The organism is Streptomyces sp. NPDC015131 (genome assembly GCF_043079975.1).
Taxonomy (GTDB): domain Bacteria; phylum Actinomycetota; class Actinomycetes; order Streptomycetales; family Streptomycetaceae; genus Streptomyces.
On the sequence record NZ_JBIBVB010000001.1, the window covers coordinates 1169105 to 1226775 of the forward strand.

The 57671-nt window shown below is 73.5% G+C and carries 36 protein-coding genes and 2 pseudogenes (2 of these 38 running past the window's edge); 18 read left to right on the plus strand and 20 right to left on the minus strand.

Annotated elements, in window-relative coordinates:
• From ACF08D_RS04870 to ACF08D_RS04915, 10 genes and pseudogenes are all read left to right on the plus strand, one after another.
• Nucleotides 1-1410 carry the end of a polymorphic toxin-type HINT domain-containing protein gene (locus ACF08D_RS04870; protein ID WP_392221078.1) on the plus strand. The gene continues 2847 nt to the left of window position 1, outside the view, so only the last 1410 of its 4257 coding nucleotides appear in the window; its start codon lies off the left edge, out of view; it ends in the stop codon at nt 1408-1410.
• A gap of 7 nt (nt 1411-1417) precedes the next feature.
• Nucleotides 1418-1807 carry a hypothetical protein gene (locus ACF08D_RS04875; protein ID WP_392221079.1) on the plus strand — a complete coding sequence of 130 codons (390 nt, stop codon included), beginning with the start codon at nt 1418-1420 and terminating at the stop codon, nt 1805-1807.
• Nucleotides 1808-2494: 687 nt separating this feature from the next.
• A complete protein-coding gene (locus ACF08D_RS04880) occupies nt 2495-4135 on the plus strand; it encodes an AbfB domain-containing protein (RefSeq protein WP_392221080.1) in 1641 nt (546 codons plus the stop codon).
• Nucleotides 4136-4200: 65 nt separating this feature from the next.
• On the plus strand, nt 4201-8202 hold the full coding sequence (locus tag ACF08D_RS04885) for a hypothetical protein (RefSeq protein WP_392221081.1): 4002 nt from the start codon (nt 4201-4203) through the stop codon (nt 8200-8202).
• Between the two features lie 21 nt (nt 8203-8223).
• The gene (locus ACF08D_RS04890) at nt 8224-8514 is read left to right on the plus strand and encodes a hypothetical protein (RefSeq protein ID WP_392221082.1); all 291 of its coding nucleotides are present in this window, start codon (nt 8224-8226) and stop codon (nt 8512-8514) included.
• Between the two features lie 106 nt (nt 8515-8620).
• Complete coding sequence (locus ACF08D_RS04895; protein WP_392221083.1) at nt 8621-9286, plus strand: hypothetical protein; 666 nt, start codon at nt 8621-8623, stop codon at nt 9284-9286.
• A 237-nt stretch (nt 9287-9523) separates the two neighbouring features.
• Nucleotides 9524-10222 (plus strand): hypothetical protein, encoded by a 699-nt coding sequence (locus tag ACF08D_RS04900; RefSeq protein WP_392221084.1) that lies wholly within the window; start codon nt 9524-9526, stop codon nt 10220-10222.
• A gap of 57 nt (nt 10223-10279) precedes the next feature.
• Entirely contained in the window at nt 10280-12673 is a 2394-nt protein-coding gene (locus tag ACF08D_RS04905) for a bifunctional serine/threonine-protein kinase/ABC transporter substrate-binding protein (RefSeq protein WP_392221085.1), read from the plus strand.
• A 117-nt stretch (nt 12674-12790) separates the two neighbouring features.
• Nucleotides 12791-14065, plus strand: a pseudogene (locus ACF08D_RS04910) (GAF domain-containing protein); the annotation flags it as partial.
• A 354-nt stretch (nt 14066-14419) separates the two neighbouring features.
• On the plus strand, nt 14420-15943 hold the full coding sequence (locus tag ACF08D_RS04915; protein WP_392221086.1) for an aldehyde dehydrogenase family protein: 1524 nt from the start codon (nt 14420-14422) through the stop codon (nt 15941-15943).
• On the opposite strand, the gene ACF08D_RS04920 is transcribed toward ACF08D_RS04915, so the two are convergent.
• From ACF08D_RS04920 to rpmG, 13 genes are all read right to left on the minus strand, one after another.
• Nucleotides 15940-20853 (minus strand): amino acid adenylation domain-containing protein, encoded by a 4914-nt coding sequence (locus ACF08D_RS04920; RefSeq protein ID WP_392221087.1) that lies wholly within the window; start codon nt 20851-20853, stop codon nt 15940-15942. The two genes, ACF08D_RS04915 and ACF08D_RS04920, sit on opposite strands and share 4 nt — an antisense overlap.
• A gap of 14 nt (nt 20854-20867) precedes the next feature.
• Nucleotides 20868-25106 carry an amino acid adenylation domain-containing protein gene (locus ACF08D_RS04925; protein ID WP_392221088.1) on the minus strand — a complete coding sequence of 1413 codons (4239 nt, stop codon included), beginning with the start codon at nt 25104-25106 and terminating at the stop codon, nt 20868-20870.
• The gene (locus ACF08D_RS04930; RefSeq protein ID WP_392221089.1) at nt 25099-26052 is read right to left on the minus strand and encodes a 3-hydroxyacyl-CoA dehydrogenase family protein; all 954 of its coding nucleotides are present in this window, start codon (nt 26050-26052) and stop codon (nt 25099-25101) included. Before ACF08D_RS04930 ends, ACF08D_RS04925 begins: the two co-directional genes overlap by 8 nt.
• A 32-nt stretch (nt 26053-26084) precedes the next feature.
• On the minus strand, nt 26085-31517 hold the full coding sequence (locus ACF08D_RS04935; protein WP_392221090.1) for a condensation domain-containing protein: 5433 nt from the start codon (nt 31515-31517) through the stop codon (nt 26085-26087).
• A gap of 48 nt (nt 31518-31565) precedes the next feature.
• Complete coding sequence (locus tag ACF08D_RS04940) at nt 31566-33593, minus strand: amino acid adenylation domain-containing protein (RefSeq protein WP_392221091.1); 2028 nt, start codon at nt 33591-33593, stop codon at nt 31566-31568.
• A complete protein-coding gene (locus tag ACF08D_RS04945) occupies nt 33590-34642 on the minus strand; it encodes an HAD-IIIC family phosphatase (RefSeq protein ID WP_392221092.1) in 1053 nt (350 codons plus the stop codon). The genes ACF08D_RS04940 and ACF08D_RS04945 overlap by 4 nt, the downstream gene beginning before the upstream one ends.
• Nucleotides 34639-35844 (minus strand): acyl-CoA dehydrogenase family protein, encoded by a 1206-nt coding sequence (locus ACF08D_RS04950; protein ID WP_392221093.1) that lies wholly within the window; start codon nt 35842-35844, stop codon nt 34639-34641. Before ACF08D_RS04950 ends, ACF08D_RS04945 begins: the two co-directional genes overlap by 4 nt.
• Nucleotides 35828-36274, minus strand: a complete 447-nt coding sequence (locus ACF08D_RS04955) for an acyl carrier protein (protein ID WP_392221094.1) — start codon at nt 36272-36274, stop codon at nt 35828-35830. Before ACF08D_RS04955 ends, ACF08D_RS04950 begins: the two co-directional genes overlap by 17 nt.
• Complete coding sequence (locus ACF08D_RS04960) at nt 36271-37221, minus strand: 3-oxoacyl-ACP synthase (RefSeq protein ID WP_392221216.1); 951 nt, start codon at nt 37219-37221, stop codon at nt 36271-36273. The genes ACF08D_RS04955 and ACF08D_RS04960 overlap by 4 nt, the downstream gene beginning before the upstream one ends.
• Nucleotides 37222-37442: 221 nt before the next feature.
• Nucleotides 37443-37679: a 30S ribosomal protein S18 gene (gene rpsR / locus ACF08D_RS04965; RefSeq protein ID WP_392221095.1), complete on the minus strand. Its 237-nt coding sequence runs from the start codon at nt 37677-37679 to the stop codon at nt 37443-37445.
• Nucleotides 37680-37709: 30 nt separating this feature from the next.
• A complete protein-coding gene (locus ACF08D_RS04970) occupies nt 37710-38852 on the minus strand; it encodes a CobW family GTP-binding protein (protein ID WP_392221096.1) in 1143 nt (380 codons plus the stop codon).
• Complete coding sequence (locus ACF08D_RS04975; protein WP_392221097.1) at nt 38849-39097, minus strand: type B 50S ribosomal protein L31; 249 nt, start codon at nt 39095-39097, stop codon at nt 38849-38851. The genes ACF08D_RS04970 and ACF08D_RS04975 overlap by 4 nt, the downstream gene beginning before the upstream one ends.
• 30 nt (nt 39098-39127) lie before the next feature.
• On the minus strand, nt 39128-39292 hold the full coding sequence (gene rpmG / locus ACF08D_RS04980; RefSeq protein WP_030214552.1) for a 50S ribosomal protein L33: 165 nt from the start codon (nt 39290-39292) through the stop codon (nt 39128-39130).
• Between the two features lie 65 nt (nt 39293-39357).
• On the opposite strand from rpmG, the gene rpmB reads away from it, so the two are divergent.
• Complete coding sequence (gene rpmB / locus ACF08D_RS04985; RefSeq protein ID WP_392221098.1) at nt 39358-39594, plus strand: 50S ribosomal protein L28; 237 nt, start codon at nt 39358-39360, stop codon at nt 39592-39594.
• Complete coding sequence (gene rpsN, locus ACF08D_RS04990; RefSeq protein ID WP_392221099.1) at nt 39594-39899, plus strand: 30S ribosomal protein S14; 306 nt, start codon at nt 39594-39596, stop codon at nt 39897-39899. The genes rpmB and rpsN overlap by 1 nt, the downstream gene beginning before the upstream one ends.
• A gap of 195 nt (nt 39900-40094) precedes the next feature.
• On the opposite strand, the gene ACF08D_RS04995 is transcribed toward rpsN, so the two are convergent.
• Nucleotides 40095-41291 carry a GTP-binding protein gene (locus ACF08D_RS04995; protein ID WP_392221100.1) on the minus strand — a complete coding sequence of 399 codons (1197 nt, stop codon included), beginning with the start codon at nt 41289-41291 and terminating at the stop codon, nt 40095-40097.
• Between the two features lie 242 nt (nt 41292-41533).
• On the opposite strand from ACF08D_RS04995, the gene ACF08D_RS05000 reads away from it, so the two are divergent.
• On the plus strand, nt 41534-41851 hold the full coding sequence (locus ACF08D_RS05000) for a DUF1490 family protein (RefSeq protein WP_392221101.1): 318 nt from the start codon (nt 41534-41536) through the stop codon (nt 41849-41851).
• 2 nt (nt 41852-41853) lie between these two features.
• Nucleotides 41854-44043: a heavy metal translocating P-type ATPase gene (locus tag ACF08D_RS05005; protein WP_392221102.1), complete on the plus strand. Its 2190-nt coding sequence runs from the start codon at nt 41854-41856 to the stop codon at nt 44041-44043.
• 63 nt (nt 44044-44106) lie between these two features.
• Here ACF08D_RS05005 and ACF08D_RS05010 read toward each other — a convergent pair.
• From ACF08D_RS05010 to ACF08D_RS05020, 3 genes and pseudogenes are all read right to left on the minus strand, one after another.
• Nucleotides 44107-44666, minus strand: a pseudogene (locus tag ACF08D_RS05010) (IS5 family transposase); the annotation flags it as partial.
• A gap of 280 nt (nt 44667-44946) precedes the next feature.
• A complete protein-coding gene (locus ACF08D_RS05015; protein WP_392221103.1) occupies nt 44947-45345 on the minus strand; it encodes a hypothetical protein in 399 nt (132 codons plus the stop codon).
• A 38-nt stretch (nt 45346-45383) separates the two neighbouring features.
• A complete protein-coding gene (locus ACF08D_RS05020) occupies nt 45384-49709 on the minus strand; it encodes a DNRLRE domain-containing protein (protein ID WP_392221104.1) in 4326 nt (1441 codons plus the stop codon).
• 318 nt (nt 49710-50027) lie between these two features.
• Here ACF08D_RS05020 and ACF08D_RS05025 point away from each other — a divergent pair, with 318 nt between their 5' ends.
• On the plus strand, nt 50028-50348 hold the full coding sequence (locus tag ACF08D_RS05025) for a hypothetical protein (protein ID WP_392221105.1): 321 nt from the start codon (nt 50028-50030) through the stop codon (nt 50346-50348).
• Between the two features lie 65 nt (nt 50349-50413).
• Here ACF08D_RS05025 and ACF08D_RS05030 read toward each other — a convergent pair whose 3' ends face one another.
• Together ACF08D_RS05030 and ACF08D_RS05035 are read right to left on the minus strand one after the other, a co-directional pair.
• On the minus strand, nt 50414-51223 hold the full coding sequence (locus ACF08D_RS05030; RefSeq protein ID WP_392221106.1) for a PEP-utilizing enzyme: 810 nt from the start codon (nt 51221-51223) through the stop codon (nt 50414-50416).
• Nucleotides 51224-51782: 559 nt separating this feature from the next.
• The gene (locus tag ACF08D_RS05035) at nt 51783-52034 is read right to left on the minus strand and encodes a helix-turn-helix domain-containing protein (protein ID WP_392221217.1); all 252 of its coding nucleotides are present in this window, start codon (nt 52032-52034) and stop codon (nt 51783-51785) included.
• Nucleotides 52035-52624: 590 nt separating this feature from the next.
• Between ACF08D_RS05035 and panD the strand changes: the two genes are divergently transcribed.
• Entirely contained in the window at nt 52625-53053 is a 429-nt protein-coding gene (gene panD / locus ACF08D_RS05040; protein ID WP_392221107.1) for an aspartate 1-decarboxylase, read from the plus strand.
• A gap of 643 nt (nt 53054-53696) precedes the next feature.
• Here the strand turns inward: panD and gndA are convergent.
• Entirely contained in the window at nt 53697-55148 is a 1452-nt protein-coding gene (gene gndA / locus ACF08D_RS05045; RefSeq protein WP_392221108.1) for an NADP-dependent phosphogluconate dehydrogenase, read from the minus strand.
• Between the two features lie 241 nt (nt 55149-55389).
• On the opposite strand from gndA, the gene ACF08D_RS05050 reads away from it, so the two are divergent.
• Both ACF08D_RS05050 and ACF08D_RS05055 read left to right on the plus strand, forming a co-directional pair.
• A complete protein-coding gene (locus tag ACF08D_RS05050) occupies nt 55390-56670 on the plus strand; it encodes a peptidoglycan DD-metalloendopeptidase family protein (protein WP_392221109.1) in 1281 nt (426 codons plus the stop codon).
• Nucleotides 56671-56865: 195 nt separating this feature from the next.
• On the plus strand, nt 56866-57671 hold the 5' portion of the coding sequence (locus ACF08D_RS05055; RefSeq protein ID WP_392221110.1) for an SDR family NAD(P)-dependent oxidoreductase. Its footprint extends 661 nt past the window's final position; 806 of the gene's 1467 nt are visible here — the first part of the coding sequence; the start codon lies at nt 56866-56868; its stop codon lies beyond the right edge, outside the window.

The following is a 57671-nucleotide window of genomic DNA, read 5'->3' on the forward strand; positions in this document are numbered from 1 at the left end:
GCCAACAGCGCGGCCAGCCTGGCCGAGCAGGAGGCGAGCGTCGCCCGGGGCGCCGCCGCCCAGGCGGAGAAGGACGCCGCCGACGCCAACGCGTTCGCCGAGTCGGCCGAGGGCCACGCCAAGTCGGCGGAGGCGGCGGCGAAGAACGCCAACACCTACGCCCGCGAGGCGGACGAGGCCGCGAAGAAGGCGGAGGAGTACCAGCGGGAGCAGGACCGCAAGGCCCGCGAGGCGGCGGCGAAGGCGGCCGAGCAGAAGGGCGAATCCCCCAAACTCACCGAGTCTGCCATCGAAGCACTGAGGCTCGCCGGCATCACGCCGGAAGAGTATGAGAAGGCCCGCAAGCTCGCAGAGAAGGACCTCGTGGACTTCCTCATCGAGAACGGTGGGCAGATCGTTGTCGACCTTCTCTTCGAGGACATCAAGAAGTGCTTCACCGAAGGCAACTTCGAAAGCTGCTTCTGGGCCGTGGTCGGCGCGCTGCCGTGGGGCAAGGCCCTGCAGGTCATCAAGGCGACCCCGGCGATCACCAAGGCACTCGTCAAGATCGTTGGCGGGCTCGACGACTTCCTCGACAGTTCGGCCAAGGCGAAGAAGCTGGTCGACAAGAGCAAGGAAATCTTCGAGAAGCTTCGCAAGAACCCGCCGTCGTGCCCGACCGGAGGGAAGCCCAAGAACAGCTTCGCGCCGGGCACACCGGTGTTGCTGGGCGACGGCACCCGCAAGCCCATCGAGGACGTCCGGGTTGGGGATCGGGTTCTGGCGACCGACCCGCAGACCGGGAGGACCGAGAGTCGCGCCGTCACTCATCTGATCACCGGCGAGGGAAGCAAGAACCTGCGAGAGCTGACCGTCGACACCGACGGCCGTGCGGGCGACGCCACGGGAACGATCACCGCCACCGACGGACACCCGTTCTGGGTCGTGAGCCGCCACCAGTGGGTGGACGCGGCGTACCTCTCGGTGGGCGACCTGCTGCGCACCCCCGAGGGTGAGCTCAAGGAGCTCGTCGGTGTCAGGTCGTGGACCCAGCCGATGCGGGTGCACAACCTCACGGTCGAAGGCCTGCACACGTATTACGTGCTGGCGGCCGGAACGCCGGTCCTCGTGCACAACACGCAACCGTGCCAGTGGGCGATTCGACAGGAGACGGCCGGGGACGTCGCTCAGAAGTACACCCAGGGACAGTCGACCCGGGACCCGGCGTCGCAGTGGTTCCACGAAGAGCTGAGCGACCAGGAGCTTCTTGACTCGATCAACAATGCTGCGGAGGGGGACGGCATCGCGGTCTCACGCGGAGGCACGATCCTCGGCGGGCATCATCGCTGGGACGAACTTCGAGCGAGAATCAAGGACGGGCGTATTGACCCGAACACGCCTATCCGTATCGACGTTCTGGGTGAGGACTGAGTCGCTGATGTCTGTCGTTCGTGCAAGTGATGCCGACTTCCGTGTGTGCCAGATCGGCTTCCCCACGCTGATCGAAGTTCAGCTTGAGGCGGAGGGCCGGGGCTGGGCGACGCGGTGGACCTCGGTGGAGGCACTCCGCAGCCAGGTCAAGGAGGGAAATGTTCTCCTCCAGCCATTGATGCGCGAGGAGAGGGGGGGACTGATGCGAGCCTACCGATGCCTCCTCCTGTTCTCGGCGGTGGATGACGGACAAGCCGGCGGAATGGCCACGATCGATGTTGATCCAACCAGGCTCGCCTCTTGGGAGAGGCTCGATCGGGACCCGGATGTTCGAGAGGCGCTGGTAAGGGTGTTCTCTCTGGCCTCGGGTGGGATCTCCATGCTGTCGAAGAAGTAGCAGGTACTGGGTCCTCGGAACCGCGGCGGATTCTCCCGAGAGTTCGCCGCGGTTCCCGTACCCGAGGGTCAGTGAAGGGCCTGCCGAACATTGTCCGGCAGGCCCTTTACTTGGCGGTCAGCGGTCAGCGGTCAGCGGTCAGCGGTCAGCGGTCAGCGGTCAGCGGTCAGCGGTCGTGCTGCGGAAGCGTAGGCCTCCGTATGTGCACCTCCATACGCGGCCCTGTCGGCTCTGCCAGAAACGGAACTGACCGCGCCGAATTCGTGCCGGAACAGCGTGTGTGAAAGCGCGTTGATCGCTTCCTGATGCACGGGTTAGGGTTCTGACGACCATTCGGAAATGTGGCACACCGGACGGGACCGTTCGGGCATGCGTGCTCCGGCGGACCGGGTGACCGCAATCTTTGCCGTACGTACGTACGCGCGAGCGTACGGATGACGTACACCCAGGGGGAGTCATGGCGGGTACGCCCGAGCATTCCAGCAGCGACAGCCGCAGGCGCGCGCCCGAGCTTTCCGGCTGAGCGCCCCCGTCCATTCCGCGGCGCCGCCCTGCCGTCCTCCGGAGGGGTGTGCGCACTCCTCCGCCACGGTCCCGGCCCGCCCGCCGGGGGCGCCGCCGTGGCACGCCCAGTCCCATGCCGAGCCGCCCGGCACTCTCGGCGGCAGAGGGAGCCCTCACATCACCATGCACGCACACCACACCACCCCCGCGCGGATACGCACCCTCGTGACCCGGGGCCTGGTGACCGCCACCGCCCTCGCGGCCGTCACCGGTGTCACCGCGCCCATGGCGGTCGCCGACCAGACCCCCGCGAGCCCCGGGGCGGGCCCGGCGGACCGTGCCGCCCGTGCCGCGGGCATCGGCACGACCGACGTCGAGCGCGTCGAAGCCGCCGCCGTGGTCCGGCTCGACCCCACCCCCGAGGTGCTCCTGCTCAGCGACTACGACTTCATCCACGCCCTCTGGCAGAAGGCGGACGCCGCGGGCGAGAAGCTCGACTCCGTCCGTACCGCCGCCGAACAGGCGATGGCGAGCACCGCCCCCGACGACCACGTCCGGTTCATCGTCACCGGCGTCCACCAGGCCTACGCGCTCGACCAGCAGCGCGAGCGCGACAAGGCCGAGGCCGCCCGGGCCGCCCGGGAGGCCAGGTCCCAGGTCCTCCTCGCCATCGGCATCCCCACCACCCCGGAGCTGCTCGCCCTCACCGACGACAACTTCGTCCGCGCCGTGGCGCGCCACGAGGCGTCCGGCCCCGAGGTGCGGGCCGCCGCGCTCCAGGCGCTGGCCGGCGAACCGGCGGACTGGCAGGCATTCATCGCCACCGGCGCCCGCGAGGCCCACAAGCGGGACGTGGCCAAGGAGCTGGAGGACCTGGCGGAGAGGGACCGCAAGGAGGCCGAGCGCCGCAAGGAGCTCGCCGCCCGCACGAACACCGCCGCCCTGTTCCGCATCACGCCCTCCGAGGCCATGCTCGCCCTGAGCGACGACAACTTCCTCCGCGAGCTGCTGCGCCTGGCCGCCACCGACCTCCACGGCACCGAGCTGTACGCCGAGGCGCAGCGCGCCGCCCTCAGCACCGACCCGGCCGTGTGGAAGGCGTACCTCCACACCGGCGCCGACGCCGCGTACAAGCGCGACGACGAGAACCGGCGCAAGAAGATCGCCGAGGCGAACCGCAAGCTCGCCCTGCAGATCCAGGCCGCCGCGGAGAACGGCGGAGTCAACCCCCACCTGGTGGCCGCCGCCAAGAAGGCGCTGGCCGGCAGCGACGACGACGTGGCGCACTTCCTGAAGGCCGACACCCAGTACCGCCTGAAGCGCCAGTCCCTCAAGGTGTTCGGCGGCGGCGACTACGCCCGCCAGTCCACCGCGGACGGGGGCAAGGTCGTGCTCAGCGACGCGGCCAGGTCCACCGGTTCCCAGGCGGACCGCGAGGACGCCACCTGGGTGATCGTGCCCGCACTCGCGAGCCGGCCCGGCTGCTACTCCTTCGAGTCCGTGCGCAAGCCCGGCCACTACCTCCGCAGCGGCAAGGCGGAGAAGAACGGCCTGCGGGTCGACATCGCCGCGGACGACCGCAGCACCGCCTTCCGCAACAGTGCGACCTGGTGCGCCAAGCCGATGAAGATCGGCCCCATCGGCCCCCGCAAGGGCATCTCCTTCAGCCAGCCCGCGGGCAGCACCGACAACTGGCTGGCGCCCGCGGTGAAGGACGTCTACGCCCGCAAGGACTACACGTTCCCGCTGCCCGGCGGCGTCCCCGGCGAGGCACAGCCGGTCCGCATGGCCGCCTGGCAGGTCGTCACACCGCTGGCGCCCTGACCGGGCCTCACCCCACCCACGGCACACCGACGCATCGGTGTGCCGACTCACCGAAGGAGTTTCCCGTGAGGGAAGGATTCCGGCACCGAGCCGGAAGAACCCGCGGCCGGAGATCCGGTCTGCTGGGCAGGGCGGTGTCCACCGTCCTCGCGCTGGCCGTTCTCGGCGGCATGGCCGGGGAGGCGGGTGCCGCCACACCGTCCGGCCCCGGCACCGTCACCCGTACGGACGTCCTGGCCGCCCTCCGGGCGGCGGAGGCCGCCCCGCCGGCCCCGCCCGCCAGGTCCGAGCTGGACCGGATCAGTGACGAGCGGGACCGGCAACTGGTCGAGGACTTCGCGGAGTTCGACGAGGAGGAGGAGGTCCGCGAGGCCGCCAGGAAGGCGCTGGAGAGCACCGACCCGGACGCCATCCGCATCTTCCTGGAGCGCGGCGAAGCCGAGGCCAGGCAGCGCGCCAAGGACAAGCGGGACGCGGCCGACGTCGCCAACCGCGCGACGATCGAGGCGCTGCGCGGCACGGGCGGTCCGTTCTTCAACGCCGAGGTCGAGCGGGTCCTGAAGGGCACCGCCCAGGACCGGGCCGACTTCCTCGCCTTCGGCGCCGACATCGCCCGGCAGCGGGACAAGGCCACGGAGCAGAACGACCAGCAGCGCGCGGCGGAGAACCGCAAGCGGGTCGAGATGCTCGCCGCGGTCGGCGGGCCCGAGGTGAAGCGCACCGCGCAGGCCGCGCTGGCCAGCGGTGACGACAAGGTGATCGCCGAGTTCCTGGAGAAGGGCTACCTGGTCGCCGCGCAGAAGGACGCGGACGACCGGGAGGCGCACGAGAAGGCGCAGAAGGAGGCGCTGGAGGCGGCCGAGCGGCTGCGCGTGCTGGCGGAGAAGGCGGCCACCGCCGCCGCTGCCCGCACCAAGCTGATCGCCGCCCACGGGGACGCGGTCAAGGCCCTGAAGACCGCCTCCAACGCGATGAGCGCGGCTGCGGCCCAGTCCCGTGAGGCCGACCGGATGCTCGCCGCCGACAAGGCCGGCAAGCGCCTGTCGGACTACGCCCCGGTCAAGGCCGAGGTCGCCCGCCAGGTCGGCATCGCCGAAGGCGCCGCGAAGGCGGCCCAGGTGGCGGCCGGCCAGGCCAAGGTGCAGGCCGACGTCCTGACCGGGACCGGGCTGGAGCACGGCGTCCAGTGGTCCGAGGTGGCCCTGGGCATCGCGGGCGCGGCGGACGCGGCGGCGAAGGCCGCGGCGACCGCACGGCACGCGGTGGACGCCACGGCGGCCGACGCGGCCGGGCTGAACGCGAAGAACGCGGCCGAGCTGCACGCCCAGCAGGCCGCCAAGTGGCGCGCCAACGCCGAGGAGCACGCCAAGGCGGCGGCCCGCCTCGCCGACGCGGCGGCCAAGCAGGCGCGGATCGCGGCGGACGCCGCGGCCAAGTCCCGCCAGGCCCGCATCGCGGCCGAGCAGGCGGAGAAGGAGGCGTGGGAGCACGCCCGCAAGACCCGCGACGCGCGGATCGAGGCCGAACGGCAGGCCAGGATCGCGGCCGAGCAGCGCAAGATCGCCGAACGCGAGCGCGACCTCGCCGCCGCCGCACGCGCGCGTGCCGAACGGGAACGGGACATCGCGGCCGCCGCACGCGCGCGTGCCGAGGCCGAGGCCCGTACCGCCTCCGCCCACCGCGCCGACGCACAGGCCGCGGCGGCCGTAGCTGCCGAGAAGCGCGCCACCGCGCAGGCCCAGGAGGGCATCGCCGCCAAGGCCGACGAGCTGGCGCGGGGCGAGGAGTCCAAGGCCCGTACCGCCCGCAACCAGGCCGTCGAGGCCGAACGCGTCCACAACGCCGAAGCCGCCAGGGCCCGGGCGACCGAGGCGATGGCCGCCAAGGCCGCGGGCACCGAGCACGCCGAGACCGCCCGCGCGGCGGCCACCGAGGCACGCTCCGCCGCCAACGCCGCCGGCACGGCGGCCGGTACGGCACGGGGCGCGGCAGACCAGGCGTCGGCCGCGGCGGTACGTTCCCGCTCGGCGGCCATCGAGGCGGCCGGAGCGGCGGCCCGCGCCCGGGCGGCGGCCGCCGAGGCCACCGCGCACGCGGCCCGCGCCAACGCCGCCGCCAACAAGGCCGAGGCAGCCGCCTTCGCCGCCAACGCGGCGGCGAACCGGGCCGAGGCCGAGGCCGCGCTCACCCGCGCCGCCGCGCAGCGCGCCAACGCCCAGGCGGCCGAGGCCACCGCGCAGGAGGCCCGCGCGGGCATCGCGGCCCACGAGGCGTCCCGGCTGGCCGGCCTGGCCGCCGTCCACGCCAACCAGGCGCTCCAGGCGGCCAACCGGACCCGTGACGAGGCCGAGGGTGCCACCCGCGAGGCGGCGATGGCCCGCCTCCAGTCCACGATCGCGCTCCAGGCCGCCACGTCGGCCCGTACCACCGCGGCCGGAATCGCCGAGCCGGCGAACACCGCCATCGCGCTCACCGCACCGTTCACCGGCACCGACGTCGACGCCGATTTCGCCGCCGATGTCGCCAAGGCCGCCCAGGCGCTCGGCCAGGCCGAGGTCACCAAGGCCGAGGCCCGCGCGGCGGAGGCCGTCAAGGCCGCCGAGGCCGCCGAGGCCGCGGCCCAGCGGGCCAACGCCCAGGTCGCCCCGGCGTTCAAGGCGGCGGCAGCCGCCGCCCGTTCCTCCGCCGACGCGGCCCGCTCCTCGGCGGCGGCGATGAAGTCCGCCGCCCAGGCGGCCGAGGACGGCGCCAAGGCCCGGGCCGCCGCCGCCCGCGCCAACCAGGCCGACGCCCAGGCCCAGGCCGACGCCAGGCTCGCCCGCTCGGCCGCCAACCAGGCGTTCGCCGACGCGGCAGCCGCCCGCAACGCCGCCACCCAGGCGGAGGCGGAGGCCGCCCGCGCCCGGGGCGCCGCCACCGAGGCCGAGAACCACGCGGCCGCCGCCAACAGCGCCGCGAACCTCGCCGAGCAGGAGGCGAGCGTCGCCCAGGGCGCTGCCACCCAGGCGGAGAAGGACGCCGCCGACGCCAACGCGTTCGCCGAGTCCGCGGAGAAGCACGCCACCTCCGCCGAGACGGCCGCGAAGAACGCCGGCACCTACGCCAAGGAGGCCGACGAGGCCGCCAAGAAGGCGGAGGAGTACCAGCGCGAACTGGAACGCAAGGAGCGCGAGGAGGCCGCCCGAGGCGGACAGAACATGTCCGGCGGTGACCTGACGGAGGAACAGCGCAAGGCTCTGGAAGCCGCCGGTATCAGTGTCGCGGAGTTCGAGGCGGCCAAGGCGCTGGCGCAGCAGGACATTCTCGACTACCTGAAGGAGAACGGAGGCGAACTCCTCGTCGAAATGTTCGCCGAGGACATCAAGGAGTGCTGGGACGACCCGGACATCGGCATCTGCCTCTGGGCCATCATCCAGAACCTCGGCCCGGTGAAGGCACTCAAGATCGCCAGCAAGCTGCCGAAGATCGCGAAGGCCATCGCAGGGATCGACGACTTCCTCGACAAGACGGCGAAGGCGAGGAAGCTCGTCGCCAAGGGCGAGAAGATCATCGAGCGGGCCAAGTCCGTCGTCTGCCCCACCAAGCCCAAGCCGAAGTCCCGGTCCGTGCAGAGAGCCGCCTTCATGGCCGCACCGGCTTCCGGCGGAGGAGGGTTCGACGGCTGGAACGGTTGGGACGGCTGGGACGACTGCGAGTTCATCCCCACTGGCCAGAACCTCCCCGAGGGTGGCATCGAAGTCGCCCTCGACACACTCGCTCTGAGGAACCTCCGGGACCACCACTTCGAGGGAGGAGCGATGGTCACCGGCAAGAAGGGGTTGTTCAACTCCGACCTCACACTCGGGGACCTGAAGGACATCTTCCATGGTGCGATCAGTGACCAGGGAGGATGGAAGCACGCGAGCGGCGGTTCCGCCTACCGTGAGAAGAGCGTCTGCCTCGACCCCAAGAAGAAGTTCGGCAAGTCGTCCAGGGACAGTGGAGAGCGGGAGACACACTGCCTCACCATCGTGGTCAGCGTGCACGGCGACCTGGTCACGATGTATCCGATCGTTCCGACGAGCTGAAGAGTGAGAGGAGAGAACGGCATGGGCCTGAGCATGCGACGACTCAACCGCGCGCAGGATGTCGTCGAGGAGTTCGACGACGATGCGCAGGACGCTTTCCTCGCGCTGTGTGTGGGAGCGCCGGACATCAGCCTGCGGCGCGGCATCTCGCCGTACGACCTGACCATGTTCAATACTCCGCAGCTGGAGCGCCTTGTCGTCGAGCTCGAGGAGCTTCCCGAGGAGGAGAAGCCACCCGTGGTGCACCGGGTCATCGAGGAGGCACACGAGGCCATCCGCCGCTCGGGCTATCTCTTGTTCATCGGGGACTGAGGCACTGCGGCGAGGAGGGTCCGGCAGCACGGCTCCGGCCAGACCCTCCTCTGGGCCCCGAGGATCCCGGAGACGGAGCACCTGGCTGAGCACCCTGGACGCGGACATGCGGATCGCCCGTGACAAGAGGGAGCAGTCCTCCTGGCGACGCCAGATCGAGTGTTGGCGCGCGACGGCCGGGGAGCAGCACATGCGGGACGGATATATCCGCTGGTACCGCGAGTCGGCGGCCACGCCGGTCCTCGCCGCGCAGGCGGAGGCGTTCGCGGCGTACGGGCTTCGGCTCGTACACCCGGGGAAGGGCGCTGCCGTGGTGCTCGACGTCGAGGGGGACGACGTCCTGATGAGCCCGGAGGAGCTCGGCCGGCTGCTGGGCCTGCGGATCGCCTCCCTCACCGTCGACTGGTGGCTGTCGGCCGACGTCGACGTGGTCGTCGAGTACGCCTACGAGCCCCTCGGCTGCGAGATCCAGACCCTGTGGCTGGACGGGCTCACGCCGGAACAGGCGGGCGCGGTCGAGGCTGCCGTCCTCGCCGCGGCCGCCGCCCTGCCGGTCCCGACCCGTGCCGTGGTCGTGGACCGGAAGGGAGCCGGTGACCCGCGCGAGTGGGACTCACCGGTGCTGTACGACGGGGAGAACGTGCCGCCCCCGCCGGACCGGCTGCTGCTCGGGCCCCCGGTCGCGGACCGCCTCCTGGCGGCCCTGCCGGAGCTGCGCGGCGAGCCGGCGGAAGCGGGACTGACCGCGCTCACCCGCGCCCGCCCCGCCTGACCTGCCATCAGGGAGAAGGCTACGAGGAAGGCCCCGTGGAACCGATGTTCCGCGGGGCCTTCCCCTTTGTGCCCCCCACCCGGGCCCCGCAGTGCGACCGCCCCGCGTTTCCGGGAAACCCGTCCGGTTTCCCCCGAGCCTTCCTAAACTGGTCGCCCGGTCGCAGGGGTGGCGAATCGGGACGCGGTGCCGCTTCCACGCGGGGCCCGCGGCGGGAGCGCGAGCGAGGGGGCCCGGATGTCGTCGGAGGATTCCACCAGGAAGAACTGGGCGACCACCATGATGGTCGTCGGTGTACTGGGACTCGTGGTCGCGGCGTTCGGGCTCATCCCGCCGTACTGGAGCACCTTCTTCGCCACACAGAACCGGGCCGACGCCCCTGGGGCGCAGCAGGACGCCGTCCCTGGCACGCCCTCGCAGGCGGCGCCCGACCCGGCCGTACCCGGGACGACACCCCCGCAGGTGCCCACCGGGGTAGGGAGCGACGGCACCCCCGAGCCGCCACCGGAGGAACCACCGGCCCGTGAGGAGCCCGCGGAGGCGAACACCCCGGCGCGAGAGCCCGAAGCGGCGGCCGACACCGGTGGCGGCGACGGCCACTCGGGCCCGCTGAACGTCTCCATCGACCTGGGCGAGCGCGGACAGGTCGGTCCGGCCACCTACCGGCAGGGCGCCACACCGGGCGCCAACACCAAGGTGTACGACGCGGGCGGCAGGGTCGACCGGGGGTGCTACGTCCAGTGGACCCTCAGCCGCGACGGCACCGTCGTCCACACGGAGAGGAGCGGTCGCTGCGAACCCCCGGGCGTCACGCTGTTCAACTTCGGCGACAGCCTGGACGAGGTGGGCAGCTACCGGCTGCAGGCCGACGTCACCACCGACTGGGGTGAGAAGGGCAGCGCCTCGGAGAGCTTCACCGTGGTCGCCGGCGACTGACCGGACCGGCATCCGCGATCGTCACATCATCGGCCGGACGCGCCCTAGAGTATGCGCGTGACAGAGGAGAACCACGGGCTCGTCGCCGGGCGCTACGAGCTCGTCGAGCGGATCGGCCAGGGCGGCATGGGCCGGGTCTGGCGCGGTGTCGACCGGCAGCTCTTCGGGCGCGAGGTCGCCATCAAGGAGATCCTCTTCCCCCCGGGGATGGACGACGCCGACCGCACCATGCTCCTGCGGCGCTTCACCGGTGAGGCCCGCGCGGCCGTCAGCCTCAGCCACCCCGGGATCATCACCATCCACGACGTCGTGGAGCACAACGGCGCGCCCGTCATCGTCATGGAGTTCGTCCGCGGGCAGTCCCTCGCCGCGGCGATCCGCGAGCACGGCCGGCTGCCGGTGCGCCGGGTGGCCGAGATCGGCTCCGCCATGCTCGACGCCCTCACCGAGGCGCACGAGGCGGGGATCGTCCACCGCGACATCAAGCCCGACAACGTCCTGCTGACCAAGGACCGCGTCGTCCTCACCGACTTCGGCATCGCCCACCTCGCCGACGCCACGACCAAGCTCAGCCACAGCGGCATCGTGATCGGCACCCCGCAGTACATGCCCCCCGAGCAGCTGGAGGGCAAACGTCCCACACCGGCCAACGACCTGTGGGCGCTGGGCGCCACGCTGTACCACGCCGTCGAGGGGCGGCCGCCGTTCGACGCCGACGGGCTGCACGCGCTCGCCATCGCCGTCTTCACCCGCCCCCACCGGCCCCCCGTCGAGGCCGGCCCGCTGGCCCCCGTACTGGACGCGCTCCTCACGAAGGACCCGGCTCGGCGCGCCGGGGCCGCCGAGGCCGCCGCCCTGCTGGCCCCCGTCCTGCGGGACACCGACGCCGACGCCGGTACGGGCGGGGCCCCCGCACCCGAGCCCGCCCCCGTACCCGAGCCCGGCCCCCTACCGGAAACGGCCCCCGCCCCCGTACCCGAGACGGCCCCCGAGTCCACTCCGCCGCGCCCGCACCACCCGCCCGTCACCCCCACCCCCACCGTCGTGGACGCCTCCACCGCCGCGGACGCCTCCACCGCACCCACCGCCGACGGGAGCGGCGGCCCCCCGCCCGACCGGGCCGCCGACGACGCCCTGGTGTCGCTGGGCGCGGGCCGCGCAACCGGCGGGCACGGCGGCGCCGGCGCGACCGGCCGGCGGCGGGGCGCCCTCACCCGGCGGTCCGCCGTCCTGGGCGTCACCCTGGCCACCCTGGCCGTGGCGGGCGTCCTCACCTGGTCGCTCAACCGGGACACCCCCGGCGGGGCCAAGGGCCGCAGCGGCGCGGCGTCCTCCGCCACGACGGTCGTCATCGGGGTCGACGCCCCGCTCACCGGCGACCTGTCGTACCTCGGAACGGGCGTCAGGAACGGCGCCGACCTGGCGGTCAGGAACGCCAACCGCACCCGGCACGTGCCCGGAGTCACCTTCCGTGTCGAGGCGCTGGACGACGCGGCCGAGCCGGCCAAGGGGGAGGCCAACGCCGCCCGGTTCACCGGGGACGACAGCGTCCTCGGCGTTGTCGGACCGCTCACCTCGTCCGTCGGCGCCGCCATGTCCGCCCCGCTCGGCCGGGCCGGACTGGTCAACGTCTCGCCCTCGAACACCAACCCGGCCCTGACACACGGCCCCGACTGGGAGAAGGGCACCAAGTCCCGCCCGTACGACACCTACTTCCGCACCGTGGCCACGGACACGGACCAGGGGCCCTACGCCGCCCGCCACCTCCACCGGACCGGAAGGACCGAGGTGTTCGTCATCGACGACCGGACGACCTACGGCACCGGTCTGGCCACCGGGTTCACCGAGGAGTTCCGGGCACTCGGCGGCACCGTCACCGGCACGGCACACATCGACACCCAGGACCGCGACTTCACCACCCTCGTCGCCCGCATCCGCGCCTCGGGCGCCCGGGCCGTCTACCTCGGCGGCGACTACACCACCGCCGCGCCCCTCTCCCAGCAGCTCAAGGAGGCCGGCGCGGCCGTCCCGCTGATGGGCGGCGACGGCCTGTACGACCTCCAGTACGTCAAGAGCAACGCCCGGGCGGAGGGCGACCTCGCCACCGCCATCGGCGCCCCCGCCGAAGACCTCGCCCGCGGACCGGAGTTCCTCGCCCAGTACCGCGCCGCCGGCTACCCGGAGGACGCCGGGCCGTACGGCGCCTACGCCTACGACGCCACCTGGGCGATCATCGAGGCGGTGAAGGCCGTACGCGAGGCGAACGGCGGCACCCTGCCCGCCGACGCCCGGTCCAGGATGGCGAAGGCCGTGGCGGGCGTGGACTTCGAGGGCTTCACCGGCCGCGTCGCCTTCGACGCGTACGGCGACACCGTCAACCGCCGGCTCACCGTGCACGTGGTGCGCGGCGGCGCCTGGAAGACCCTGGTGAGCGGCCCGCTGACCGGCTGACCGGGCCGGCGCCCGGACGGCCGCTTCCAGGGGCCCGCTTGTGCCGGCCGTCCCGCCGGACGACGATGGCACCGGGCGCGGACGGACCTCGGGCGGACCTCGGGCGGGGAGGGCGGCGTGAACGACCCCTGGGTGGCCCTGGAACGGGGCGCCGACCCCGTGGAGCGGGACCGGGCACTGCGCGGTGCGCACGAGGCGTTCACCGCGGACGGCGGGAGGGGCGGGGCGCCGCGCCCCGCGGTCCGCCCCGTGGTGGCCGCGTCCTGGCGGCGCTCGGCCCGCGCCCGGGTCTGCCCGGACGGGACGGCGCCCGTCGAGCTGGACCACCACGAGCTGGAGGCGTACCGGGAGGCCCACCCGCTGGCGGCCGTGATGCCGGTGGTCAGGGAACTGATGGGCGGCTACGCCACGGACGGGGAGCACCTGATCGCCGTCTGCGACGCGGAAGGGCGGCTGCTGTGGGTGGAGGGACACCCCGGGACCCTGCGCCGCGCCGACCGGATGAACTTCGTGCCGGGCGCCCGGTGGGCCGAGTCGGTCGCCGGGACCAACGCCCCCGGGACGGCGATCGCTGTCGACCGGCCCGTCCAGGTCTTCGCCGCCGAGCACTTCCGGCGACCGGTGCAGAACTGGACCTGCGCGGCGGCGCCCGTACACGATCCGCGCACCGGGCGGCCCCTGGGCGCGGTGGACATCACGGGCGGGCCGGGGCTGGCGCACCCGCACAGCCTGGCGTTCGTGCAGGCGGTGGCCCGGGCGGCGGAGTCGCACCTCGCGCTGCTGGCGCCGCCCGCACCGGCCGGCGACCGGCCCCGGCTGGCGGCGCTCGGCCGGGACGAGGCGGCCCTGATGGCCGGCGGGCGGCGCACCGTCCTCGGCCGCCGGCACAGCGAGATCCTGGTGCTGCTCGCCCACCACCCCCGGGGCCTGGGCGGCGAGGAACTCCTGGCGGCCCTCTACGAGGACGAGACGATCACCCCCGTGACGCTGCGCGCCGAACTGTCCCGGCTCCGCGCCGTCCTCCCCGCCGGCGCGCTGCTCTCCCGCCCCTACCGGCTGTCGGCCCCGGTCGACGCGGACTTCGACGCCGTGCGGCGGGCGCTCGCCTCCGGGTCGGTCGCGGCGGCGCTGTCCGGGTACGCCGGGCCGCTGCTGCCCGGCTCCCGCGCCCCGGCGGTGGCGAGGCTGCGGCGCCGCCTCGCCGACGAGCTGCGCGCCGCGCTCGTCGCGCGCGGCGACCCGGCGCTGCTCACCGACTGGGCGCACAGCCCGTGGGGCGAGGACGACCCGGAGGTGTGGCGGGCGCTGGCCGCGACCGTACCGGCCGCTCGCCTCGCCCCCGTACGCGCCCGGCTGCGAGCCCTCGACGCCGAACTGGCCGCCGGGGCAGGGGCCGGGGCCGGGGGCAGGGCCGGGTCCGGGGCCAGGGCCGCAGAGTCCCCGTCCGGGTCCGGACGCGGGTCCGGGCGCCGGCTCGGATCCGAGTCCGGATCCGGATCCCGGCTCGGACCCGAGTCCGGGGCCGGGTCAGAGTCCCCGTCCGGGTCCGGGTCCGGGTCCGGGTCCCCGTCCCCGTCGCCGTTCGGGCGCGGGTCCCGGCCCGCAACGGGGTCGCAACGTCCCGGTCCCTAGTCTCGCCGCGAGCGTCGCCCGACGGCGGGCGGCGACACGGCGCGCCACGTACCCGCCCCGTCCCCCGGCCCCGCCGGCCAGGACCCGGCCGGCCCGTGCGAGAAAGGCTCACCGATGACCCGCTACGCAGTGCCCGGCACCGAGGGCGCGATCGTCTCGTACGCCTCCCGCTACGACCACTGGATCGGCGGCGCGTACGTCCCGCCCGTCCAGGGCCGGTACTTCGAGAACCCGAGCCCCGTCGACGGCCGGCCCTTCACCGAGATCGCGCGCGGTACGGCCGAGGACGTCGAACGCGCCCTCGACGCGGCGCACGCGGCGGCACCCGCCTGGGGGAGGACCGCCCCGGCCGAACGGGCGGGCGTCCTGCTGCGCGTCGCCGACCGCATGGAGGAGAACCTGGAGCGGCTGGCCGTCGCGGAGACCTGGGACAACGGCAAACCGGTCCGCGAGACGCTCGCCGCCGACCTGCCCCTGGCGGTCGACCACTTCCGCTACTTCGCGGGCGTCCTGCGGGCACAGGAGGGCGCGCTCAGCGAACTCGACGAGGACACCGTCGCGTACCACTTCCACGAACCGCTCGGCGTCGTGGCGCAGATCATCCCGTGGAACTTCCCGCTGCTGATGGCCGCCTGGAAGCTGGCCCCGGCGCTCGCCGCGGGCAACGCGGTCGTCCTCAAGCCCGCCGAGCAGACCCCCGCGTCCATCCACGTCCTGATGGACCTGATCGGCGACCTCCTCCCGCCCGGAGTCGTCAACATCGTCAACGGCTTCGGCGAGGAGGCGGGCAAGCCGCTGGCCTCCAGCCCGCGCGTCGCCAAGGTCGCCTTCACCGGCGAGACGACCACCGGGCGGCTGATCATGCGGTACGCCTCCGAGAACATCACCCCGGTCACGCTGGAGCTGGGCGGGAAGTCGCCGAACATCTTCTTCGACGACGTGTGGGCGGTGGACGACGACTTCCGCGACAAGGCGCTGGAGGGCTTCACCATGTTCGCCCTCAACCAGGGCGAAGTGTGCACCTGCCCCTCCCGCGCGCTGGTCCAGCAGGGCCGTTACGGCGAGTTCCTGGAGGCCGCCGTCGCCCGCACCGAGCGGATCGTGGCCGGCCACCCCCTGGACACGGCCACCATGATCGGCGCCCAGGCATCCCAGGAACAGCTCCGGAAGATCCTGTCGTACCTCGACATCGGCCGGCAGGAGGGCGCCAAGATCCTCACCGGCGGCGAGCGCGTGGAGTACGGCGGCGAACTCGCGGGCGGCTACTACGTCCGGCCGACCGTCTTCGAGGGCGACAACCGCATGCGCGTCTTCCAGGAGGAGATCTTCGGCCCGGTCGCCGCGGTCACGTCCTTCTCCGGGCTCGACGAGGCCGTCGCGCTGGCGAACGACACACCGTACGGGCTCGGCGCCGGCGTCTGGACCCGCGACGCCACCACCGCGTACCGCGCCGGCCGCGCCATCCAGGCGGGCCGCGTCTGGACCAACTGCTACCACGCCTACCCGGCGCACGCGGCCTTCGGCGGCTACAAGCAGTCGGGCATCGGGCGCGAGGGCCACAAGATGATGCTCGACCACTATCAGCAGACCAAGAACCTCCTCGTCAGCTACTCCCCGAAGAAGCTCGGCCTCTTCTAGCCGGGCCGTTCCCCCACGTCCTCCGCCCCGGACGGGCCGACGGCGCCCACGAGGGTGTCCGGGGCCGCGGCGACCGTCCGCAGCAGCCGCGCGAAGCCGGTGCGGAGGGCCTCGGCGGTGGACCGGTCGAACAGCTCGGTCCGGTACTCCACGACCCCGTCGATGCCCAGGCTGGTGCCGTCGGGGCCCCGCCGCTCGAACAGCGCGAAGGTCAGGTCGAATCCGGCTCCACCCCCGCCGGCCGGCTCCACCGAGGCGGACGCGCCCGGCAGCTCCAGCCGCGCGGGCAGCGACGGCGACAGCACCAGCATCACCTGGAACAGGGGCCGGCCGAACACGGCACGCCCGCTCGCCGCCCGGCGCGGCCCCTGCGCCTCCACCACCAGGTCGAAGGGCACGTCCTGGTGGGCGAGGGCCTCCAGATCGGCGTGGACGACCCGGCGGAGCAGCTCACGGAAGGTCGGCTCACCGGAGGTGTCCGTACGCAGGACGAGCGTGTTCACGAAGAAGCCGACGAGGCCGTCGAGTTCCTCGTGGCCGCGGTCGGACACGGCCGTGCCGACCGGGATGTCGGTGCCCGCGCCGAGGCGGGTGAGCAGGGCGGCCAGCCCGGCGTGCACCACCATGAAGAGGCTGGCCCGTTCGGCCGAGGCCAGCTCCAGCAGCCGCCCGTGCACATCGGCGGGGACGGTGAACGCCACGGTGCCGGCAGCGTGGTGCGCCGGACGCCCGGACGGGGCGGGCTCCGCGCGGTCGGCGGGCAGCGCGATGCGCTCCGGCAGACCGGCCAGGGCCTTGTCCCAGTAGGCCAGTTGGCCGCTCCGCAGGGCGCTGGGCTCGTCGTCGGCGCCGAGCAGTTCCCGCTGCCAGCGGGTGAAGTCGGCGTACTGGACGGGCAGCGGCGCCCAGTCGGGCGCGGCGCCCCGGACCCGGGACCGGTACGCGGTGCCGAGATCGTCCAGCAGCCGCCCCAGCGAGGCGCGGTCGCACGCGATGTGGTGGAGCAGCAGAAGCAGGGTCGGCCCGGGTGAGGACTGCCCTGTGCTGAACAGGACCGCCCGCAGCGGGAGTTCGCCCTCCAGGTCGAAGGGGCGCCCGGCCACCGCGTTCAGCGCGTCCCCGAGCCGGCCGGGGGCCACCTGCTCCACGGCGAGGTCCGGGCGGGCGCCCGGTGCCTCGGGCGGCAGGATGTGCTGGACCGCCCGGCCGTCGTGCTGCCGGACGAGGGTGCGCAGGGTCTCGTGCCGGGCCGTCAGGTCGCCCAGGGCGGCACGGAGCGCCTCCTGGTCCGGCTCGGCGTCCCAGCGGAGCACCAGCGGGACGTTGTACGTGCTGTCCGGGCCGGCCAGCCTGTGCAGGAACCAGAAGCGCCGCTGGCCGTGGGAGAGCGGCACCGGCTCGGCGCCCCGCTCCCCGGCGCGCGGCAGCCGGGGGAGGGGCGGCCGGGCCACCGGCACCACGGGGGTGCCGCCCCGCCGGCCCGGGTCGCCCGGGGAGTCCGGGTCGCCCGGGGTGTCCGGGGAGCCCAGGGAGTCCGGGGAGCCCGGGTGGGCGGCGAGGGCGGTGGCGAGGTGGGCGGCGAGCCCCGCGACCGTCGGGTGGGCGAAGACGTCCCGGACGTCCAGACCGGCCCGTGCGTCGAGCCCGGCCCGGCGCACCAGGGCGACCAGCCGGGTCGCGCGCAGGCTGTCGCCCCCGAGGTCGAAGAAGTCGTCGTCGGCGCCCACGCGGTCCACACCGAGCACACCGGCGTACAGCCCGGCCAGTTCCGCTTCCAGCGGGGTGCCCGGCGCCCGTGACGGCGTGAGCGCGTGGGTACGGGGGGAGGGGAGCGCCGCCCGGTCCAGTTTCCCGTTGGCGGTGAGCGGCAGCCGGTCGAGCGGGACGAAGAGGGACGGTACGAGGTGCGCCGGGAGCCGCGACCGGAGGAACTCCCGCAGCCGGGCGAGCACCCGCCCGGGCTCGTCCGCCGCCGCCTCGCGGGTGGGGACGACATAGGCCACCAGCCGCGCCGACTCCTCCTCCGGTACGCCGGCCCTCCCGGCTCCGGCCCTCCCCGCTGTGCCGGCCCCCGTCGCCAGCACGGCGCCGCCCGCCACGCCGGGCGCGGCCAGCAGTGCCGCCTCGATCTCGGCCGGTTCGACCCGGAAGCCACGGATCTTGACCTGGTCGTCCGCCCGGCCGAGGTACTCCAGCGAGCCGTCCCGGCGGGCGCGCACCAGGTCGCCGGAGCGGTACAGCCGGGAGCCGGCGGGGCCGAACGGGTCGGCCACGAAGCGCTGCGCCGTCAGCGCGGGGCGGTGCAGGTAGCCCCGGGCCACGCCGGCGCCCCCGACGTACAGCTCACCGGCCACCCCCGGGGGCACCGGGCGCAGCCCGCCGTCCAGGACGTACAGCCGGGTGCCCGGAAGGGCCCTGCCGACCGGGACGGCCCGCGCCGTGCCGTGGCCGAGGTCCAGGTCGAGCCGGGTCGACAGGACCGCCGTCTCGGTGATGCCGTACAGGTTGACCAGCACGGGCGCCCGGTCCCCGTGCCGGGCGAACCAGGGGCGCACGACCGCGGGGGTGAGCGCCTCGCCGCAGAACATCACCCACCGCAGGGCCAGTTCCCGTCCCCGCCCCGGCTCCTCGGCGTCGGCCTGCTCCAGCGCGCGGAAGGCGGAGGGCGTCTGGTTGAGCACCGTCACCCGTTCCCGCGTCAGGAGGTCCAGGAAGGCGCGGGGGGAGCGGGCGACCTCGCGGGGGACGACCACCAGCCGCCCGCCGTGCGCCAGCGCGCCCCACATCTCCCACACGGAGAAGTCGAAGGCGGCGGAGTGGAACATTGTCCAGGTGTCGTCGGGGCCGAGGCCGAACCCGGCGGCTCCCTCCCGCAGCAGCGCCACCGGGGCGTGGTGCGGGACCACCACGCCCTTGGGGCGGCCGGTGGAGCCCGAGGTGTAGATGACGTAGGCCGCGTGGCCGGGCGTCAGGGGCTCCGTGCGGTCGGCATCGGTCACGTCCCCCGACACGACCCACTCCGCCTCGGCCGCCTCGACCGGCTCGACCGGCTCCGACTCGGCTTCGCCCGGCTCCGAGACGGCCGACTCGGCTTCGGCCCACTCCGCCTCGGCCGCGTCCGTCTCCGTGAGGACGTACAACGGGCGGGCGTCGGCGAGAATCCGCTCCCGGTGCTCGGGCGGCCAGTCCGCGTCCAGCGGGAGGTAGGCCGCGCCGGTCTTGGCCACCGCCAGGATCGCCACGATCGCCTCCGCCGAGCGGGGGAGCAGGACGGCGACAGTGCGTCCCGGACCCGCGCCGCGCCGGATCAGTGCCCTCGCCAGCCGGTTGGCGCGCGTGTTGAGCCCGGCGTAGGTGAGCCGCCGGTCGCCGCAGACGACCGCCACGGCGTCCGGGGTACGCGCGGCCCAGTGCTCCAGCAGCTCCGGGAGCGTACGGGCCGAGGCCGGGACGGCGGACGGGGTCGGGGCCGGGGGCGGCGCGGCCGGGGCGGCGCCCGGCACGAGCAGCCGGCGCTCCTCCGGCGCCAGCAGGTCCAGCTCGCCGACCGGGCGGTGGGGATCGTCGATCAGCTGGTCGAGCAGGCGGACACAGCGGGCGGCCTCGGCGGCGACCTCCTCCTGCTCGTACCGCCCGGCCTCCGCGTGCACCTCCACCATCAGTCCGGAACGGCCGCGCTCCGGCCGGACGACGACCGAAAGGTCCTCCACCACACCGGTGTTGAGCTGCCGGAGGGTCATCGGCCGCCCCGCGAAGCCGCGTCCGAAGCTGAACGGCACGATGTTCACCGTCAGTTGGTACGGCGCGTTCGCGGAGCCGGTGAAGCCCAGGTCGCGGCGGAGGTCCTCGTACCGGTAGCGCTGGTGGTCCAGGGCGAGGCCGGTCGCCCGGTCGACGCTCCGGACCAGGTCGGCGACCGGCCGGCGCGGGTCGACCGGCACCCGCAGCGGGAGCACGTTCGACGCGGCACCGGTGACGGCGCCCGCCGTCTTGTGCGTACGGCCGGAGACCGGGAACCCCACGACCACCTCGTCACCCCCGCCGGTGCGGACGTGGTCCAGCAGGATGGCGGCGCTGGTCGCCACCACCGTCCAGGGAACGTCGAGTGCACGCGCGCGTGCCCGCAGGGCGGCCACCCGGTCCGCCGGTATCCGGGACGCGTGGCGCACCGGTGCCTCCCCCGCCCGGGCGGAACCGTCCGGGCCCCCGCCGCTCGGTACGGGCACCGCGGGCCGGGCCGCACCGGGCCCGGCCGCTCCCGGCCAGCCGGCCAGGTTCGCAGCCCAGAACGCGCGGTCGGCCGCCCAGTCGGGCGAGGCCCGGTAGCTCCGCTCCGCCTCCAGCAGGGTGTCCAGCGGCATCCGGTGGCCCGGGTCCGGCGTCTCACCCCGCTCCAGCGCCCCGTAGATCTCACCGAGCCGCCGGGCGAACAGCGCCAGACCGAAGCCGTCCACCACCAGATGGTGGACGAGCAGATACCAGCAGACCCGGTCGTCGGCGAGGCGGAGGAAAGCGGTCCGGAAGACCGGGCCGTGCTCCAGGTCCAGCGGCCGGGGGGCGTCCGCCCGCATCCAGTCCAGCGCCGCGCCCGCCGGATCCGGGGCCCTGCGGAAGTCGACCACCGGTACGCGCCAGGAGGGGAGCGGACCGGTCCACTGCCCCGGCTCCCCGGAGGCCGTGACGCCGAACCGGCACCGGAACGGCTCCGTCTCCTCCACGGCGATCCGGAACGCCGCCTCGTAGAGCCCCGGATCGAGGTCCCCGGCGACGTCGAACGCGCTCGCGAGCTGGTAGCGGACCGTCGGCGCCAGCTGCTGCGCCATCCAGATCCCGTGCTGCATCGTGGTGAGCGGCAGCGGCGGCCTGCCCTCCGGGCCGCCGTGCTCCGGCGCGTACCGCGGAGAACTCATGGAGTGCGTGGAGTTCATGACGTGCTCGCCCACCCTTCCCGTGGTGCCGTGGCGGCCCACCGCTCGGCCAGGACGCGCCCGATGCCCCCGAGTGCGGCCGGGCTCCCCATCTGCATGTGGGTGCAGTCGGCCGGCAGGACGTCGAGCACCCCCGTGACCAGCGGGCGCCACAGGCTGCGCAGGGTCTCGGGCGAGTGCTCCCGCGCGGCGAACATCACGGCGTCCCCGCCGAAGGGGCGGGGCCTGTGCAGGCCGCTGATGCGCGCGTTGTTGCCGACGACCCGGCCCAGCGCGGCGATCCGCGCCTCGTCGAACGAGGACAGCGGCCCTTGCTGCGCCCGGGTGATCTCCACGACCCGCGGGTACGTCAGCGACTCGCCCTCCCACAGACCGGGGTCGTAGCCGAAGCTCTCCAGGAGGAACCCGAGAATGTCCCGGCCGGCGGCCGGACCCGCCCCGTGCGCGGCCGGGGAGCCGGCCTCGGCGGCGCCCCCGCCCAGGGGGTGGGCGTCCAGGATCGCCAGCGTCGCCACCGACTCGCCGCTCTCCTCCAGCTGCACCGCCATCTCGTGGGCGACCACCCCTCCGAAGGACCAGCCGAGGAGGTGGTACGGGCCGGCCGGCCGGACCGACCGGACCTGGGCCAGGTAGTCCGCCGCCATCTCCCGTACCGACGCGGGCAGCGCCCCCGTGCCGTCCAGGCCCCGGGCCTGAAGCCCGTACACCGGCCGGTCGGGGCCGAGCGGCGTGGTGAGCCCCGCGTACCCCCAGGCGAAGCCCGCCGCCGCGTGCACGCAGAACAGCGGAGGCCGGTCGCCCGACTCCCGCAGCGGCAGCAGCACTTCCGCGCCGTACTCGGCTGCGGTGGGCACCGGTCCGGGAGCTTCCCCCGCCTCCCGGGCCGGCGTTACGGGTGTCCGGCGCACCACCCGGGCCAGCGCCCGGGCCGTCCTGTGCTCGAAGATGTCCTGCGGCGCCACGACGAGGCCCGCCCGGCGCAGCCGGCTCAGCAGCCGGATCGCCAGCATGCTGTCGCCGCCCAGGTCGAAGAAGCTGACGTCGGCCGGGGCGCCGGGCAGCCCCAGCACCTCGGCGAACGCCCGCGCCACCCGCTCCTCCCGCGCCACGTCGTCGTCCTGCACCACGTCCGCCGGGACCGGGGGACCGGCCTCCTGCGCCGCGCCCGCTGGGACCGGGGGGCGGGTCTCCAGCGGCCGTACGCCCGCCGGAGCCGGGGGAGCGGCCTCCAGCGGCCGTACGCCCGCCGGTTCCCGTCCCCGGTCGAGCTTGCCGCTGCCGGTGCGCGGCAGCTCCCGGGCGACCGTCCACTCGGCCGGGACCAGGTGCGCGGGCAGCCGTTCGGCCACCCAGCCCCGCAGGGCGGCGAGGCCGGGAAGGGCGGCCCCTTCGGCGGGGACCACGTGCGCCACCAGCCGGGAGGCGCCGCCCGCTCCCTTCCGTACACCGGCCATGACCCCGGCGACGGCGGGGTGCCGGGCGATCACCGCCTCCACTTCCCCGAGTTCGACCCGGAAGCCGTTGACCTTCACCTGGGCGTCGGCCCGGCCGAGCAGGTCGAGCTGCCCGTCGGGGCGGCGGCGCGCCAGGTCGCCGGTCCGGTACATCCGCTCGCCCGGCCGGCCGAACGGGTCGGCGACGAATCGCTCCGCGGTCAGCCCGGGCTGCCGCAGGTATCCCCGGGCGAGGCCGTGCCCCGCCAGGTACAGCTCGCCCTCGCGGCCCGTTTCCACCTCGCGCAGCGAGCCGTCGAGCACATGGGCCCGTACGTGGTCCAGCGGTCGGCCGATCGGCGGCGCGCCGTTGTCCTCCAGGTCCGGAGAAACGTGCTCCTGGGTATAGACGGTGGCGGCCGTCGCGTAGACGGTGGCCTCGGTGGGCCCGTACAGATTGAGCACCCGGGTCCCCGGCCGGACGACCTCCCCGATGCGCGCGGCGAGGGCCGAGGGGAGCGTCTCACCGGTCATCACGAGCGTCGTCGCCGACACCTGGAGGCCACCGTTCTCCAGGAGCCCGGAGAACACGGACGGGATGGCGGTCAGCAGACCGCCCGACCAGCGCGGCGGGTCGTCGTCCAGCAGCGACAGGAGGCTGCCGGCCACCTCGACGGTGCCACCGGACACCAGCGCGGGGAAGATCTCCGCCACCGACACGTCGAAACTGAACGAGCTGGCCGCCAGCACCCGGGCCAGTGACCCGGCGCCGAACTCGGCCACCGCCCAGTCCACCAGCGCGACCACTGCGCTGTGCTCCACCACGACCCCCTTGGGCGTCCCGGTCGAGCCCGAGGTGTGGATGACGTACGCGGGATGCGAGGGCCGCAGCTCCCGGGGGCGGTCGGCGTCGGACGGCGGCGAGGGGGACAGCCGACCCAACTCGCGTACGATAGAAGGCTCGTCGAGCCGGACGACCTGGCCCGGCCGGCTCCCGAAGTCCGCGAGCCGCGCCTCGGTGGCCGTGTCGGTGAGCACGCAGACGGGCTCGGTGTCCTCGACCATGAAGCGGAGCCGCTCGGCCGGGTAGGCGGGGTCGAGCGGTACGTACGCGGCGCCGGCCTTGAGCACCGCGAGCATCGCCACAAGCGCCCCGGCGCCCCGGGGGAGGAGCAGGCCGACGGCCGACTCGGGCCCCGCGCCGCGGGCGAGGAGGAGCCGGGCCAGCCGGTTGGCACGCGCGTGCAGCTCCGCGTACGTGTGCCGGCGGCCCGCGTCGAGGACGGCCACCGCGCCGGAGTGCCGCCGGGCGGCGCTCTCCAGCAGCGCGGTGAGCGTCCGGCCGCCTGCCCCGGCGGGCGCCCCGACCGTCCGGTCGCCGGCGGCCGGCTCGCCCGCCGCCCGTGCGTGCAGGGTGCCGAGCGAGTGCTCCGGACGCGCCACGGCCAGGCCCAGCAGGCGTGCGAAGTGCCGGGCCCGCGCATCGAGTTGGGCGGCGTCATGACGGTTCGTCGCACCGCTGAAGACGATCCGCAGCCGCCGGTCCACCGGGTCGTCGTCGATGACGACCCGGAGGTCGTGGACCGGGTCGTTCACCACGTCGTGGACCACCACGACCAGGTCGCCGAACCGGACGTGCGACCCGGGGGTACGGATGTCGGCGATCGGCCCGGAGAGCCGGAGCCGCCCGTCCGGAGCGCCGGGGGCGGGACGCGGCTCCCGGTCCGGCCGCCCCGCCTCGCGCGACGCCCGTGCCACGTGCTGGACCAGCTCGGCGAACGTGGCGTCGGACCGTACCGTCAGAGGGAGCGGTACGAGCCGGTCGCACGCGCCCGGGAGGCGCCGGGCCGCCCGGGTCGGCCGCCCGTCGACCGGCATGCCGAGCACCGGGTCCGGGGCGCCGCCCGGCCGGTGGGCGCAGGCCGCCACGGCGGCGGTCAGCACCGCCCGTACCGGCACACCGGCGGCGCGGGCGACCGCCCGTACCCGCACGGTGTCATGTGAACCGAGCGTCACGGGCGCGGAGTTCACCGGCGCGTGCCACCCCTCGGGGCCCGGGTCGGCCGCCGGCGCGGACGGCCGGGACAGGTGGGCCGGACGGCCAGTGGCCAGGAGCCGGTCCGGGGTGGTCAGGGCACCGTCGGCGGCCGGGCGGCCCCCGGCCAGCGCCGTGTACACCTCGGACACCCGGCGGGTGATCAGCGCACAGCCGAAGCGGTCCACGACGGACCGGTGGTGCTGGTGGAACCAGAGGTGCCGGTCCGGACCGAGCCGCAGCAACGCCTGCGCGCCCCACACCCGCCGGAGCCCCTCGCCGCCCTGTACGGGCTCCGCCCCGTCCCGTACCGGACCCTCACCGCCGCGTACGGGCTCCTCACCGCCGCGTACGGGCTCCTCACCGTCCCGTACGGGCTCCGCCCCGTCCCGTACCGGCTCCGCGAACCGCGCGAGTGCGGGCTCCGCGCCGCCTGTGAGGGCCGCCCGTGTCCAGGCGGCGGCCGCGCTCCGCGGGTCCGCCTCCGCGCCCAGGTCCACCAGCGGCAGCGGCGGGCCGGCCGGTGCTTCCGGGACGGGCGGCAGGTCCGGCGCCGCGCCGGAACGCACCCGCCCTGCGGTGGTCTCGGCGACGACCCGGGCGATGGCCTCGCGCAGCGTGGCGAGGTCCACTTCGCCGTGCAGCTCCACGACCTGGGCGACGACATGGCCGCCGGCGGTCGGCGCCCCGGCGTCCGGAAGCGCCACGAACGGGTGGGGCTCCCCGGTGGCGTACCCGCTCCCGTCCGCGCCCCGGCGGTCAGTCATGGCCGGGCCCTCCCCGTGTCACCAGGTGCTGGGGCGTCGCGTACTCGTGGAAGCCGCGTCCCGCCTTGCGCCCGACGCTGCCCTCGGCGACCAGGCGGGCCAGCTGCGGGCAGGGCCGGAAGCGGTCCTCGCCGGTGTGACGGCGCAGCACCTCCAGCGAGTCGGCGACGGTGTCGAGGCCGATGAGGTCGGCCGTGCGCAACGGGCCCATGGGGTGGCCGAAGCAGTCCTGGAAGATCCGGTCCACCGTCTCGGCGTCGGCGGTGCCCTCGCCCACCACCGCCGCCGCCTCGTTGACCATCAGCATCAGCACCCGGTTGGTGACGAAGCCGGGAGCGTCCCGCACCACCAGGGCATGCTTGCCCACCCGGGCGAGGAACGCCCGCGTCCGCTCCAGGGTGAGGGCACTGGTCCGCGGCGCGCGGACCACCTCCACCGCCTCCTTGAGCGGCGCCGGGTTCATGAAGTGGGTGCCGATGACCCGGTCGGGGCGGCCGGTGAACGACCCGAGCCGGGCGACCGGCACGCACGAGGTGTTGGACGCGAAGATCGCCTCCGCCCGGCAGACCCGGTCCAGTTCGCGCAGCACGCTCGCCTTGACGTCCTCGTCCTCCCGGACGCACTCCACCACCAGGAGCGCGTCCGCCAGGTCGGCGAGGGAGGCGGACCAGGTCACCAGGGACTCGGTACGGGACCCGGTCGCGCCGCCCGCCGTGCGCCGGTCCCCCCGGCGCAGCAGCGCGGCCGTCCTGATCCCGGCGCGGAGCCGGGCCGGGCCGGAGGCCAGCGCCCCGGGATCGTTGTCGGTGACGACGACGGGGTGGCCGGCCTCGGCGAAGCACTGCGCCACACCGATGCCCATGACGCCCGCGCCGACGACACCCACCAGGGCCCCGTCCGGGACGGTCGCCCGTGCGTCCTGTCGTATCTCTTCCTGATCGCCCACTGCTGGAGGTCTCCTTCGTCGGCCGGGCAGCGTCAGTCGGTGTGCGCGGGCCGCGCCGGGGCCGGCTCCGCGGATGTGCTCGTGCCGGTGTGCACCCCTGGCGAGCCGGCGTGACCGGTCGTCGTCCGGGCGGGCCACAGGCCGGACAGCGGCGCCCTGGGGTCGCCGGTGGCCGCGGCCAGCAGCGAGACCAGCCCGTCGACCAGGGCCTGGGCACTGGAGCGGTCGAACAGCTCGGTGCGGTAGTCCAGTGAGAGCGACACCTCGTCCCGCCCCGGCCCCTCGACGAGCGACCAGCTCAGGTCGAGTGCGTGGCGGGCGGGCGGCGGGGTGAGCCGTCCCGCGTCCGAGCCGGGCCACCGTACGGGCGCGACCTCCAGACCGGCCGCCGAGCCGAGCCCCTCCGGCAGCGACCGGCACGCGAACGCCACGTCGAACAGCGGCGCCCGGCCGGGCTCGCCGGGCAGCCCGGCCGCACGCGCGATCCCGGCGACTGGCACGTCCCGGTGCCGCTCCGCGCCGGCGACAGCGCGCCGCACCCGGTCGGTGACCTCCGCGAACGACGGGTCGCCGGTGAGATCCACCCGCACGGGCAGGCTCCGCGCGAAGGGCCCCAGCCGGGCACGGGCCTCCCCGGGCGGAAGCGCGGTGCAGGCCAACCCGACCAGTGCCTCGTCGCTCCCCGCGTGCCCGGCGAGCAGGACGGTCAGGGCCGCCAGCACGCTCTCCCGGGCCCCGGACTGCCGTACGGAGTAAACCAGTTCACCCGGGAGTCGGCACCCCAGGCTCGCGGTGGCCCCGGTGCCGTGGGCGGGCCGGTCCCGGTCGGCCCACGGCGCGGTGTCGGGCAGCCCCGCCAGCGTCCGCGCCCAGTAGGCGAGTTGTTCCGCCATTGATGGGCTCGACGGGCTCGGCGCATGAGCGTCACCCGAAAGCTCAGGCAGCTCGGGGAGATCTGGCAGCTCTACTTCGCGGCCCTCCTGGCGGGCGCCGTACAGCGCCAGCAGCTCCTGGAAGAACACGTCCGGCCGCCCGCCGTCGTACGCCTCCTGGTGTGTGGTGACCAGCAGGACGTGCCGCGCCGGGCCCGTCGTGGCGAGGAGCGCGTGCAGCCGGCGCCCCGAGGCCGGGTCTAGGACGAGAACGGCCTCCGCCTGTGCGATCTCCCGTGCCGCGAGGAGGGGTTCGCCCTCGCCCGAGACGTCCGTCGTGGTGAGGAAGCCGTCACCGAGCGGCGGGCCGCCGCTCCCAGTACGCAGCACCGGGTGCCGTTCCGCCAGGTCCTCCAGCGCCGCCCGCAGCTCGGGGACCCGTACCTCGCCGCGTAGCTCGACACAGCCGACAGCAGGGGCGCCGACCGGGACGACCGGCGTGACCCCCCGGTCCGGGGGCGGCCCGCCGGGCAGCTCGCTGAGGCGTGTGTCCTCGCGGTACGCGACGGCGCCCAGCAGCTCCAGGTACGCCTCGCACAGCGCGGAGACCGTACCGGGGGCGAAGAGCTGGGTGGCGTACTCCATCATGACCACGATCTCGTCCTCGTCCGCCTGCTCGCCGACGATCAGCGAGAGGTCGAACTTGGCGGTGCCGGGCGGCAGTCCGGGAAGGTGCTCGATCAGCTCCGGGTCGTGCGCGGGCCCGGTGACGATGTCGCCGAAGGTGCCGCCCGGCGGCAGCGTCTGGTGCACGTACATCACGTCGAACAGGGGGCTGCGGCTCGGATCACGATCGGTCACCACCTCGCGTACGACGCGGTCGAACGGGATCTCCTGGTGGTCGAGGGCACCGAGCACCACCCCCCGCACCTGGCGCAGCACCTCGCGGAATCCCGGGTCGCCCGACAGGTCGGAGCGCAGCGCGACGGTGTTGTTGAAGAAGCCGAGCAGCTTCCACAGCTCCGGCCGGGTCCGGCCCACCGTCGAGGTGCCGACGACGACGTCCTCCTGGCCGGACCAGCGGCCGAGCAGCACGGTGAGCGCGGTGAGCAGCACCATGAACAGCGTGGCCGTCTCCTCCGCGCCGACCTCTCGCAGCCGTTGCGCCAGCGGGCCGGGGATGGTGAACCCATGGGTCGCGCCCGCGAAGTCCCGCCGGGCGGGGCGCGGCCGGTCGGTGGGCAGCTCCAGCACGGGAGCGTCGCTCAAGTGCGCACGCCAGTAAGCCAGTTCCCCGTCGAGGTATGAGCCGTCCAGCAGGTCCCGCTGCCACCGTGCGTAGTCCGTGTACTGCACCGGCAGCGGATCGAGGGCGGGGGCGCGGTTCTCCAGGCGGGCCGTGTAGCACTCCAGCAGCTCCGGCAGGTGGATCTGCGGGGCCCAGCCGTCGTTCACGGCGTGGTGCATACACCAGCAGACGATGTGGTCGTCCTCGCCGATCCGGATCACGGCCACCCGTACGAGCGGATCGGCGGCGATGTCGAACGCCCGGCGCGTGAGGGACGCGACGACCGCGCCCGCCGCGCCGCGCGGGTCGTCCTCGCCCGTGACATCGGCGTATGTGAAGAAGTCACCCAGTCCGGGGCGGATCACCAGCTCGGGCCCGCCGTCGGCCTCGGCGAAGTTGGAGCGCAGCACCGCATGGCGGCGCGCCAGGTCCTCCCAGGCCAGCCGGTACGCCTCGACGTCGAGCGGGCCGCGGTAGCGGGAGGCGCCGGGCAGGTTGTAGAGCGTGGTCGCCGGATCGAGCTGGTGGTGGAACCACATGCGTTCCTGCCCGTACGACAGCACCGGGTCGCCGCCCGGGACGATCGGCGGCAGGGCGCCGGTGCCGTACTCCTCGGCCCCGTGCGCCCCGTGCGCCCCGTGCTTTTCGGGGGCAGCCGCGGGTGTCGTGGTGGTGACGGCCTCCGTCTCCGGGGGCGGCGGGGGAGTGCGGGGCGCCCGCTCGCGGACGGCCTCCGCCAGTGAGCCGACCACCGGGTGGTCGTAGACGTCCGCGAGCTTGAGCCGGACCCCGTACCGCTCCCGTACCCGCTCGACCAGCTGAAGGGCGATCACGGAGTTGCCGCCGATGGCGAAGTAGTCCGCGCCGGCCGGGACGTCGTCGGCGTGCAGCAACTCGACGAGGGTCCCGCGCAGCCAGTCCAGTACGGCCCCGGACTCCCCGCCACCGACTCCCGCAGCGGGCGAGGGCGAGGGCGAAGGCTCAGGCGCGGGATCGGGGGCGGGGGGCGGCGCCGGCGTGTTGCCGGGGGACGGCACCTCGCCCAGGGGCGTGGCCCAGCAGCGTACGCCGGTGAAGGGGTGCCCCGGCAGCGGGACCCGGAGCGCCGACGGGTGGGCCCGCAGGGCGGCCCAGTCCAGGTCCACCCCCTCCTCGTACAGCCGGCCGAGCAGTTCCAGGGCGGCGGCGTCGGCGCTCGCGGCACCGGCAGGCAGCCGCAGCACGCGGGCGCCCGGGCGGCCGTGGAGGTGGTCCGCCAGCCGGTCGCCGATCTCCCCGCGCACGGCCGTCTCCACGAACACCACGGGCCCGTCCGTCAGTTGTCCGTCCGCAGCGGCGTGCAGCTGCTCCACCCGCAGCGGGTCGCCGGCCACTGCCGCGTCCTGCCCGCTGCGCGCCCGCCGCAGGGCGGCCGTGTCGTCGGCGCCCAGCTCGCCCCGCAGATACCGCGCGGTGAAGCGGGAGATCCCCGCGCTCATCAGCCCGTCCGGTGAGACCCCGGCCCCGGTCAGCCGCCGGTACACGGCGAGCTGCCCGGCCACCATCGCGGCACGGTCGGCCGGCACGGGCAACGCATCGGGCAACGGGTCGGGCGGCTCCAGCGGATCCGGGCCGCCGGACACACGCGGCGTGGCGTCCGGGGAGAGCAGGAACACCACCCGGGGTGCCGCCCCGGCGTGACCGGCGCCCGCTCCATCCGACGCGCCCGCCCCTTCCAACGCGCCCGCCCCTCCCGACGTGCCCGCCCCGCCCACCTCCGCACCCTCGTCGACGTCGTCGGCCTCGGCCGACCGGCGCCAGGTGACCTCGGCGGCCAGGCTGGCGGCCAGCTCGGAGGTGTCCCGGGCGACCACGGCCGTACGGTGGGTGTCGTGGTCCCTGCCCTCGTTCAGCGTCCGGGCCACATCGGCCAACGGGCTCTCGGAATGGCGGAGTTCGCGCGACAGCCGCTCGCACTGGGAGAGCAGGTCCGCCCGGCTGCGGGCGGAGACCGCGACCAGCTGCGGTGTGCCGTCGGCGGGCCGTGCCCGGTCGGCGGCCGGGGGCTGTTCCACGACGCAGTGGGCGTTCACACCGCCGAGGCTGAACGAGCTCACACCGGCCCGGCGAGTCTCGTCGTCCCACCGCTGGAGCGAGGTGACCACCTCCAGGCGGGCACCGTCGAGATCCACCTCGTCGGCGGGCTCCTCGAAGTGCAGCGAGGGGTACAGCTCCCCGTGGTGCACACTGAGCACCGCCTTGACCAGCCCGGCCACGCCCGCCGCGTGGTCCAGGTGCCCGATGTTGGTCTTGACCGAGCCCACCTTCACCGTCCGGGTCCCGCCGGGACGGGCGAGCGCGAGGCCCTCGGCCTCCACCGCGTCGCCCAGCCGGGTGCCCGAGCCGTGCGTCTCGATGTACCCGGCGGCCTCCGGGTCCAGCGAGGCGTTGTGCCACGCCCGGGTGATGGCCTCCGCCTGGGAGCGGGCGCTCGGCGTGCTGACGGTCGCGGAGTGGCGGCCGTTGTGCACCACGGCGCTGCCGCGTACCACGGCGTGGACGAACGCGCCCTCGGCCAGGGCCCGTTCGAGTGTCGTGAGGACCAGCACCGCGCCGCCCTCGCCCCAGCCCGCACCGTCCGCCCTGCGGTCGAACGCGCGGGACCGGGCGCCCGGCGAGACCAGACCGGGGAAGGCGGACAGCGCGTCCACCGGCGGCACCACATGGCGCAGGCTCACCCCGCCCACGACCGCGTACTCCGCGTCACCGTCGCCGAGTTCACGGCACGCCTGGTGGACGGCGACGAGCGAGCCGTTGCACCCGGTGTCCACGCCGTAGCAGGGGCCGGTGAACCCGAAGACGTGCGAGATCCTGGCCGGCAGGGCGCACGGGATGTTGCCGTTGAGACTGAGGGTGCCCTGCTCGCGCACCAGCGGGGCGTAGCCGTTGTTCGGCGAGCTGAGGATCACGGCGGTCCGGCTGTCCCGGAGGCCGCCGGGGGCGTAACCGGCGTTCTCCAGCGCCTCCAGGGTGAGCTGGAGCGCCAGCCGGTGCTGGGGGTCGGTCACCTCCGCCTCGCGCCGCGACATGCCGAAGCGCCGGTGGTCGAAGAGGTCGATCCGGTCGAGGTAGCCCTGCTCCGGGTAGACCTGCCGGGGGTCGAGCCCCGTGCTGTGGATCCGTTCCGAAGGGATCGGGCGCACCGAGTCCCTGCCCGCCCGCAGGTTCGCCCGGAAGGCGGCGAGGGAGTCCGCCTGCGGGAACCTCGTGGCGATGCCGATCACCGCGACGGCCGGCCTGCCGGGGCTCGCGCCCGTACCGCTCATGTCTCGTCTCCGTTCACGCGGGTCGCAGCTCGTCGTCGCAGCTCGTCGTCACAGCTCGTAGCTGGCCGGCGGGGCGGGGGAGGGGCCCGGCGCGGGCCCGCCGAGACGGTCGGCGACGAGCCGCGCCTGGTCGGCGATGGTGAGGTGGTCGAACAGCTCGCCCACCCGCAGCGCCCCGGGCCACCGCTTCTCCAGCCGGTCGTGCAGGTCGACGACCTTGAGCGAACTCCCGCCGACAGCGAAGAAGTTGTCGTCCGGACCGGACGCGGAGTGCCCGAGGACCTCCGCCCAGATCCGGCCGACGGCGAGCCGGAGCCCGTCCCGGCCACCGCCCGGCTCCCTGTGCCCGGTGCTTTCGGCCGGGCCCGGGGCGCTTCCGTCCGGTGCCCGCCGGCCGGCGGCCGGGATCATCGCCCGGAGCGCGGCCCGGTCGACCTTGGTGCTGCGGTCGAGCGGCATGCGGCCGACCGTCACGAACAGGGCCGGAATGGCCTGCTCCATCAGCCGGTCCCGGCAGTGGGCGCGCAGCTCCGAGGTGTCCGGCGGGCCGCCGCCGGGCGCCGGCAGGACGAAGGCGACGACCTGCGGCCCGGCCGCACCGTCCACCACCTCGCCGTCCGCCGCACCGGCTCCCTCACCCGGGTGTGCGCAGAGCACCACGGCCTGCTCCACACCGGGATGCCGCTCCAGCACGCTCTCGACCTCGCCCGGCTCGATCCTCGCCCCCCGCACCTTGACCTGGTCGTCCGCCCGGCCGTGGTAGTGCAGCGCGCCCCGCTCGTCGGTACTGGCGATGTCCCCGGTGCGGTAGAGGCGCCCGCCGGGCGGCCCGTACGGGTCCGCGACGAACCGCTCGGCTGTACGGGCGGGCTGGTTGGCGTAGCCGAGGGCCACCAGGGAGCCGCCGACGTACAGCTCGCCGCGCTCCCCGGCCGGGACCTCCCGCAGCCGCTCGTCCAGGACCAGCGTCCGGGTGCCAGGCCAGGGCCGCCCGATGGCGACGCGCTCCCCGGCCGGGTCCGGATCGGTCTCCACCGTGCAGGTGATGGTCGTCTCGGTCGGCCCGTACTCGTTGACGAGCGGGACGCCCGGCAGCCGTTCGCGGTGCGCGGCCACCAGCCGGGGCGTGCACGCCTCGCCGCCCACGACCACCCGCCGCAGGGTGTCCGGCAGCCCGCCGGGATCCTGGAGCACCGCCCGGTAGTACGAGGGGATGTTGAACAGGTGGGTGACCCGGTGCTCCCGGGCCAGCCGGGTGAACTCCGCCGGCTGGAGGAGCTGCCGGGCGTCGGGCAGCACCAGGGTGTGCCCGCCCGTCAGCGACCAGAACATCCCGCCGAGGATCCCGTCGAACGACAGCCGCAGCGCGATCAGGAAGACGGAGGTCTCCTCGCCGTACACCGGCCCCCGGCAGCCGATGGACGCCGCGAACTGCTCCCGGCCCACCACCACGCCCTTGGGCACACCGGTGGAGCCGGACGTGTAGGCGATGTAGGCCGGGCTCTGCTCCGGGACCGGCGGGTCCGGGTCGGGGAGCGGGTCCCGGCCCGCCGCCAGGAGCAGCGGAAGCGGGAGGTCCGCCGCGTCCACGACGGCCGGCGGGTCGGGCAGCGCCCCGAGCGTGGCGGCGGGCACGGCGTCGGCGCCCTCGCTCAGCACCACCGCGCAGTCGGTGTCCCGGCACAGCGCCTCGAACCTCCCGACGGGCAGGTCCGGCTCCAGGACCGCCCAGGCGGCGCCGGTGCGCAGCGCGGCGAGCATGGCGACGACCGACAGGGCGCTCTGCCGGGTCCGTACGCACAGGACCCTGCCCGGCCGCAGCCCGTGCCGCCGCAGCACGTGTGCGAGACCGGCCGACGCGTGGTCGAGTTCGCGGTACGTCAGCGAGGCCCCGCCGATGACGAGCGCGGTCGCCTCGGGCACCCGGGCCACCTGGCCGCGGAAGGCGTCCCACACGGGGCGCGCGCCCCGCGGCGGCCGCGCGGAGCCGAACCCGCCGGCCTCCCCGGTGCCCCCGGTGTCCCCGATGACGCTGGTACGCCGGGCGGTCGCGGCCTCGCCGCCGGTGCCGTTCACGCCGCACCGCCGATCACGCGCGTGTGGCCGGGGGCCTTGGGCAGCGGTCGCTCGGGGTCCACGGCGAGCACGAGGCGGTCCTTCCCGGTCACGGTCGCCTCGTAGCCGGCGAAGCGCATCGTGACCAGCATGTTCCGGTTGGTCTCGGTGGGGATGAAGTGCGCGACCGGGCGGCGGCCGGCCGCCAGGGCCCGCTGGACCAGATGGTGCAGCAGCACGCTTCCCGCGCCGCGCGAGGCGACGCGACAGGACATCAGCATCAGCCGCAGAACCGCGTCCCCGCCGCCGGTGAGCTCGGTGACGGCCAGGCCGATGATCCCGTAGTCGCCGAACCGGTCGCGGAGCGTGGCCACCAGCACCTCGTGGTCGGGTGCCGCGGACAGCCGGCGCAGCTCGCCGATGTCGTAGGTGAGCCCGGTGCTGTTGAGCTGGTGCGTACGGACGGTCAGCTCGCTCGCCCGTACCAGGTCCGCCTCGCCCGCCGGCCGCAGCTCCATGACCAGCCCGAGCGAGTCGAGGAACGCCTGCCGTCCCCCGGCGCACTCCTCCTCCGCCTGCCGCCGTCGCCACTCCGCCTGGTACAGCTTGCGCCGCCCGGCGGCCTCCGGGCTGATGTGCCCGGGCCGGAAGTCCGGGTGTCCCGGCAGCCGGCCGACCTCGCCCGCCGGGTAGCAGCGGACCATCGGGAGGTCGCTCGCCACCTCCGCCCGCTCCACCGGGTCGTTGTCGACGAACGCCACAGTGTCGAGACCGATGTTGAGTGCCTTGGCGATCCGCCGCACCGCCGCCGACTTCGCGCCCCAGCCAACCTCGGTGGCACAGAACCAGTCGGTAAGCCGATGGAGCGTCAGATGCCGTTGTGTGACGGCCTGCTCGCCCCGGCTGGCGGCGGCGTGCAGGATGCCGCGACGGTCCAGCTCGGCCAGCGTCTCCAGCGCGGCGGGGAACGGGACCGGATCGTCACCCTCCAGCACCACCCCGTCCCACAGGGTGTCGTCCAGGTCCCACACCAGGCACTTGACGGTGGGCGCGCCCGCCGCCGCCGTCACGCCGGGCCTCCGGTGGACGGGGTGGTGCCGTGCGCCGTGTCCGTGTGGAGGCGTAACAGCCGCTCGGCGATGTGCTGTTCGGTCACTTCCTGCGCTCCTTCGATGATCTCCATGACCTTGGCATCCCGGAAGTGACGGCCCGCCCTGCTGTCGGGTGCGCAGCCGGCCGAGCCGAGCACCTGTACGGCGGCTCTGCTGACCGCCGCCGCGGCGGACGCCGCCGCGTACTTGGCCATCAGCGTCTCCGGCAGCCCGTGCCCCGGCCCCGCCGCCCGTGCCTCCGCGGCGACCCGCGCGAGCTGCCGGGCCCCGGCGGCGTCCACCGCCGCCCGGGCCAGCAGGGAGCGCACCGAGGGGTGGTCCCCGAGGACGCCGCCGCCCTGCCGGCGTACCGCGGCGTGCCCGGCGGCGTCCTCGACGCACGCCTCGGCCATGCCCACGCAGCCCCACGCCACCGTGAACCGGCCGTGGTCGAGCGCGGTGCCGGCGACGTGCGAGATGCCCAGGCCGGGAGGGGCGACGAGCCGGTCCCGGGGGACCCGCACCCGGTCGAGTGCGAGGTGGGCGATCAGGGCGCCCCGCATCCCGAGCTGGCCGTTCACCGGCTCCCGCCGGACGCTCGCGCGGTCCGCGTCCACCAGCACGGCGGCCGGTCTCCCCTCGTACAGTCCGAGGACCAGGAACACATCGGCGACCGCCCCGAAGGTGACCCACCTCTTGCGCCCGCTCACCACCAGCTCCCGGGGATTCGGTGCCTCGATACGGGCCTCCATCGCGCCCAGCGCGCTTCCGGCGCCCTCCTCGGTCGCCGCGAAACCGGCGACCAGCTCGCCGGCCGCCAGTGCGGGGAGCCACTCGGCGCGCTGGGCGCCGGTGCCCCAGCGCAGCAGTGCCGCCGCGACCATGCCCTGGACGGTCAGCAGGCCGCGCAGGGCGCCGCACTCGGCCCCGATCCGGGCGGTGATCTCCCCGAGCGCGAGCGGCGAGAGCCCGGCGCCCCCGTACCGCCCGGGCAGGTCGGCGGCGAGCAGCCCCGACGCGGCGACCTCCTTGCGTACCGAGGCGGGCAGTCCGCCGTCCTGGTCCCACCGGGCGGCGTGGGCGCGGGCGTGCCCGGCCAGCTCCGCCGCGGCCCGCTCCAGGTCCACGGACGACGGCGCCTCTGCCGCGCCGCCGGGGAGGTGTTCAGAGGCCCTCGGCATGTGCCTCTCCGGCCTCGCGCGTCTCCCCGGCCTCCGTCCTCGCGGCCTCTTCTGCGCCGGTGGCAACCTCCGTCCTCGCGGCCCTTTCTGCCCCCGCGGCCTCTTCTGCGCCCGCAGCCCCTTCTGCGCCGACAGCCCCTTCTGCCCCCGTGGCATCTTGTGCCCCCGCAGCCCCTTCTGCGCCGGCGGCCTCGGGCGATCCGGTCTTGCGCCGGACGAACTCCGTGATGCGGTGGGCGGTCCGGAAGCTGTCCAGGTCCAGGTCCTCGACCTCGATGGTGAGGGCGAACCGGTGCTCGACGAAGGTCACCAGCTCCAGGGCGAACAGCGAGTCGGCCAGGCCCTGGGCGAAGTAGTCGTCGTCCGGTTCCACCGGGCGCCGGAGCGCAGCGCTCAGGAAGTCGGTGACCTGCGAGGTGATGTCGTTCATACCGTCCCCTCCGGGGAGCCCGCCTCGACCAGCAGCAGACTCCAGGCGGCCACCGGGCTCACGTTGATCAGGACCGCCAGGCCGCCGGGGGCGAGTTCCCCGCGATCGAGTGCGGTGCGGAGATTGAGGAAGATGTCGTTGGGACCGAGGTGCCCGTACCGGCGGAGGTTGTCCCGGCAGGCCGGCAGCAGCGCGATGTCCAGGGACTCTTCTAGGAAGGTGAAGCCCCCGGAGGACAGGTTCTGGCTGACGAACCCGGCGATGTCTCCCCGTGCGAGGCCGTTGCGCCGCAGCAGGTCGTCCAGCAGCGTGGCGAGGCGGTTGCGGGTCTCCATCGCCAGCCGGAACGAGTAGGTGCGGGGCTCCGTGCACTCCTCGCGCCACTGCGCGGTGGGGCGGTCCCGGTAGTCGACGTGGAAGAGGTCCCAGTACCGCCCGTTGGTGACCTGCGCGATGTCGAGGATCCGCGTCCCGCCGTCGCGGGAGAGCAGCAGCGCCTGCCCGCCGTCGCCGTTCACCGTGACGGGGTGGCGGTAGCGGAGGGCGGCGGCCGGTTTGCTGCCGTGCACGACGAGCACCTCGCGCAGGGACGGGTCCGCGGCCAGCAGTCCGCGGGCCGTCAGCAGGGCCGGGGTGATCGACACACAGCCGAGGCCGCCCACCGAGAACGTGAGGGCCGCGTCGGCGCCGAGCCGCTGCTGGAGCCGGGTGGCCTCGGAGCTGAGGAAGGTCTCCTGCACCCGGGACTCCACCACCACCAGCGCGCCCAGGTCCCGGGCGTCCCTCCCCGCCTCCCGGAGCGCCCGGCGCGCGGCGCGTTCCGCCAGGGTGACGGCGCACAACCCGTCGTCGGCCCGGACCGTGTCGATGCCCAGCCCGTCACGGGTGGCCCGCTCGGCCTCGTCCAGCGTCCGTACGCCGCTGATCGGCAGCTCGCTCCCGGGCAGGTACCAGGCGGCGCCGCGAACGGCGAGGGGCGCGCCACCGTGCTGGAGGGCCTGTGCTGACACGGTCGTTGTGCCCCCTCGTCTCCGGCTCGCTCCGGCTCGTCTCCGCAGGACGTACGTCCCGCATCCTCGCGAGGGCGGCTGACACCGGACTGACGGCCGGCTGACGGTGCCGGGGCGACGGCGTGCGGGGCGACGGCGTACGGGGCGCGGCCCCCGGGTCAGCGGCTGGCGTAGGGCAGGAGCGCCATCTCGCGGGCGTTCTTGATCGCGGTGGCGAGCTGCCGTTGCTGCTGGGCGGTGATGCGGGTGACGCGGCGGCTGCGGATCTTGCCGCGGTCGGAGATGAACTTCCGCAGCAGGTCGGTGTCCTTGTAGTCGATGTACGTGATGCCGGCGGCGTCGAGGGGGTTGGGGCGGGACTTCAGGGGCTTGCGGGGGTCGTGGCGGCGTGCCATGGGTCGGTGTCCTTGGGTGTCGTCGGTCGGTCAGGAGACGGGGTCGAGGAGGGAGTCGAACGCGGCCGGGAGGTGCTTCCAGGCTTCGGGCCCCGCGGCGTACTCGGTATCGGTGAGCAGGCAGGACTCCAGGAGCTCTTCCAGGCCGTGGCGGTCGAGGCCGGGGGAGGTGAAGACGAGGTGCTGGCAGCGGTCGCCGTGCTCGGGGTGCCAGTCCAGTGCGGCGGCGGCGCGGCGCACGGGCGGGACCATCTCCCAGGCGGCGTCGGGCAGTGAGGCGAGCCAGGGTCCGGTGCTCTCCACGCAGAGGGCTCCGCCGGCGGCGTCCCAGGCGAGCAGGGTGTCGGGCCGGTCGGCGAGCCAGAACCGTCCGCGGCTGCGGGCGGCGGCGCAGCAGAGGTCTTCCAGGGCCTGGTAGAGGCGTTCGGGGTGGAAGGGGCGGTGCCGGCGCCAGACGAGGGTGGCGACACCGGCGTCGTCGGCGTCCTGGGGGAGCAGGGCGCAGGCCGGGTGCTGGGCCGCCGTGGCGGCGTCGGTGTCGAAGCCGGCGAACGCCAGGCGCGCCAGTTCCGGCGATTCGGCGGGCACGTGACGGGCGGTGGGGTGCAGCTGGGCGAGGAGCGCGCGATCCTCGTCGTCGGCGTCCTCACTCTCCGCGAGGGCGAGGACGGGGGCGTACTCCAGCTGCCTGGCCCAGGTGTCGCCGACCGTGCGCCGGTCGGTGGCGGCGGCCGCGAGGCCGGCATCGGCGAGGTCGTCGCCGTTGCCGAGGTACGGCAGTACCAGAGCCGGGTCGATCGCCGTGATCACGTTGGTGAGCCGGACGGTGTCGGCGGCGTGGTGGGCGACGACCTCGGCCATGCCCCTGGGCTCGACGGAGTCCCACAGTTCGACCACGGCGAGCCGGGTCACACGGTCGTCGGCCAGCCGCTCCAGCTCGGGGACCAGGTCCTCGCGCAGTGCGCAGCACGCGCAGTCGTTGACCAGCGGGGTGTCGCCGCGGGACAGCTCGCCCGAGGCGTCCCGCACCTGGCGCAGGACGGTCCCTTCGGCCGCCGTGGACAGGTCGTGGTGGAGGGCGATGCTGCCGGGGACGGTGCGCAGGAGGTGGTCCACGGCGGTGCGGCGGGCGTCGGAGTGGAGCCCGGCGACGATGACGACGGGCAGCGTCACTTGCGGCCTCCGTAGCGGCGTTCGAAGCGCTCGACGCGTCCGGCGGTGTCCAGGACGCGGGCGGTTCCGGTGTAGAAGGGGTGGCTGACGTCGGAGATCTCGACGTCGACGACGGGGTAGGTGTTGCCGTCCTCCCATTCGACGGTCTTGTCGCTGGTCATGGTGGAGCGGGTGAGGAACGCGTGGTTCGCGGCCCGGTCGCGGAAGACGACGGGACCGTACGCGGGGTGGATTCCGGGCTTCATGGGGTGTCCTTCGGGTGGGAGGGGGCTGGGTCAGCGCTCTTCGCGGAAGTCGACGTGGCGCCGGACGAGGGGGTCGTACTTGCGCAGGACCATGCGGTCGGGGTCGTTGCGGCGGTTCTTGCGGGTGACGTAGGTGTAGCCGGTTCCGGCGGTGGAGCGGAGCTTGATGATCGGGCGTACCTCGTTGCGTGCCATGAGCGCTACTATATGGGAATGGTTATCATTACCAAAACCCCGATCCACGAGAGGCAGGTACGACCTTGTCCGCCCACTGCCAACTGACCGGCGCCCAGCCGGGATTCGGCAACACCATCTCCCACTCGCACCGGCGCACCTCGCGCCGTTTCGACCCCAACATCCAGCGCAAGCGCTACTGGCTGCCCAGCGAGGGCCGGCACGTCCGGCTGACGCTGAGCACGAAGGCGATCAAGACGGTCGACAGCATCGGCGTCGAGGCCGCCGTGGCCCGTATCCGCGCCCGGGGAGTGAAGGTCTGATGGCCAAGAAGAGCAAGATCGCACAGAACGAGAAGCGCAAGGCGATCGTCGAGCGGTACGCGGCCCGCCGGGCCGAGCTGAAGGAGATCATCCGCCGGCCGTCCTCCACCGACGCCGAACGCCGTTCGGCGGTCGAGGAGTTGCGCCGCCAGCCCCGCAACGCGAGCGCCACCCGCGTACGCAACCGGGACAGCGTGGACGGCCGCCCGCGAGGCCACCTGAGGAGGTTCGGCCTCTCCCGGGTGCGCATGCGGGAACAGGCGCACGCCGGCTTCCTGCCCGGAGTGACCAAGTCGTCCTGGTAGCGGCGCCGCTCGCCCGGGGGCGGGCCTGCCGGCCGTGACCCGGCGGGGTCACGGCCGGCGGCGTACTCCTGCCGGCCGCGCCGTCATGGATGCGGCCTGAACGACAGCGGCGCACCGGCCGATCATGTCGGCCGGTGCGCGGTGTGTTCCGGGCCGGACGGTGCCGTGGCTGCGACCACCGTCCGGCCCGGAGTCTCAGTGGCCCGTCGCGCCGGTCAGGGGCTGGTGCTCGTGCGTGCAGCTGTCGTCGAGACCGTAGGTGTCCCAGTCGGGGAAGGGGTCGGTGGCGGGCAAGGGCTCGTCCGGCCCCATCAGGCAATCGGCCAGGGCGGCTCGCAGCGCCTCCGTGTTCAGGCGGGTGCCGATGAAGACGAGTTCCTGGGCGTGCGGAGCCTCGGTGTCGCGTGCGGCGGTGGGTTCGAAGCGTGCCACGGAGCCGGCCTGCGACCACAGCCCCGTCACCCGGGGGCGGCTGGCCAGGGTGAAGAAGCCCTTGGAGCGGAGGACGTGCCCGTGGGCGCCGCTGTCCAGCGTCTCCGTTACGAACGTCCACAGACGCCCGGGGTGGAAGGGCGCCTCGGAGCGGAAGACGGTGGACGAAATGCCGTACTCCTCGGTCTCGGGGACGTGGTCGCCGTTGAGTTCCCTGACCCAGCCCGGTGCCTGCTGGGCCCGTTCCAGGTCGAAGCGTGCGGTGCCCAGGACCTCGCCGGCCGGTACGCGGCCCCGGACGGCCGGCACGACGCGGGCGGCGGGGTTGAGGCGGGCGAGGGTCGCGCGGAGGTGGCCGGCGGTCGCCGGGTCGACGAGGTCGAGCTTGTTGAGCACGATGACGTCGGCGAACTCGACCTGGTCCATCAGCAGGTCGCTGACGGTCCGTTCGTCGTCCTCGTACTGGTCGAGCCCCCGTTCGGTCAGCTCGTCCCCGGCCGCGAGCTCGGGCAGGAAGTTGGCGGCGTCCACGACCGTGACCATGGTGTCGAGGCGGGCCAGGTCGCCGAGGGTGGCGCCGTCGTCGCGGGGGAAGGCGAAGGTGGCGGCGACCGGCATGGGCTCGGAAATGCCGGAGGACTCGATGAGGAGGTAGTCGAAGCGTCCCTCGCGCGCCAGCCGGTCGACCTCCTCGAGCAGGTCGTCGCGCAGGGTGCAGCAGATGCATCCGTTGGTCATCTCGACCAGGCGTTCCTCGGTCCGCGACAGCGCGGCCCGGCCGCCGCGTACCAGGGCGGCGTCGATGTTGACCTCGCTCATGTCGTTGACGATGACGGCGACGCGCAGGCCCTCGCGGTTGGTGAGGACGTGATTGAGCAGCGTGGTCTTGCCGGCGCCCAGGAACCCCGACAGGACGGTGACGGGGAGGCGCGGCTCGGGGAGGTGGGACGACACGGCCATGGGGACCTCCGGAAGGGTGGACGGGCGCGCCAGACGCTACATGAAAACGAGTTTCATGACGATGTGGGGGGTGTTCCGGTCGTCCCGGCCGACTCGCCGGAGCGCACCCCGGGGGCGCAGACTGACGGTGAGGGCCGGAGCGCCACCGCGCTGCCGACAGCGTGCCCAGCCGCCCGGTTCCCGAGGAGCCGGGGCCTCCGCCGCCCGGCGGAGCCCGACGCCGATCCGGAAGGAGCGGCTCAATGAATCCCCTGACAGTCGCCGGTACCGCAGCCGGCCGGCTGACCCACTACGCGGTCTCCGGAGTGGTGGGCGGCCTGATCATCAAGGGACTCTCCAAGCGGCTGCCGGACGGCACGCCGGCGGTGCGCAAGGCGGCCGTCGGCGGCATCGCGGGCGGGATCGTCGCAGGGCGCTGGCTCACCTCGGCCGCCGAGGAAGCGCGGCTGAAGGCCGGCGACCTGCTCGCGGAGGCCCGCACGAGCCTGGGCGAGGAGGCACCGCCCCCGTCCGCCGTCACGGTCGAGGGCCCCGAGCACGACCACGGACACGAGCACTGATCATGTCCGAGGTGACAGTACGGTCGGTCGCCACCGGCCGGGTCCGGCTGACCGTACCGTGGCTGCGGGCCCAACCCGCCAGCGCGGGGCTGGTCGACGACCGGCTGGCCGGCCTCGGCGGCTTCCGCGCCCTCCGCGTCTTCCCCCGCACCGGCAGCGTCATCATCTGGATGGCCCCCGACGACCTCGACACCGGCCGCCTGGTCGCCGCGCTCGAAGAGGCGCCGCCCCCGACCGCGCCCGCCCGGCCCACCCGCTCCGGACCCGACTCGTCCACCGGCGAGGTGGCGCGGCTGGCCGTCGGAGGCGCCGTGCTGGCTCTCGTCGCCGTACGCCGGCTGCTGGCCAGGCCCCTCTTCCGCTTCGGCTCGTCCGGTGCGGGCGGTGTGCTCACCGTCCTGTTCACGGGGCTCCCCTTCTTCCGGGGTGCCCTGCGCTCACTCCGCGGCCGTGCCGCCCCGGGCACGGACACCCTGGTCAGCGCGGCCACCCTGATCTCCCTGGTGCTGCGCGAGAACGTGGTCGCGCTCACCGTGCTGTGGCTGCTGAACATCGGCGAGTTCCTCCAGACCCTCACCCTCCGCCGCACCCGGCGCGCCATCGAGGAACTGCTGACGATCGGTGAGCAGAGTGTCCTGGTCGTACGCGAGGACGGCACCGAGACCCCGATCGCCCTCGACGAGGTGGCGCAGGGCGACGTCGTCGCCGTGTACGAGCACCACCGCATCCCGGTCGACGGACACGTCCTCTCCGGGGAGGCCCTGGTGGACCAGGCGGCCATCACCGGCGAAGCCCTCCCCGTCTACGCCCAGGAGGGCAGCCACGTCTACGCCGGGACGATCGTCACCTCCGGTTCGCTCACCGTCCGCGCGCAAGAGGTCGGGCGGGACACCACCGTCGGACGCATCATCACCCGTGTCGAGGAGGCCCAGTCCGACCGGGCGCCGATCCAGACCGTGGCCGGCCGCTTCACCCGTCGCTTCGTGCCGGTCTCGTTCGGGCTCGCCGCGCTCACGTACGCCGTCACGAGGGACCCCCGCCGCGCCATGACCATGCTGCTGATCGCCTGCCCGTGCGCCGCCGGACTCGCCACACCCACCGCGATCAGCGCGGCCATCGGCAACGGCGCACGGCGCGGCACCCTCATCAAGGGCGGCACCCACCTGGAAGGCATCGGCCGCGTCACGGCCGTGGTGTTCGACAAGACCGGAACCCTCACCTTCGGCAAGCCCTTGGTCACCAGCGTGGTCACCCTCAGCGACCGGTTCACTGCCGACGAGGTCCTGAGCCTGGCCGCCTCCGGCGAGCTCCACGCCCGGCACCCGCTGGCCCAGGCGATCGTCGCCCACACCGAGCGGCAGCACCTCCACGTCCCCATCCACCAGGCGTGCCGGGTCGTCCTCGGCATGGGCATGCGCGCCGAACTCGACGGCACCCGGCTGCTGGTGGGCAGCCCCGCCCTCCTGCGCCGGCACGGCGTCGGCCTCGACGACGAGGCCCGGGACTGGACCCACAGGCTGCGCTCCGGCGGCGAGACGGTCATCTGCATCGCCCAGGACGAGAACCTGATCGGCATCCTCGGCGTGTCGGACGCCGTACGCGCCGGAGCGGGCACCGTCGTCCGGCAGCTCCGCGACCTCGGTGTGTCCCGGCTGATCCTGCTCACCGGCGACGCCCCCGAGACCGCACAGGTCGTCGCGGACACCCTCGGCATCACCGAGGTCCACGCGCACGCCCTGCCGGAGGGCAAGCTCCAGCTCATCCGCGACCTCCAGGCGGAGGGCCACACCGTCGCCATGGTCGGCGACGGCACCAATGACGCACCGGCCCTGGCCCTCGCCGACGTGGGCATCAGCATGGGGGAGCACTCCTCCCACGTCGCCCTGGAGACCGCCGACATCGCCCTCGCGGGCAACGACCTGCGCCAGGTCGCGGCCGTCGTCGAACTCAGCCGCCACACCCTGCGCGTGGTCCGCCAGAACTACGCCCTGGCCATCGGCGTCAACCTGGCCGGACTCCTCGCCGGAGCCGGCGGATCCATCAACCCCGTCGTCGCGGCCCTGCTGCACAACACCAGCAGCATCGCGGTCGTCGCCAACTCGGCCCGCCTGGTCAGCCACACCCCCCACCTGCCCCGCACAACGGACAACGAGGTCACGGCAGCCCCACTGGAAGACCGCCGCGTACGCTGACCGGCACGCGGAGCCCGCTACCCGCGCCCCCGTCGCGGGCCTGGTTCGCCTACCGGGGAGGCCGGCATTGTCGCCCAAGACGTGATCGGGCCGGACGCGAGGCCGTCCCGGTCCGATCCGGGGCACCCGGATCGCTTCCATCACGGCGGTGAACCGGGTGCAGTCGTTGGTGTTGCCGCCCGTGACGACGAAGCCGAGCGGACGGCCCCGGCCGTCACAGGCCAGGTGAATCTTGCTGGTCAAACCACCTCTGGACCGTCCGAGCGCCGGGTCGCGGAGCCCCCTTTTCGGGCTCCCGCCGCGTGCTGGTGAGCTCGCACGACCGTGGAGTCGACCGAGGCGAGCCACTCGATGTCGCCCGCCGCGTCCGCCTTCGCCTGCGCGGCCTGCAGCATCCGGTCGAACGTTCCGTCCGCAGCCCACCTGCGGAAACGAGTGTGCAGTGTGGCCCACGGGCCATACCGCTCGGGCACGTCTCGCCAGGCCGTCCCGGTCCGGAACTTCCACACGATCCCGTTCAGGACCCGGCGGTCGTCCAGCCGCTTCCGCCCCCGCGGCGACTCGGGCAGCAGCGGCCGGACGAACCCCCACTCGGCATCTGACAGTTCATGGCGACGTATCACGACACCATGATCCACCAGCGGTGATCATTTGAAGACACTGCCTAGGATGCCGCAGTGATTGCGGACGCAGCCCGCGCCATGCCGTACACCACGTTGGCAGCGCCCCGGTGTGCGGGAAGCTGCGTGCCTGGCTGAGGCTGCATATGCCGGAGGGCACAGAGGTGCGACCAAAGGGTGCAGACCTCTTTGGATCTGCTGGGGGGCAGCAGTCATTCGCAACGGAAGAGGCCCCCGGCGCGCCGGGGGCCTCTTGCGATCGGGTTATCCGATCACGGCGTGATCAGCGGAGAACGACTACGAAATCGTCATCGTAGGGGGTCTCCGCATCAGCAGGGGTGAGCAGGAGCGACATCGGGGAGCGTTCGCCGTTGAAGCGGACGTCGACGGTTGCTTCGTGTTCACCCAGGGTGAAGGACGCTAGGGCAGGGCGCTGAGCGGCGTCACTCCAGCGGGCCACCCAGCGCTTCGCTTGCTCTTTGGTGCCGCTGTCCTCGTCGGCCACCTCGGCCAGGCCATTGGCGTCGCGGTCCTTGAGGCGGGCCAGGACGTGCTCGATGGTGGCGAGGCTGCCGGGGGTGGGGCGGCCCATGACGGTCAGATCGAGTTCGGCGGTGCCGTCTTCTATGCGATCGGGAGTCTTGTCGGTGGACAAGGCATCGCAGCCGCTGAGCAGGAGCACGAGTGCTCCGGTCAGCCCCACCGATCGGCCCGCCCGTCTCAACTGCGCCTCCCGGGCCGGATGATGCTGATGGCGCTGAGGTGCTTGTTGCCCTTGAACCACTGGTTGAGGGTGGTGTGGGACTTCCGGCCGTGCTGGGTGATGCTGATGTTGCCTCCCTTGGCCGCGGTGACTACGCCGGTGTGGTTCCACCTCTTGGAGGACGTGTAGTAGCCGAATATCACGTCGCCCGGCCGGGCATCGTAGCGTGAGATCTCACGGCCACCCCGGTAGTTCTTCAGGTGCTGACGCAGGTTTGCCGCAGCGGCCCATGTGTAGCTGTCCACGCGCCACCAGCCGATGCTGTTGCGGAACCAGCGCGAGGGGTTCTTGCGGCCGCCCTTGCGCTGCTGCATTTTGCCGCCCCAGTGCAGCGCTTTGGACACGAAGTTGGCGCAGTCGGTGTCGTAATCCCAAGCGATGCCAGCGTTACGCTTAGCCCAGCTCGCCGTGCCGCTCGCATTGGGGGCAGCACGCATCGCGACCCCTGCAGCAGTAGCAGCTGCGGGATCATCGGCGAGCATGCCGTCGGCGTCGAGCTCGATAGGCAGGGCTTCCTCGCCGTCGCCGATCTCCTCGACACTGGTTTCCGCGGGCGGAGCTACGCTAGCGGCCTGTGCGGCATCGTCCGTTGCAGGAAGGGTGACCTCCACTGCGGCGTCATCGGCCTCGACGCGCAGAGCGCCGTTCGCGAAGAGGAAACGGCCGGGCAGCTCCCCCTCCTCCGGCTCCTGAGTACCGTCCATGCTGGTCAGCACGCTGCGTTCGACAACGGTGCCGCGCACCACCACGGTGCCGTCAGGTCCGGGCCCGGTCAGCACGTCGTTGAACGTGGTGGTGATCTCCGTGAAGCGGCGCCCGTGACGGGTGTATGCGTCACGGCGGTCGTTGAGTTCGGGCAGCTGCTGCTCCAGCATGTGCCGGAACATGGCACCGTGCGGACTGCTCGCGACGGCCTGCTCGCTCGTGGTGTACGTGCCCTTCAGGACTCCGGCTCGTGCGGCGAAGTAGTCCCGCACGGCCTCGGTGTAACGGTCCGGTCCGGCGACAGCCACAGGCTGAAACACAGCGGACACCGCCGTTGCGGACGTGCCGTGTGCCGAGCCTGCGGTGACGCTCACGTTGTGGTCCGCACCGTTGGTGAGACCGGTGAAAACGGCACGGGTTCCCGGTGTGGTCGTTCGGGCGACTTCGGTGCCGTCGCGGGTTACGACCACGGTGTACGTAAGGGTGTCTGTGGCGGCGCCGGGGTCGGCCGGCGGATTCCAGGTGGCCAGCAGCCCACTGTGGGCCGGGACGGCCTTGACGTTCTGCGGAACGCCTGGAGCCTTCGCCGGGACGTAGGACACCGTCAGCACCGGACGCAGCGCAGGGTCGGTGGCACGTGAGGAGTGGTAGACCACACCAGGCGCCGCAGTCTTCTCGTCGCCGAGCTGGAGGCTCAGGCCGTAGTTGTCGGTCCCACTCACCCAGTCTGCGACGAGTGACCCCAGATTCAGGTCGCCGAGCTCAGCCGGCAGCTCGTCCTCGGCCAGCAGCGGCTCCTCGCTCGCAGCTGTGGCGAGTACTTGGCCGCCAAGAGAGGGGGCCCACGCCTCGGCAAGGTCTCGCAGGGTGGCGGCAGGTTCGGTGCAGGTGGCGTCGCCGTCGGTCCCGCAGTCGGCGCGGTGCAGCTTGAGCCGTGCATCGGTGATTCGGGCGCCGTGCGGTACTGCCGACAAGTCGGCCTTGAGCCAGGTGCGCCAAGCCGCTCCGCCGGGGGTACCGACGCGCAGGGTTCCGTCCTCGACGGCCGCGCACGGGGTGTCGCCGCAGTCTGTGGCCCCGACGGGTGCGGTGGCGTCCTGGAGGGCGGGGCCGCTGATGTTGACGGTGCGAACCTGGGGGGCCGGCGCAGTGGCCGGGGTCTTGGCGGTGAACGTGCGGTTGGGTGTCCATGTTGAGCAGGCCGTGTCACCGCAGGCGCGCATCGCCCACTGGTAGACGCGCCCGGGGACGAGAGTGCCCTCGGGGATCATCGTGGCGACCCGTGCGCCGTTCTCCTCGAAGGCCGGAGGCAGTTGCACGCCGGCCAGGGGCGAACCGGAAGCGTCGAACAGGGCGAACTCGCCGCGCAGGTAAGGGCGGTTGCCGGAGGTCAGTACCCCGGACAGCATCGGCGTGGGGGTGTCCTCAGCGCCTTCCTGCAGTGCACTGGGAACGTCCGGCACGGGCAGCACGGCGGGCTTGGGGCCGATGCCGAACTGGTAGGCGGTGACGCCGGAGAGAAGGCCTGCAGAGTCGATGGTACGTGCGTGCAGGGTGTGCCACCCCTTGGCGGGAGTGATTTTGACGGTCTGCGGTTTGCCGCCGGTGCCAGCAGGGTCGTTCACCTGCTGTGGGGTATTGGGGTCGTCCAGCCCCCACAGGAAGCCACGACCGTCAGTGGACGCCGTGGTGAAGGTGCAGGCGATCTCACCGCTGGTTTCGGTCCACGCGTCGCGCGGGATGCCGGTGCAGTCAATCTGCGGTGCGGCCGGCCTGCCCGTGTTCACCCGGAAGGGGGTGTACCCGCTCCAGGGACCGTATGCGGAGCCGTCGTGGGTGCGCGAGCGGACCCGGTAACCGAACGCACCGAGCTTCTTGTCCGCCGGAAGCGTCAGCATGGCGGTGGAGCCGGAGGAGACAGCGCTACTGGTGCCGCTCCAGTTGTAGGTGCCGGCGTCGTTAAAGGCCGGGTCGGGGGTGACCTCGAACTGGGCCCGTACGGTGCCGCCGTCGGGATCGGCCACCTTCGCTGAGAAGGTGGGAGTCACCGAGGTGGCGTAGGTCCGCTTGTTGAAGGGGTTGTACGAGGACGGTGAGAGCACTGCTGACGTCGGTGCAGGGGGCGGGTTGTTGTATGTCACGGACAGGACGGGGACATTGGACGCCGCGTTGCGCGAGTTGAACCGCTTCCATGCGTAGGGGTCCGTCTCGTCGGTGGCACGGATGCCCAAGGTGTTCTGGTCGTAGGTGTTGCCGGCCCAGGCGCGGGTCAGTGTGGTGATGTCAGCACTTACCCAGCCGTCCGCGCAGCCGGAGCCTCCTGCGGTCTGTGTGGAGGTCGCCCACTTGCGGTTCCAGGAGGGCTGCGCGGTCCAGCGACTGGCGGTGCTGGGAGTGCTGGTGTCCCATACCTCCCAGTCACGTGTCTCGCAGGACCAGGAGTGGTAGTTCCACAGTTTCAGCGTGGCGGACTTGATGTCCTTGCCTTTCACCGCACGGGTATCGAAGCGGAGGAAGGAGCGGGCGACCTGGTCGGAGCCGTTGTTCCCGAGCTTCAGTTCGGTGGCGGTGGACTGGTCGGTGGTGTACCCCTCCTGAACAAAGGTGGTGAAGGTTGTCAGCAGACCAACCGCCGGGTCGACGGTGACGGGAAATTGTGTGGCCGGGTCCGCCAGGAATTTTGCGTCCGGAGTAAGAGTCAGGTCGATCTGGTCACCCTGCTGGGCCACGGACATCGCCACGGGGGCGCGGTGGGGGTTGTCACCGGAGCGTGCGTCGGTGCGCGCATCCCACATCACAGGTGCGGGAAGGGTGCCCGCCTGCTTGCCGGAGCGCGTGTCGGTGAAGGTAACACCGCCGTCCGCGGCGGATTTGGCCGTCAGGCCCCTCGCGGTGAGCGTCATCCTGAGGGCACCCGCCCCCTTTACGGCCGAGGGCGAGTTAAGTACGAGGAACTGCTCAAAACCGGTGCGGGTAGCTGAGACAACGAGGTCGGCGTGCGGCAGAGCGCCGGGATACGTCGCCCGGGTGCCGTCAATGCGCGGCTCAGGCAAGGCGCCCCGCCAGCCCAGCTCAACGTGCTCGCCTTCGGGCGAGGTGAGCGACACCAGCGGTGCAGCAGCAGGGACCGGAGCCGAGATGCGGAGCCGGCGGGCGGCCGTAGCATCCGCCCGTACCGGCGTGGACCCCCCGAGCGTGAGATCGAGCGGATGGGACCTAGACACCACAGCTCCGTTTGCGGCCTTCGTGAGCCTGATGTCCACGGGGGTCCACGCCCCGTCGTCAGCGCGGAAACGCACCGGGCCTGCGGCCTGTTCCTCCGTCAATGTGCCCGCCGGGTTTGCCCACAGCGTGCGGGTCTCAGTCCGGGCGTCCGTGACCTCGACACGCTTGCCCTCCAGCCGGGCCCGGAGCAGCGCTGAAGTGATATCGCCCCTGGCCTGCGGCGTTCCTGTCGGGCGGTCGACGACGGCGGCTGCGATGCTGGCAGAAAGAGCGACACTTGGCGCCGCCACGTCGACGGCAAAGAGCCCTGAAAACACCAACGAGGCGACGACAGACCGTCTGAATCTGGACATACGTATGCCCTGCAAGAAGACCCCTCCCCTTAAAAGATTCTTAAAAACCGGGCGCAAGTGTAACCATGCGGTGTAGGCGCCTCGACGTATGCTTCACATCCGAGAGGAAGGTGAGACTCCGCGCGCAGTGGTCGCACCCGTGCTGAAACCCCCGAGGATCACATGGCCGCAGCCGCCGCAGCCCGGGCACGCAGTCGATACCGCGGGCCGGCGAGACACGGCAGTGCCGCCTGGGCGGCAAGTGTTCTCGCGGAAACGGGTGCAGTTCTCGCGGCACGCGGCCAACATGCCCGCTCTCGAGAAGGATTGAAGCTCTTCGTGTCTGACATGCGCCCCCGCGTGCCGTGGACCCAGTGCACCCGAGTGTTGAGCTTGTGCGACGGCCTCGCCGCCCTTCCTGCCGCTCAGCGCGGCGCCGACCTGGCCGAGGCCCGTGCCGTTCTCGCGGCCGGTCAGTTTCCGCCGCCGAACGTCGGGCCGGACGCGCTGCCGATGGAAGTCGCGGCGCTGGTGGCCCCCACACCCAGCCCGCTGATCGCGGTGATCGAACGGGAAGCCGACCATGTCTGCCTGCTGGGCGCAGTGACAGCCGCGCGCTTCATGAGCTTCTTCCTCTCCGGCACTGCTCCGGCCCCTTGAATCCGCAAGGCCGGGCCCCGGTTCGTCTCCGGGCGCAGCATGAAGGTAACGGCAGGAGGGAGCGGTCACAGGGCGATGCGCAGCTGTGGAAGTTCGTCCGCGCCGAAGAACATGTGCTCGGAGCGGGCCACGCCCACGCCCGTCGCGCCGAGCGCCGTGCAGCGCTCTGTCTCCGCGAGGGTGTCGGCATTGGGGTACACCGCCGGTCCGGGAAGTGCGGTCAAGGTCTCGGCTGCCTCGCTCAACTTGCGTACGAGGTCGAGCGCACGCTCGTCCTCGTGCCGGTCCAGCCGCCCCCGCCACACCGTTCCGGTCGTCGCGCAGACAGTGACCCACTCGCCGGAGGGCAGGACGTCGCCGTCCGGGAGGTTCAGCCTCCCGTTGCCCAGGGTGAATCCGGCGCCCACCACGCTGGGCTTCTCCCAGGTCCGGGCGAGCACCGCAGCGTGGCTCGTCGTACCTCCGCCGGCGGTGAGCAGAGCTGCGGCGTTCGCCGCGGCAGGCATGTCGGATGCGTGGGTCACCGGGCGGGCGTACACGTAAGGGGTGCCCATGCTCACCGCGGAAGCGCACTCGGCGGGGGTCGTGCACAGCACCCCGCTCGCGCAGTCGGGCGCGACACCGATGCCGGAACAAACCGGCACCGCCCCCGTCGGAGCCAAGGCCCGGCCGGCTGCCGCGCGCAGCACCGGCGTCGTCTCATGCGTGGCTAAAGGCGGGCGGCACGCATCATGGCCGAGGGCACCCTGCCCCCCTTCCTCGAACCGCGCGTGCCTGGTTCCTGGACGCGTCACGGTCCCTAGATGATGCCCGCCAAATGGTGAGTGTGCAGTAGTTTTGCGATTTCTGAGATCCTTTGAGTCGGAAGCGGGCATAGTCGCGTTCCGGTGCCGGCCTGGGCTCAGACCCGGGCGCTCGGCTCGCTTCACGGCGTAGCAGGTCGTGCAACCGCTATCTACCAGGTGAGGGGCGTCTGCCCGAGAACGCGCGGCTCCCACGGCGGCTGATGGTGACGCTGATCTTGTGGTTGGGCGGGGCACGTGCTGACGCGCTGCGTCTGGAGGACGCCACCGACGTCATCTTGAGTGGGAGGGACTGTGTCGGTCGTGACGCTCGTTTGACGCATTGGGCGACCGTACGCGGGTAAGCGAGCCGGAAAATCGCATCTGACGTGGCCTTTTCCGGCACTCGATCAGTCCGAGATCCTTCCGATGACGCATCGCGTGGAGTGCGTCGCCATCCTTGAGCCGGGTCGTACGCACCGCGGCGCATCGACGTGAACATCACGGCCGATGCGCCACCTCCGCGAGGACACCTCTTACCCGAATCGGGCAGGGGCTCAGGCGCCAGGTGACGCGGCGAGGGGCGGTCAGCGGTGGCCGATAGATGCTGGCGCAGCTGAGCGAACCTCGTCGACCTCGCGGAGCCTATGCGTTAATGGATCTTCTGCTGCTCCAGCCACTTGAAGAGCTCGGCCCTCTTGTACAAGACTTTGGCGTTCCTGCCTCGGCCGAGCTTGTAGCCCTTCAAGCCCAATTTCGACGCCTCCTTATAGACCCAGCTCGTGGACATGTTGAGCATCGTGGCGACCTCGGAAGTGTCCATAAGGACGGGCTCGACGCTGCGGCGCCTGCCCGGCGAGTTGTTATTGGTGCGGGTCTCGTCGGAGTGCGACTGCGGTTCCACGGTGGGCAAGATGGCTCCTTGAGGCTGGCCGGATCCTGATCGCGGCATCAACTCGCGCTCTGCTCTGACCGAATTCCTAACGTCCTTGATGCCCGCCCTGTGCCACCGCCAGGAGTCACCGGACGAGCTGGAGCCATGGTCATGAGAATCGCCGGTTTGGCTAACCGGCGATCCGCGGCTATGTTGCGGCGCCGCTTCGGCCCATCGGATTCCTGTTGAACCTTGGGCCCCTACCTATCCCTGAAGGGGATAGGTAGGGGCCTGGGCCGACTGACCCCTGGCGTGCGCACCCCGGATCCCTTGCGGCCGCCCTCGCTCCTAGTCCCAGGCCGCCAGAGTGACGGTGATCACGGACACCGTTCGGAGGCTGCTGGCTAGGTTTGTGTAGTCGTCGCGGTGGGTCCAGGAGGGTTGGCAAAGTTCTCCTGCAGTCACCTGATGGTGCGTCAGAAAAGTCAGCAATTGGTCAGCATCAGTCCTCAAAAAAAACCTGGTGAAAGCTGACCGAACATGCGACTCGTTGTAAGGTAGGGAAACCGCCCTTGACCTGCAAAAACGCAGGCAGGGAGCCTATGTCCAGGAGTACCTCGATGATGCGTACAATGTTCAAGTCCAAGATCCACCGTGCCACCGTGACCCAGGCGGATCTCCATTACGTCGGGTCGGTCACCGTGGACGCCGATCTGATGGACGCCGCCGATCTGCTGCCCGGTGAGCTCGTGCACATCGTCGACATCGACAACGGGGCCCGGCTGGAGACGTACGTCATCGAGGGCGAGCGGGGGTCCGGGGTCATCGGGATCAACGGCGCCGCCGCGCACCTGGTGCACCCCGGGGACCTGGTCATCCTGATCAGTTACGCGCAGGTGGACGACGCCGAGGCGCGGTCGCTGGTGCCGCGGGTCGTGCACGTGGACGCGGACAACCGGATCGTGGAGCTGGGCGCCGACCCGTCGGAGCCGGTGCCCGGGAGCGGGACGGAGCGCAGCCCGCAGGCGGTGCGCGCGGCACGCGGCTGAGCGGGTGCCGGGCGCGTGTCGTCCCGATGAGTGATCCCGTCGCGCGGGGGAACGCGCAGCGCGAGAGCCTGGAAGGCACCCGGCCAACCCGAGGGAGCGCGCCATGACCAGCCCGAACCCGTATCCTCCCGACCCCGTACCGCCCGCGCCGACGCCGACGCCGACACCGGGCCCGCCGGACCCGGTGCCGCCGACGCCCGTCCCACAGCCCGGTCCGCCCGGCCCCGAACCGGGCCCCGCGCCCGGCCCGGTGCCCACTCCGACGCCGCCCCCGCACCCCGGGCCGCCGCCGCCCGGACCGGCCCCCGACCCGGTGCCCAAGCCGCCCGGTCCCGAGCCGGTCCCCGGACCCGAGCCGGAGCCGGGCCCCGCGAGCTGAGCCCCCCGGGGGCAGCGGCCGCCCGGCCTAGCCACACGTACGGCTCCCCGGGCAGAGCCACCGGGCGGGCGCGGACCATCCCCGCGCCCGCCCGGCTCCACGCCCGCCCGGCGCGCGCCTCGCGTCCGGCGCACCACCCCGCGCGCCCCGCCCCCGCCGCCCCTAACGCCCGGCACACGCCCCCAGCCCCAGCAACCGCCCAGGTGCGCCCCGCCCAGGCGCGCCCTGCCCGGCGCGCGCCCCCCGGGCCGGCCAGGAGCCCCCTCACCCCGCGCCCCGCTCCGGGATCTCCGAGCGGTCGCCGCCCCAGAGGGTGTGGAACGAGCCCTCCCGGTCCGTGCGCCGGTAGGTGTGCGCCCCGAAGAAGTCCCGCTGCGCCTGGGTGAGCGCCGCCGGGAGCCGGGGGGCGCGCAGCGCGTCGTAGTGGGCGAGCGCCGCCGCGAAGCCGGGCGCCGGGACCCCGCGCCGCGCCGCCGCGGCGACCACCGTGCGCCAGTCGTCCTGGGCCACGCCCAGCTCCTCCGCGAAGCCCCGGTCCGCCGGCAGGCTCTCCAGGTCCGGGTCCGCGGTGTAGGCGCCCCGGATCCGGTCCAGGAACGCCGCCCGGATGATGCAGCCCGCCCGCCACAGCGACGCCACCACCGCCAGGTCCACCCCCCACCCGTACGCCTCGCTGCCCGCCCGGATCTGGTGGAAGCCCTGCGCGTACGAGACGATCTTCGAGGCGTAGAGCGCCTGTTCCACCCGCTGCGCGAAACGCGCGGCCTGACCCGCCTCCATCGGCACCGCCGCCGGCCCCGGCAGGCCGCGCGACGCCTCCCGCAACCCCGCGTGACCCGACAGCGAGCGGGCGAAGACCGCCTCGGCGATGCCCGGCACCGGCACCCCCAGCCCCAGCGCCGACTGCACCGTCCACCGCCCGGTGCCCTTCTGCTCCGCCCGGTCGGCCACCACGTCCACGAACGGCCGCCCCGTCGCCGCGTCCCGGTGCGCCAGCACCTCGGCGGTGATGCCGATCAGATACGAGTGCAGCCGCCCCGCGTTCCACTCCCGGAAGGTCTCGGCGATCCGCGCGGGGGAGTAGCCCGCCACCTCGCGCAGCAGGTGGTACGCCTCGGCGATCAGCTGCATGTCGGCGTACTCGATGCCGTTGTGCACCATCTTCACGAAGTGGCCGGCGCCGTCCGGGCCGATGTGCGCCACGCATGGGGTGCCGTCCGGGGCCCGGGCGGCGATCCGTTCCAGCAGCGGGCCGAGGGAGGCGTACGACGCGGCCGGCCCGCCCGGCATGATGCTCGGGCCGTGCAGCGCGCCCTCCTCGCCGCCCGAGATCCCCGCGCCCACGAAGTGGACGCCCCGCGCGCGCAGTTCGCGCTCCCGGCGCCGGGTGTCGGCGAAGTGGGCGTTGCCGCCGTCGATGATGACGTCACCCGGGTCCAGCAGCGGCGCGAACTCCTCGATCACCGCGTCCGTCGGATCGCCCGCCTTCACCATCACCACCAGGCGGCGCGGGCGCTCCAGGGCGGCCGTGAACTCCCGGGCGTCGCGCGCGGGGACGAACGTGCCCTCGTGCCCGAACTCCCCGGCCAGCGCCTCCGTCCTGGCGAAGGACCGGTTGTGCACCGCCACCGTCAGGCCGTTGCGGGCGAAGTTGCGCGCCAGGTTGCGGCCCATGACCGCGAGCCCGGTGACGCCGATCTGCGCAGTGCCACTCATCCGTGCTCCTCGATTCCGGTGGCGGGCCACCTGCGATGGGGAAGCGTGCGTACGCGTCCATACGCACCGTGCGACCAGGGCGTTCACCACGGACGACGCCGCCGGGGGCGCGCCGCGCGCCGGCAACACGCCCAACACGCGCCCCCCGGCGGCCCTTTGACGCACACCGCACCCCCTTGTCACGGAGCGTCGACTGCCTCTAGCTTGGGCCGCTGCTGACGTGTGCAAGGGGGGACCACCCATGGCCGTACGCGGACGACACCGCCGGTACCAGCCGAGCCGGATCAACCGCGCGTCGCTCACCGTCACGGCGAGCGGCGCCGGAATCGCCCTGCCCCTGATAGGAGCGGGCGCGGGCCACGCGGCCTCGGTGGACGTCTGGGAGAAGGTCGCGGCCTGCGAGTCCACCAACGACTGGAAGATCAACAGCGGCAACGGCTACTACGGCGGCCTCCAGTTCACCCAGTCGACCTGGGAGGCGTACGGCGGTACGCGCTACGCGCCGCGCGCCGACCTCGCCACCAAGGACCAGCAGATCGCCGTCGCCGAGCGGGTCCTCAAGGGGCAGGGGCCGCAGGCGTGGCCCACCTGCTCGGTGAGGGCGGGCCTCACGCGCGGCGGCGACGCCCCCGACATCGCCCCGCAGGCGACCCGGGCCCGCCAGGCCCCGCAGGCCCCCGCGCCCCGGACACCGAAGGCGCAGGACACGCCCCGGACAGCGAAGGCGCAGGACACGCCCCGGACCGCCACACCGCCCGCCACCCCGACCACCGTCCCGGGCAAGCGCGAGAGCTACACCGTGGCCCGCGGCGACTCCCTCTCCGGCATCGCCGAGGCCGAACGGGTCAGGGGCGGCTGGGAGCGGCTGTACGCGGACAACCGCACGGTCATCGGCAGCGACCCCGACCTGATCATGCCGGGCCAGAAGCTGGCCCTGCGCACCACCGCCGCGAGACCCCACACCACCACCAAGCCGCCCACCGCCGCCCCGCAGCGCCCCGCGGCCAAGCCCCCGGCCAGGCCCGCGGCGAAGCCCGCCGCCACACCGGCACCCAGGCCCGCCGCCGCCAAGCCGTCCCGGGCCAAGCCCGCGCCCGCCGCGCCCAGGCCCCGTACCGCCGGCTTCAGCGCCCCCGTGGACGCCGGCCCCAGCACCGCCTACCGCAAGGCCGGTTCGTCCTGGGCCAGCGGCTATCACACCGGCGTCGACTTCGCCGTCCCCACCGGCACCTCCGTCAAGGCGGTGGCGTCCGGCCGGGTCGTCTCCGCCGGCTGGGGCGGGTCGTACGGGTACCAGGTCGTCATCCGGCACGAGGACGGCAAGTACAGCCAGTACGCCCACCTCTCCGCGCTCACCGTCCGCGAGGGCCAGCGGGTCACCGGCGGCCAGCGGATCGCCCGCTCCGGGTCGACCGGCAACAGCACCGGGCCCCACCTGCACTTCGAGGTGCGGACCGGGCCCGGCTACGGCTCCGACATCGACCCCCTCGCCTACCTCCGGGCCGGCGGCGTCCGGCTCTGACCCGGCCACGACGGCGCACCCCGCCGTCACCCGCCGCCCATCCGCCACCCCTGCCGTCACGCCCTCCGCGGCGCCGCCCCCACGGGCGGCGCCGCCGGCGTTTGGCGGCCGGTGCCCCCGCTGACGTAAAGTGCTGCTTTTGGAAGTCTTGAAAAGTAAACGCGGCAAACGAGTGATCGAGGAACGGCAGCGGCCATGACGGTGACTGAAGAGAACCAGGCGTACGGGCCGGGCATCGACCCCGAGCGTCTGGCCGTCTGCCTGAGCGTCCTGGAGGAGCTCGACACGATCGACGTCGACCACCCGGACGCCATCGCCGTCCGCCGCGCCACCGCCGGCATCTACCGTACGGTCAAGCAGCGCCGCCGCCAGGAGCGCCGGGCCGCGAAGACCGCCCACGACAAGGCCGTCACCGAGGCCACCGCCACCGGCTCCGCCGACCGGATCGACGACGAGACCCAGGGCCTGCTGCCCTCCTCCTCCGTCGCCGGGGAGATCGCCGGCATACTCCAGCGCCCCCGGTCCTGCTACATCTGCAAGAGCCGGTACGTCGAGGTCGACGCCTTCTACCACCAGCTCTGCCAGAAGTGCGCCGCCGAGAACCGCGCCCGCCGCGACGCCCGCACCGACCTGACCGGCCGCCGTGCGCTGCTCACCGGCGGACGCGCCAAGATCGGCATGTACATCGCCCTGCGCCTCCTGCGCGACGGCGCGCACACCACCATCACCACCCGCTTCCCCAACGACGCGATCCGCCGCTTCAAGGCGATGCCGGACAGCGACGAGTGGATCCACCGGCTGAAGATCGTCGGCATCGACCTCCGCGACCCGGCGCAGGTCGTCGCGCTCGCCGACTCGGTCGCCGCCGAGGGGCCGCTGGACATCCTGATCAACAACGCCGCGCAGACCGTACGCCGCTCCCCGCAGGCGTACAGCGAGTTGGTGGCCGCCGAGTCGGGGCCGCTGCCCTCCGGCGAGCTGCCCCCCGCCGAGATTATCGG

What these genes read in the sequence shown, in the direction of transcription:
- ACF08D_RS04875 (WP_392221079.1), top strand. Translation starts at nt 1,418, where the DNA reads ATGTCTGTCGTTCGTGCAAGTGATGCCGACTTCCGTGTGTGCCAGATC.
- ACF08D_RS04880 (WP_392221080.1), top strand. Translation starts at nt 2,495, where the DNA reads ATGCACGCACACCACACCACCCCCGCGCGGATACGCACCCTCGTGACC.
- ACF08D_RS04890 (WP_392221082.1), top strand. Translation starts at nt 8,224, where the DNA reads ATGGGCCTGAGCATGCGACGACTCAACCGCGCGCAGGATGTCGTCGAG.
- ACF08D_RS04895 (WP_392221083.1), top strand. Translation starts at nt 8,621, where the DNA reads ATGCGGATCGCCCGTGACAAGAGGGAGCAGTCCTCCTGGCGACGCCAG.
- ACF08D_RS04900 (WP_392221084.1), top strand. Translation starts at nt 9,524, where the DNA reads ATGTCGTCGGAGGATTCCACCAGGAAGAACTGGGCGACCACCATGATG.
- ACF08D_RS04915 (WP_392221086.1), top strand. Translation starts at nt 14,420, where the DNA reads ATGACCCGCTACGCAGTGCCCGGCACCGAGGGCGCGATCGTCTCGTAC.
- ACF08D_RS04920 (WP_392221087.1), bottom strand. Translation starts at nt 20,853, where the DNA reads ATGAGTTCTCCGCGGTACGCGCCGGAGCACGGCGGCCCGGAGGGCAGG.
- ACF08D_RS04925 (WP_392221088.1), bottom strand. Translation starts at nt 25,106, where the DNA reads ATGACTGACCGCCGGGGCGCGGACGGGAGCGGGTACGCCACCGGGGAG.
- ACF08D_RS04935 (WP_392221090.1), bottom strand. Translation starts at nt 31,517, where the DNA reads ATGAGCGGTACGGGCGCGAGCCCCGGCAGGCCGGCCGTCGCGGTGATC.
- ACF08D_RS04950 (WP_392221093.1), bottom strand. Translation starts at nt 35,844, where the DNA reads ATGCCGAGGGCCTCTGAACACCTCCCCGGCGGCGCGGCAGAGGCGCCG.
- ACF08D_RS04955 (WP_392221094.1), bottom strand. Translation starts at nt 36,274, where the DNA reads ATGAACGACATCACCTCGCAGGTCACCGACTTCCTGAGCGCTGCGCTC.
- rpsR (WP_392221095.1), bottom strand. Translation starts at nt 37,679, where the DNA reads ATGGCACGCCGCCACGACCCCCGCAAGCCCCTGAAGTCCCGCCCCAAC.
- ACF08D_RS04975 (WP_392221097.1), bottom strand. Translation starts at nt 39,097, where the DNA reads ATGAAGCCCGGAATCCACCCCGCGTACGGTCCCGTCGTCTTCCGCGAC.
- rpmG (WP_030214552.1), bottom strand. Translation starts at nt 39,292, where the DNA reads ATGGCACGCAACGAGGTACGCCCGATCATCAAGCTCCGCTCCACCGCC.
- rpsN (WP_392221099.1), top strand. Translation starts at nt 39,594, where the DNA reads ATGGCCAAGAAGAGCAAGATCGCACAGAACGAGAAGCGCAAGGCGATC.
- ACF08D_RS04995 (WP_392221100.1), bottom strand. Translation starts at nt 41,291, where the DNA reads ATGGCCGTGTCGTCCCACCTCCCCGAGCCGCGCCTCCCCGTCACCGTC.
- ACF08D_RS05000 (WP_392221101.1), top strand. Translation starts at nt 41,534, where the DNA reads ATGAATCCCCTGACAGTCGCCGGTACCGCAGCCGGCCGGCTGACCCAC.
- ACF08D_RS05005 (WP_392221102.1), top strand. Translation starts at nt 41,854, where the DNA reads ATGTCCGAGGTGACAGTACGGTCGGTCGCCACCGGCCGGGTCCGGCTG.
- ACF08D_RS05020 (WP_392221104.1), bottom strand. Translation starts at nt 49,709, where the DNA reads ATGTCCAGATTCAGACGGTCTGTCGTCGCCTCGTTGGTGTTTTCAGGG.
- ACF08D_RS05030 (WP_392221106.1), bottom strand. Translation starts at nt 51,223, where the DNA reads ATGCCCGCTTCCGACTCAAAGGATCTCAGAAATCGCAAAACTACTGCA.
- panD (WP_392221107.1), top strand. Translation starts at nt 52,625, where the DNA reads ATGATGCGTACAATGTTCAAGTCCAAGATCCACCGTGCCACCGTGACC.
- gndA (WP_392221108.1), bottom strand. Translation starts at nt 55,148, where the DNA reads ATGAGTGGCACTGCGCAGATCGGCGTCACCGGGCTCGCGGTCATGGGC.
- ACF08D_RS05050 (WP_392221109.1), top strand. Translation starts at nt 55,390, where the DNA reads ATGGCCGTACGCGGACGACACCGCCGGTACCAGCCGAGCCGGATCAAC.